The 56583-nt window shown below is 65.6% G+C and carries 51 protein-coding genes (1 of these 51 cut by a window edge); 25 read left to right on the top strand and 26 right to left on the bottom strand.

The genetic code is table 11. From position 1 onward, the window contains the following. The first annotated feature begins 161 nt into the window (after positions 1 to 161). Positions 162 to 926 carry a methanethiol S-methyltransferase gene (gene mddA / locus B5X78_RS07320; RefSeq protein ID WP_079723765.1) on the top strand — a complete coding sequence of 255 codons (765 nt, stop codon included), beginning with the start codon at positions 162 to 164 and terminating at the stop codon, positions 924 to 926. 10 nt (positions 927 to 936) lie between these two features. On the opposite strand, the gene B5X78_RS07315 is transcribed toward mddA, so the two are convergent. Genes B5X78_RS07315 through B5X78_RS07295 form a run of 5 tightly spaced genes read right to left on the bottom strand, consistent with a single transcriptional unit; the run spans position 937 to position 7360 of the window. Then, positions 937 to 1899 carry an N-acetylglucosamine kinase gene (locus tag B5X78_RS07315; protein WP_079723764.1) on the bottom strand — a complete coding sequence of 321 codons (963 nt, stop codon included), beginning with the start codon at positions 1897 to 1899 and terminating at the stop codon, positions 937 to 939. Further along, positions 1896 to 3080 (bottom strand): SIS domain-containing protein, encoded by a 1185-nt coding sequence (locus tag B5X78_RS07310; protein ID WP_244898547.1) that lies wholly within the window; start codon positions 3078 to 3080, stop codon positions 1896 to 1898. Before B5X78_RS07310 ends, B5X78_RS07315 begins: the two co-directional genes overlap by 4 nt. Continuing rightward, entirely contained in the window at positions 3043 to 4329 is a 1287-nt protein-coding gene (locus B5X78_RS07305; protein WP_079723762.1) for a D-tagatose-bisphosphate aldolase, class II, non-catalytic subunit, read from the bottom strand. The genes B5X78_RS07310 and B5X78_RS07305 overlap by 38 nt, the downstream gene beginning before the upstream one ends. A gap of 23 nt (positions 4330 to 4352) precedes the next feature. Beyond that, on the bottom strand, positions 4353 to 5270 hold the full coding sequence (locus B5X78_RS07300) for a DMT family transporter (RefSeq protein ID WP_079723761.1): 918 nt from the start codon (positions 5268 to 5270) through the stop codon (positions 4353 to 4355). Further along, positions 5267 to 7360 carry a glycoside hydrolase family 36 protein gene (locus B5X78_RS07295; protein WP_079723760.1) on the bottom strand — a complete coding sequence of 698 codons (2094 nt, stop codon included), beginning with the start codon at positions 7358 to 7360 and terminating at the stop codon, positions 5267 to 5269. Before B5X78_RS07295 ends, B5X78_RS07300 begins: the two co-directional genes overlap by 4 nt. A gap of 112 nt (positions 7361 to 7472) precedes the next feature. On the opposite strand from B5X78_RS07295, the gene B5X78_RS07290 reads away from it, so the two are divergent. Further along, positions 7473 to 8651, top strand: coding sequence for an amidohydrolase family protein (locus B5X78_RS07290; RefSeq protein ID WP_229730853.1), 1179 nt, complete (start codon positions 7473 to 7475; stop codon positions 8649 to 8651). Here B5X78_RS07290 and agaR read toward each other — a convergent pair whose 3' ends face one another. After that, entirely contained in the window at positions 8652 to 9431 is a 780-nt protein-coding gene (gene agaR, locus B5X78_RS07285) for a transcriptional repressor AgaR (protein ID WP_079723758.1), read from the bottom strand. It abuts the gene before it with no gap. Positions 9432 to 9747: 316 nt separating this feature from the next. On the opposite strand from agaR, the gene B5X78_RS07280 reads away from it, so the two are divergent. Continuing rightward, complete coding sequence (locus B5X78_RS07280; RefSeq protein WP_229730851.1) at positions 9748 to 12465, top strand: TonB-dependent receptor; 2718 nt, start codon at positions 9748 to 9750, stop codon at positions 12463 to 12465. A gap of 151 nt (positions 12466 to 12616) precedes the next feature. Further along, a complete protein-coding gene (locus B5X78_RS07275) occupies positions 12617 to 12949 on the top strand; it encodes a DMT family transporter (protein WP_079723756.1) in 333 nt (110 codons plus the stop codon). A gap of 27 nt (positions 12950 to 12976) precedes the next feature. Here B5X78_RS07275 and B5X78_RS07270 read toward each other — a convergent pair whose 3' ends face one another. Both B5X78_RS07270 and B5X78_RS07265 read right to left on the bottom strand, forming a co-directional pair. Further along, positions 12977 to 14401, bottom strand: a complete 1425-nt coding sequence (locus B5X78_RS07270; RefSeq protein WP_079723755.1) for a nicotinate phosphoribosyltransferase — start codon at positions 14399 to 14401, stop codon at positions 12977 to 12979. A 57-nt stretch (positions 14402 to 14458) separates the two neighbouring features. Then, the gene (locus B5X78_RS07265) at positions 14459 to 14938 is read right to left on the bottom strand and encodes a L,D-transpeptidase family protein (RefSeq protein WP_079723754.1); all 480 of its coding nucleotides are present in this window, start codon (positions 14936 to 14938) and stop codon (positions 14459 to 14461) included. Positions 14939 to 15146: 208 nt separating this feature from the next. Between B5X78_RS07265 and B5X78_RS07260 the strand changes: the two genes are divergently transcribed. Continuing rightward, complete coding sequence (locus tag B5X78_RS07260) at positions 15147 to 15686, top strand: NMCC_0638 family (lipo)protein (RefSeq protein ID WP_139381442.1); 540 nt, start codon at positions 15147 to 15149, stop codon at positions 15684 to 15686. 158 nt (positions 15687 to 15844) lie between these two features. Continuing rightward, on the top strand, positions 15845 to 16252 hold the full coding sequence (locus B5X78_RS07255) for a DUF4259 domain-containing protein (protein ID WP_079723752.1): 408 nt from the start codon (positions 15845 to 15847) through the stop codon (positions 16250 to 16252). Between the two features lie 4 nt (positions 16253 to 16256). Here the strand turns inward: B5X78_RS07255 and B5X78_RS07250 are convergent, their stop codons facing one another. Further along, positions 16257 to 16514 carry a hypothetical protein gene (locus tag B5X78_RS07250; protein WP_079723751.1) on the bottom strand — a complete coding sequence of 86 codons (258 nt, stop codon included), beginning with the start codon at positions 16512 to 16514 and terminating at the stop codon, positions 16257 to 16259. A gap of 83 nt (positions 16515 to 16597) precedes the next feature. After that, positions 16598 to 17134: a carboxymuconolactone decarboxylase family protein gene (locus B5X78_RS07245; protein ID WP_079723750.1), complete on the bottom strand. Its 537-nt coding sequence runs from the start codon at positions 17132 to 17134 to the stop codon at positions 16598 to 16600. 81 nt (positions 17135 to 17215) lie between these two features. On the opposite strand from B5X78_RS07245, the gene B5X78_RS07240 reads away from it, so the two are divergent. After that, positions 17216 to 18130 carry an AraC family transcriptional regulator gene (locus B5X78_RS07240; RefSeq protein ID WP_079723749.1) on the top strand — a complete coding sequence of 305 codons (915 nt, stop codon included), beginning with the start codon at positions 17216 to 17218 and terminating at the stop codon, positions 18128 to 18130. A 47-nt stretch (positions 18131 to 18177) separates the two neighbouring features. Next, the gene (locus B5X78_RS07235) at positions 18178 to 18738 is read left to right on the top strand and encodes a hypothetical protein (protein WP_079723748.1); all 561 of its coding nucleotides are present in this window, start codon (positions 18178 to 18180) and stop codon (positions 18736 to 18738) included. An 11-nt stretch (positions 18739 to 18749) separates the two neighbouring features. On the opposite strand, the gene B5X78_RS07230 is transcribed toward B5X78_RS07235, so the two are convergent. Beyond that, the gene (locus B5X78_RS07230; RefSeq protein ID WP_079723747.1) at positions 18750 to 19724 is read right to left on the bottom strand and encodes an AraC family transcriptional regulator; all 975 of its coding nucleotides are present in this window, start codon (positions 19722 to 19724) and stop codon (positions 18750 to 18752) included. 1 nt (position 19725) lies between these two features. After that, complete coding sequence (locus B5X78_RS07225; protein WP_079723746.1) at positions 19726 to 20271, bottom strand: OsmC family protein; 546 nt, start codon at positions 20269 to 20271, stop codon at positions 19726 to 19728. Positions 20272 to 20521: 250 nt separating this feature from the next. Between B5X78_RS07225 and B5X78_RS07220 the strand changes: the two genes are divergently transcribed. Together B5X78_RS07220 and B5X78_RS07215 are read left to right on the top strand one after the other, a co-directional pair. Next, positions 20522 to 21361, top strand: coding sequence for a class I SAM-dependent methyltransferase (locus B5X78_RS07220; protein ID WP_139381441.1), 840 nt, complete (start codon positions 20522 to 20524; stop codon positions 21359 to 21361). Further along, on the top strand, positions 21358 to 22182 hold the full coding sequence (locus tag B5X78_RS07215; protein ID WP_079723744.1) for a class I SAM-dependent methyltransferase: 825 nt from the start codon (positions 21358 to 21360) through the stop codon (positions 22180 to 22182). The genes B5X78_RS07220 and B5X78_RS07215 overlap by 4 nt, the downstream gene beginning before the upstream one ends. Before the next feature lie 62 nt (positions 22183 to 22244). On the opposite strand, the gene B5X78_RS07210 is transcribed toward B5X78_RS07215, so the two are convergent. The 5 genes from B5X78_RS07210 to B5X78_RS07190 are packed head-to-tail and all read right to left on the bottom strand — an operon-like array spanning position 22245 to position 26704. Further along, entirely contained in the window at positions 22245 to 23141 is an 897-nt protein-coding gene (locus B5X78_RS07210) for a 2-dehydro-3-deoxygalactonokinase (RefSeq protein WP_079723743.1), read from the bottom strand. Next, positions 23138 to 24043, bottom strand: coding sequence for an SMP-30/gluconolactonase/LRE family protein (locus B5X78_RS07205; RefSeq protein WP_139381440.1), 906 nt, complete (start codon positions 24041 to 24043; stop codon positions 23138 to 23140). The genes B5X78_RS07210 and B5X78_RS07205 overlap by 4 nt, the downstream gene beginning before the upstream one ends. Positions 24044 to 24047: 4 nt before the next feature. Continuing rightward, on the bottom strand, positions 24048 to 25196 hold the full coding sequence (dgoD, locus tag B5X78_RS07200) for a galactonate dehydratase (RefSeq protein ID WP_079723741.1): 1149 nt from the start codon (positions 25194 to 25196) through the stop codon (positions 24048 to 24050). Further along, on the bottom strand, positions 25193 to 25828 hold the full coding sequence (locus tag B5X78_RS07195) for a 2-dehydro-3-deoxy-6-phosphogalactonate aldolase (RefSeq protein WP_079723740.1): 636 nt from the start codon (positions 25826 to 25828) through the stop codon (positions 25193 to 25195). Before B5X78_RS07195 ends, dgoD begins: the two co-directional genes overlap by 4 nt. 9 nt (positions 25829 to 25837) lie before the next feature. Continuing rightward, positions 25838 to 26704: an SDR family oxidoreductase gene (locus B5X78_RS07190; protein ID WP_079723739.1), complete on the bottom strand. Its 867-nt coding sequence runs from the start codon at positions 26702 to 26704 to the stop codon at positions 25838 to 25840. A gap of 77 nt (positions 26705 to 26781) precedes the next feature. Between B5X78_RS07190 and B5X78_RS07185 the strand changes: the two genes are divergently transcribed. From B5X78_RS07185 to B5X78_RS07150, 9 genes are all read left to right on the top strand, one after another. Next, on the top strand, positions 26782 to 27726 hold the full coding sequence (locus B5X78_RS07185) for a LysR family transcriptional regulator (RefSeq protein ID WP_079723738.1): 945 nt from the start codon (positions 26782 to 26784) through the stop codon (positions 27724 to 27726). Between the two features lie 244 nt (positions 27727 to 27970). After that, a complete protein-coding gene (locus B5X78_RS07180; protein WP_079723737.1) occupies positions 27971 to 30754 on the top strand; it encodes a TonB-dependent receptor in 2784 nt (927 codons plus the stop codon). Positions 30755 to 31039: 285 nt separating this feature from the next. Then, a complete protein-coding gene (locus B5X78_RS07175; RefSeq protein ID WP_229730940.1) occupies positions 31040 to 32863 on the top strand; it encodes a sialate O-acetylesterase in 1824 nt (607 codons plus the stop codon). Positions 32864 to 32897: 34 nt separating this feature from the next. Next, the gene (locus B5X78_RS18405; protein ID WP_425478715.1) at positions 32898 to 34595 is read left to right on the top strand and encodes a DUF5597 domain-containing protein; all 1698 of its coding nucleotides are present in this window, start codon (positions 32898 to 32900) and stop codon (positions 34593 to 34595) included. 3 nt (positions 34596 to 34598) lie between these two features. After that, positions 34599 to 37463, top strand: coding sequence for a TIM-barrel domain-containing protein (locus tag B5X78_RS18400; protein WP_425478694.1), 2865 nt, complete (start codon positions 34599 to 34601; stop codon positions 37461 to 37463). Next, complete coding sequence (locus B5X78_RS07165) at positions 37464 to 39824, top strand: glycoside hydrolase family 95 protein (protein WP_079723735.1); 2361 nt, start codon at positions 37464 to 37466, stop codon at positions 39822 to 39824. A 166-nt stretch (positions 39825 to 39990) separates the two neighbouring features. Further along, positions 39991 to 41421: a sugar porter family MFS transporter gene (locus tag B5X78_RS07160; protein WP_079723734.1), complete on the top strand. Its 1431-nt coding sequence runs from the start codon at positions 39991 to 39993 to the stop codon at positions 41419 to 41421. Between the two features lie 151 nt (positions 41422 to 41572). Continuing rightward, positions 41573 to 44131 (top strand): glycoside hydrolase family 3 protein, encoded by a 2559-nt coding sequence (locus B5X78_RS07155; protein ID WP_079723733.1) that lies wholly within the window; start codon positions 41573 to 41575, stop codon positions 44129 to 44131. Positions 44132 to 44261: 130 nt separating this feature from the next. Further along, positions 44262 to 44963, top strand: a complete 702-nt coding sequence (locus B5X78_RS07150; protein ID WP_079723732.1) for a hypothetical protein — start codon at positions 44262 to 44264, stop codon at positions 44961 to 44963. 297 nt (positions 44964 to 45260) lie between these two features. Here the strand turns inward: B5X78_RS07150 and B5X78_RS07145 are convergent, their stop codons facing one another. From B5X78_RS07145 to B5X78_RS07120, 6 genes are all read right to left on the bottom strand, one after another. Further along, complete coding sequence (locus tag B5X78_RS07145; protein ID WP_079723731.1) at positions 45261 to 45545, bottom strand: DUF4031 domain-containing protein; 285 nt, start codon at positions 45543 to 45545, stop codon at positions 45261 to 45263. Positions 45546 to 45550: 5 nt separating this feature from the next. Next, the gene (locus tag B5X78_RS07140) at positions 45551 to 45943 is read right to left on the bottom strand and encodes a DUF3037 domain-containing protein (RefSeq protein WP_079723730.1); all 393 of its coding nucleotides are present in this window, start codon (positions 45941 to 45943) and stop codon (positions 45551 to 45553) included. Next, positions 45930 to 46697 carry a HipA family kinase gene (locus tag B5X78_RS07135; protein WP_079724463.1) on the bottom strand — a complete coding sequence of 256 codons (768 nt, stop codon included), beginning with the start codon at positions 46695 to 46697 and terminating at the stop codon, positions 45930 to 45932. The genes B5X78_RS07140 and B5X78_RS07135 overlap by 14 nt, the downstream gene beginning before the upstream one ends. Positions 46698 to 46863: 166 nt before the next feature. After that, complete coding sequence (gene motB, locus B5X78_RS07130) at positions 46864 to 47979, bottom strand: flagellar motor protein MotB (RefSeq protein ID WP_079723729.1); 1116 nt, start codon at positions 47977 to 47979, stop codon at positions 46864 to 46866. A 6-nt stretch (positions 47980 to 47985) separates the two neighbouring features. After that, a complete protein-coding gene (motA, locus tag B5X78_RS07125) occupies positions 47986 to 48840 on the bottom strand; it encodes a flagellar motor stator protein MotA (protein WP_079723728.1) in 855 nt (284 codons plus the stop codon). A 157-nt stretch (positions 48841 to 48997) separates the two neighbouring features. After that, positions 48998 to 50044: a CorA family divalent cation transporter gene (locus tag B5X78_RS07120; protein ID WP_079723727.1), complete on the bottom strand. Its 1047-nt coding sequence runs from the start codon at positions 50042 to 50044 to the stop codon at positions 48998 to 49000. Positions 50045 to 50219: 175 nt separating this feature from the next. Between B5X78_RS07120 and B5X78_RS07115 the strand changes: the two genes are divergently transcribed. Beyond that, positions 50220 to 51116 carry a DUF3800 domain-containing protein gene (locus tag B5X78_RS07115; protein ID WP_229730846.1) on the top strand — a complete coding sequence of 299 codons (897 nt, stop codon included), beginning with the start codon at positions 50220 to 50222 and terminating at the stop codon, positions 51114 to 51116. A 99-nt stretch (positions 51117 to 51215) separates the two neighbouring features. On the opposite strand, the gene msrB is transcribed toward B5X78_RS07115, so the two are convergent. The 3 genes from msrB to B5X78_RS07100 all read right to left on the bottom strand — a co-directional run bounded on the left by msrB (position 51216) and on the right by B5X78_RS07100 (position 53418). After that, entirely contained in the window at positions 51216 to 51689 is a 474-nt protein-coding gene (msrB, locus tag B5X78_RS07110; protein WP_079723725.1) for a peptide-methionine (R)-S-oxide reductase MsrB, read from the bottom strand. Between the two features lie 93 nt (positions 51690 to 51782). Next, a complete protein-coding gene (locus B5X78_RS07105; RefSeq protein ID WP_079723724.1) occupies positions 51783 to 52340 on the bottom strand; it encodes a DUF3016 domain-containing protein in 558 nt (185 codons plus the stop codon). A gap of 139 nt (positions 52341 to 52479) precedes the next feature. Beyond that, a complete protein-coding gene (locus tag B5X78_RS07100; RefSeq protein WP_139381437.1) occupies positions 52480 to 53418 on the bottom strand; it encodes an AraC family transcriptional regulator in 939 nt (312 codons plus the stop codon). Between the two features lie 201 nt (positions 53419 to 53619). On the opposite strand from B5X78_RS07100, the gene B5X78_RS07095 reads away from it, so the two are divergent. The 5 genes from B5X78_RS07095 to B5X78_RS07075 all read left to right on the top strand — a co-directional run. Next, positions 53620 to 54654 (top strand): aldo/keto reductase, encoded by a 1035-nt coding sequence (locus B5X78_RS07095; RefSeq protein ID WP_079723722.1) that lies wholly within the window; start codon positions 53620 to 53622, stop codon positions 54652 to 54654. 60 nt (positions 54655 to 54714) lie between these two features. Beyond that, positions 54715 to 55368, top strand: a complete 654-nt coding sequence (locus B5X78_RS07090) for a DsbA family oxidoreductase (protein WP_079723721.1) — start codon at positions 54715 to 54717, stop codon at positions 55366 to 55368. 108 nt (positions 55369 to 55476) lie between these two features. Further along, on the top strand, positions 55477 to 55716 hold the full coding sequence (locus B5X78_RS07085) for a hypothetical protein (protein ID WP_139381436.1): 240 nt from the start codon (positions 55477 to 55479) through the stop codon (positions 55714 to 55716). 100 nt (positions 55717 to 55816) lie between these two features. Next, positions 55817 to 56491, top strand: a complete 675-nt coding sequence (locus B5X78_RS07080) for a response regulator transcription factor (RefSeq protein ID WP_079723719.1) — start codon at positions 55817 to 55819, stop codon at positions 56489 to 56491. A gap of 3 nt (positions 56492 to 56494) precedes the next feature. Beyond that, positions 56495 to 56583: the start of a sensor histidine kinase gene (locus B5X78_RS07075; protein WP_079723718.1), read on the top strand. 1291 nt of this gene lie beyond the right edge of the window; 89 of the gene's 1380 nt are visible here — the first part of the coding sequence; it begins with the start codon at positions 56495 to 56497; its stop codon lies beyond the right edge, outside the window.

The raw sequence follows: 56583 nt of genomic DNA, 5'->3' as shown, positions 1-56583 counted from the left end.
CGCCGTCAGTCTAGCCGGGACAAAGCTCCCGGGTTCGCCGCCGATCCACGCGCGCGCCGGGACATTGCTCCCCTGTGAAGGCGGGGGCGGGGCGGGGAAGCTGGCGCACCTTTCCGATTTGCCGCTGCGGCCTGGTTGGCTGCGGGCCCCTGGAGCCTGCGATGAAACGAACTGGAATTCTGTTGTATGGCGTGGCGTGCTACCTGGTCTTCTTCGCCACCTTTCTTTACGCCGTTGGTTTTGTCGGCAACCTGTGGGTGCCCAAGGCGATGGATTCAGCACGCGAGACTTCGCTGGTGGCGGCGCTGCTGATCGATCTGGGCCTGCTGACGGTATTCGCGCTGCAGCACAGCGTGATGGCCAGGCCAGCCTTCAAGCGGGCATGGACGCGGCTGATCCCGGAAAGCGCCGAGCGCAGTACCTACACCTTGCTGTCGAGCCTGGCGCTGATCCTGCTGTTCTGGCAATGGCGACCGCTCGGCGGCATCGTCTGGGACGTGCAGTCTCCCGTCGCACGCGCACTGCTGTACGCCGGCTTCGCGTTCGGTTGGGGCCTGGTGCTGGTGTCCACGTTCCTGATCAACCACTTTGATCTGTTCGGCCTGCGCCAGGTCTGGCTGCAGTTCCGCGGGCGACCCTATCAGTCGCTGGGATTCGCCACGCCGGGCCCATATCGCCTGGTCCGCCATCCGTTGTACGTGGGTTGGTTCTTCGCGTTCTGGTGTACGCCGACGATGACGCTGACGCATCTGCTGTTCGCACTGATGACCACCGCCTACATCCTGGTGGCCATTCGGCTGGAAGAGCGCGATCTGGTGGCCGCGTTGCCCGGCTACGCGGAGTACCGCAAGCAGGTGCCGATGCTGTTGCCGCGCCTGCGCAGGAAATCCGCTTGGACCTCAACGGCGCGCACCGCGCGCGGTTGAGGTCATCGGCTCAGGCGACGCTTTGCGCGTCCGTGCCGCGGCGGGCGGCCAGCTTGCTGGCGTACAGCGCCGCGCCGTAGTGCGGGTCGTACAGCGGTTGCCGCACGTCGAAGTGCGGGTACGCCGCGCGCAGGGCCTCATGGAACGGGCCCAGCAGCAGGTCACCGGCACTGAAGGCGCCGCCGGAGTAGGACACCGGCACGGTCTCGCCGGCCTGGAACTTCAGGTTCACGCGCAGGGCATCGATGATGGCCGCCAGTTCCTGGCCGGCGCGCACGAAGATGTCGCGCGCGGCCACGTCGCCTTCGCGCGCGGCCTGCGCGACCAGCGGCGAGAGCTGCGCCACGTCGCCGCGGGTATAGGCCTGCGGGCCGTAGATGAGGGCGCAGATGTCCAGGTCGTGCTCAATCTTGAGCGCGGCATTGAAGATGCCGTGCAACGCGCCCTGGGGCAGGCGCCCATCGCTCATGCGCGAGTACACGTTCAAGCCCTGCATGGCGATCCAGTGCGCCGAGCCTTCATCGGAGAAGGCCTCGCCCCAGCCGCCGGCGCGCGCGCCGACACCCTGGCGCTGGCCATAGCCGATCGAGCCGGTGCCAGCGACCACGTTGATGCCGTCCTGGCAGGCCAGCGAACCGGCCCAACCACAGACGGTGTCGTTGTCGCAGGTGTAGCGGTCGTGACCGAGCACGCTGGCCGGAATCAGGTCCAATGCCGCCGTCGCACGGCTGTCCTCGCCATGCGCGGGCAGGCCGAAGAAGGCAAAACCCAGCGCATCGGCGCTGATGCCGGTTTCCTGCAGCACCGCGTCGATGCCGCGGGTCAGCACGTCACGCACGCCGTCCAGGCCGATTTCCGGATGGTAGGTGGTGCCGAACTGCGACTGCGCCAGCAAATCGCCGGCGCCGTCGATCAGGGCGAAGCGGGTCTTGGTGCCACCGCCATCCACGCCCAGGTAGTAGGCCCTGGTCATGCGCTCTGCGTGTACAGGCGAACACCCTGCACGACACGATTGACCGTGCCGGCCTTGTTCGGGTTGTCCGGAGAAAGGCCCATCGAGCGCGACACGTGGAAGGCGTATACCTGCGCCACCGCCACGTAGGACCACAGCAGATCCACGTCGGTCGCCTGCGCCATGTCAGGCACGACCAGGGTGTCGCGCAGGGCGTCCTGGCGCGGCTGCGCGCTGACTTCGACGATGCGCGCGGCGACACGGTCGCGACGCAGCTCATCGATCAGATCGTGATCGTAACGTTGGGTCAGCGGGTCATTGGAGACGAACACGAATACCAGCGTCTTGTCGGTGACGAAGGTCTTGGGGCCGTGGCGGAAACCCAGCGGCGAATCGAACAGGGTGGCCACGCCGCCGTTGCTCAGTTCACCCAGCTTGAGCGCCGCTTCGCGCGCCAGTCCCTGCAGGAAGCCGCTGCCCAGGTAGACCACGCGATCGCAGCCGCGCAGGGCCAGATCGTGCAGGGTCGGCAGCTGTTCCTGGATCACGCGTGCCGTCGCCCGGGTGATGGCGCCGATGCGCTCGTCCAGCGCGCCGGCCGGGCTCAATGCCGCCAGCGTGGCGTACATCATGCAGCTGTAGCTGGAGGTCATCGCAAAGCTGGCGTCGTGAGTCTGTTCCGGCAGCAGCAAGGTCTGCACCTGTTTGACCTGCACGCGGTTGAGCGCGCCGTCGGCATTGCAGGTCACCACCAGGTGGCGCACGTCCTTGACCTGCGCCTCGGCCAGTTCCACCGCGGCCAGGCTTTCCGGGCTGTTGCCCGAGCGGCCGAACGACACCAGCAGCAGGGGGGCATCGGGATCCAGGTACAGATAAGGCGAGCTGACGATGTCGGTGGTGGCCACCGCATCCACGCGCGCGGCCAGCTGGCGATCCAACAACGGCGCCAGGCACAGGCCGATGAAGGACGACGTACCGGCGCCGGTCAGGATGACGCGCGCGCGCGGGTTGTCGGCGATTGGCTGGATGAAGGCATCCAGCTGCGCACGCGCCTGCGCCACCAGATCATGGGTGAGCGCCAGCATGGCCGGCTGTTGTTCGATTTCGCGGGCGGTGTGCAGCGCGCCCGTGGCCTGCAGCTCCGCCTCCGGAACGCCCAGGTATTCAATGGTCATGGGGGTGGCTTGCATGGTGGTAGTCATCGAGTGCTGTCTGGATATGCGCCATCACCAGCGACAACGGATCGGCGTCTGCGAATCCGTTGCGCAGGGCATGCAACGCGTGGGGAAGGTATTGGCTGATGAGCGGCAGCGGCGGCGGGTTGGCGCGCAGATTGGCGAACAGCTGCTCGCGGGCCTGCTCGATCACCGGGTCGGGCCAGTAGTAACGGATGCGATCGCTCAGGCTGTACTGCAGGTCGATCTGCAGCGCATCGCCTTGGGCGTGGTAGTAGCGCTGCCAGTATTTGGGCTGATCGCGCATGCGCGTCAGCGCCACCTCGCGCAGGCGGGCCTGCGAGCCCGGCGCAATCCACTCGCGCTCGATGGCGTCCAGGCCCCACAGGGCCTCGCGCAGCGAGAACGTCAGTCCGGGGCCGACCTTGAGGATGGCGAAATGATCGCGGACCAGCTGGGCCAGCGCATCGCGGGTCTGGTAATCGGTGGAATGGGCTTCGAACACCATGCCGGGCTGGGTGGCGATGGCCTGGCTCAATGCCAGCGCCTTGGCCGGCTGGTAGTCGACCACGTTGTGGTGATCGAACTCCACGCCCGGCTGTACCACCGAGGCGATCACGCGTTCCCACGCAGCGCCCAGGCCGGCGGCGGCAAAGGCTTCACGGTGCGCCTGGATGGTGGCTAGCGCCGCTTCCGGCGTGGTCACGGCCAGGCCTTCGATGGCTTCGGTCGCACCGCCCGGCACCGGCACTTCGGTGCCGATCACGTAGACCGGAGCTTCACCGCCGACATCGCGGTAGGTGGCTTCGGCCACGCGGCACAGGCGCACGGCGCGCTCGACGATCGCCGCTTCCGGTAACGGCTCCGGATCACCGGCGCAGGCCATCGAGCAGTCCAGGTGGATCTTGCGGAAGCCGGCGGCGACATAGGCCGCCACCATCACTTCGGCCTTGGCCATCGCCGCTTCGGGGTCCAGCGCGGTCCACGGATTGGGGCCGAGGTGATCGCCGCCCAGGGCGATGCGGCTTTCATCAAAGCCCACGCGCTGGGCGATGCCATGCACGAAGGCGACGAAGTCCACCGGCGTCATCCCGGTATAGCCGCCATCCTGGTTGACCTGGTTGCAGGTGGCTTCAAATAACACCGTGTCCAACTGGTTGCGCTGCGCGTGGCGCAGCGTCGCTTCAATCACGATGGGATGGGCGGAACAGATCGAGGCGATGCCGATGGCCTCGCCTTGCTGGTGTCGCGCGATCAGATCGAGCAGTGCATGCATCGGGAGGAACCTTGGATGTTCTATCAGGGGGTGCGTGGGGCGGGCGCGGCTTCGCGCTCGGGTTCCAGCACCAGCAACAACGAGGCGATCAGCGCCAGCACCAGGCCCACGATCTTCAGCGGGCCGGGCACCACGCCGGCGAAGGCCAGCGACAGCACCGCGGTCACCAGCGGCGCGCCGGCATTGGTCAACGGCGCCACCACGATCGCCTTGCCGTAGCGGAATGCGAACACCAGAGTCAGCGCGCCAATCGCATTGAGAATCTGGATGGCGGCGGTGACGCCCGGACCTTCCCAACCCAACGTGATCGGCTGGCTCCAGTCGGTCATCCACCAGGCCACCGGAATCAGCAACAGCGCGCCCACCATCATGTAGAAGAAGATGCTCTCGGCACTGACGCTGTCATTGGCGATCTTCATGAAGTAGGCCTGCAGGCCCCAGGCCGCCATGATCAACAACGCCTGCACGAACCAGCCCAGGCCACCGCTGCCGCCCTGGCCGAAGGACAGGTCGAACAGCGGCAGGGCGATCAGCGCCAGCACGATGCCCAGCGCGCCCAGCGCGCCGGTGCGTTCGCGCAGCAGGGCGAACGACAGCGCGATGGTGATCACCGGCGACAGCGAGATGATCGGGAAGATGTAGTACGCCGGGCCCACGGTCAGCGTATGGAACAGCAGCATCTGGCCACCGGCGCCGAGCAGGCCGATCAACATGCCGTAAATGATCGCGCGCGGCGTGCGATCCAGTTTCCAGCCGGTGCGTGCCAACACGAACAGTGCCGGCGGGATCATGGTCAGCGCCCAGACCACGTACACCAGCGTCTCGGGAAAGCCGTTCCTGGCGGCCACGCCCGACAGCGCGCCCCACACGCCCCACAGCACCACGGTGGTCAGCGCATAGATCAACCACGGGCGGCGCGAAGCCGCAGCTTGTGCACTCATGCCTTGGCTCCGACCGGAGTGGCCTGCAGCAGCAGGAAGCGTTTGAAGCTTGCGTTCACGGTATTGGCGCGTGCATCGACCGTGCCCAGATCCACTTCGTTGAACAGATCGCGCACCTGGTAGCTGCCCTTGCCCAAGCCGCGCAGGGTGAGCGCGCCATTCCAGTCATCGGCATAGAAGGTGTAGTACATCGCCCCGTCCTTGCTGATCGCATGCGTCTCGGGTTTGTCGAAACCGATGTCGTACAGGTCGCCGCGATAGTCGCCCAGCGGCAGCATGTGCTTCTTGTAGAGGTCGACCCACTTGCGCCAGATCACTTCCTTGTCCGGCGTCAGCACATAGCCGCCCGGCGGCAGTGGCTGCTGGGTGTGTTCGGGATCCTTGGGCCAGGTGAACTTGGTGGAGATCACCGCGCCGATGCCGACGCTGGTGGCCCAGTCATCGCGCCCGTCGCTCAATTCCACGTGGTCACCGGCATAACTGCTGCGCTTGCCAATCAGGGCCTTGATCGACTTGCCCTTGTGGCGGATCTGCCAGGACGACAATGGATCCGAGGACGGATACTGATCCGTGGCCGGCAGGTTGTGGAACGCGAATGCGGTACCGCAGGGGCACAGCTCCACCACCGCATTGGGATTGGCGTCGTGTGCGGCCTTGTAGATTGCGTTCCAGAAATCGCCCATCTTCTCGAACGAGTCGGTGGGCTTGGCGTGCTTGTGCAGCGGGTTGTAGCAGGGCGCGACGGCATTGAGATGCTGGCCGTCGAGCTTGAGCCCTTCAAAGCCCCAATCGCCGATGATCTTCTTGGTCAGCGCGACATAGAAATCAATCGTCGGCTGGTAGGCCGGGCACTGGGTGAAGGCATTCCACCAGGTGACCTTCTGTACCGAACCTTCCTCGTCCAGCAACAGCATGTCGGGACGATCGTGCAGGATGTCGCTGCCCGGGTCGCAGGCCAGCGGCGCCAACCACAGGCGCGGGCGCAGGCCCTGCGCGCGGATTTCGCGCACGAAGGCGCGCATGTCTTCGTCACCGTTGGGGAACTTGCGCGGATCCAGTGCCCAGTCGCCTTCGTTGGTCTGCCAGCCGTCGTCCAGCACGGCCCATTCAAAGCCCATTTCGCGCACCTTGGGCAGCGTGCCCAGCACCTGCTCGATGGTGAAGTCGCGCTCGTAACCCCACGCGCACCAGATCGGATCGAAGGTGGAGGCGGGCACTTCCGGACCCTGGATGCCCTGGTCTTCCATGAAGCGCTTGTAGTGGACGAGCGGGGCGAAGTGGTCGCCCTTGTGCACGCACAGGAACGTCAGCTCGCTGGTCAGCGAGGCGCCCGGCGCCAGCGTGACCGGCTGGTTCGATTCGACGGCGATATCGGCGCCGGTGGCGGTCTTGCTGACCGGCAGATCAATCAAACGCGGGATCGGCGCCACGTGGCCCACGGCCAGGCCAACATCACGGCGCCAGATGTTGGCCACCGGCGTGCCGCCGCCGTAATCGGAAGAATCCATGCCCAGGGTGTTGCGCTGGGCAAAGCCCGCCGTCATCGGCTGCACCCAGTCGCGACGATCGGTATGGGTGGCGCCGGAAAAGCTCCAGAAACCTTCTGGCGCATCGGCCAGGGCGTGGGCGGCGTTGCGCCAGCCTGCGACTTCCAGGGCCTCGGCGCCACGGTTGGTATACGTGGTCTGCAGCAGCGCCATGCCCGGGTAGCGCTCATAGAACGTCACCGTCACGGTCTTCTCGACGCCCTGCTCGGAACGCCCGCTCACCACGTGCCGGCGGCCGGCGCCATGGCGCGGGTCGCGTGCGCCCAGGACCTTTTCACCGGTAAAGGCAAAGCGTTCGATGGCCGCGGCGTCCTTGATCAACAAGGTTTCGCTGGCGGCGTAGTCATTGATGGCCTGACCCTGCCAGGCCAGGCAGGTGCGCAGGTCGCGGTCGAAGGCGATGGCCAGGCTGCCGCTCTGGGCGACCACGCGTGCGGCGTTGCCGGGATTGATCGTAGCGGCGGTCGCGCCGGGCAGGACTGCCCATGCCACGCTGCCGGAAACCAGCTTCAAAACGCTACGACGTCCAAGAGTGACAGGCATGAGCAGCTCCAGGCAGGGTTGCGGGCCATTCTGGTGCAGGGGTTCGATTGATGCAACACTTTTGTTGCGATTTGTTGTATATAAGTTTCGTTACGTTACCTGGGAGGGATCAATGAACCGAATGATCGTCGGGGCCGCTGCCCCGAAATGGGCTGGCCTGCTGCTGGCCGTCGGCCTGGTGGCCTGTTCCGCCGAAGCGCCGGCGCCCGTGGCGGACAAGGCTACGCCCGACGCCGCAGCCACGGCGACGGGCGATACCTACACGCTGGAGGACTTCGCCAAAGTCCGCAAGTTCGACTCGCACGTGCACGTGAATGAAGACGTCGAGGCCTTCCTGCAGCAGGCGCAGGCAGACAACTTCGAAGTGCTGTCAATCAATGTCGACTATCCGGACTTTCCGTCGATCGCCCTGCAGCACGGCGTCGCCCTGGCGCAGGCCAAGCGCGATCCGCAGCATTTCCATTGGGCCGCCACCTTCACCATGGAAGGCTTCGAGCAGCCGGGTTGGGAGCAGAAGGTCGACGCCAGCCTGACCCAGGCCAAGGCCGAGGGCGCCAAGGCGGTCAAGATCTGGAAGAACGTCGGCATGATCGAAAAGGACTCGGCCGGCAAGCTGATCATGCTCGACCATCCCAAGCTGTCGCCGGTGGCCGATCGCATCCAGGCGCTGGGCCTGCCGCTGATCGGACACCAGGGTGAGCCGCACAACTGCTGGCTGCCGCTGGAGCAGATGTCCACCGACAACGATCGCGAGTACTTCAAGAACCATCCGGAGTACCACATGTACCTGCATCCGGACCAGCCCAGCTACGAGGATCAGATCGCCGCACGCGATCGCTTTGTCGCCGCGCATCCGCAGCTGCATTTCGTCGGCGCGCACATGGGCAGCATGGAATACGACGTCGATCGCATCGGCGCTTTCCTGGATCGCTACCCCAACGCCAACATCGACCTGGCCGCCCGCATGAGCCAGGTGCAGTACCAGTCGGTGCGCGATCGCGAAAAGGTGCGCAACTTCTTCATCAAGTACCAGGATCGCATCCTGTACGGCACCGACCTGACCCTGCCGCCGGGCGCCGATGCCGCGGAATTCAAGCAGTCCGCACATGACGTCTGGACCTCGGACTGGCGCTATCTGGCCACCGATGAAAGCCAGCGGGTGGACATGATCAAGGCCGACGTGCCCGGCCTGGCCCTGCCGCGCGAAGTGATCAACAAGGTCTACTACGGCAACGCGATGCGCGAGTTCGGTCTGCAGGCCGGGGCGGCTCCGGCCGCTGCGGCGAACTGATCAGGCCAGCAGCAAGTCGAAACCGTGCTGTTCACTGGCCTGGCGGATCTCATCCGGGGCCTGCCGGTCAGTGATCAGCACGTTCAACTCGTTGATGGCGATGATCCGGTGCAGGCAGATTTTTCCGAACTTGGAACTGTCGGTAATCGCGATGACCATCCGTGCCGCCTCGACCATCTTGCGGTTGAGCAGGGCTTCGGGCTCGTAGTGCGTGGTGATGCCGCGCTCCAGATCCAGCCCGTCCACGCCCAGGAACAGCAGGTCCACGTGCAGCGCGGTCAGCGCTTCCACGGTCAGACCGCCGTAGAAGGCCATGTTCTTGCGGCGCAGCTCGCCACCCAGCATCACGATGTTGATGTTGCTCTTGGGGGTGAGCGCCGCGAGCACGCCAAAGTCGTTGGTCACCACGGTGACGTCGATGTTGGGCAGGGCTTCGGCCAACTGGATGGCGGTGGTGCCCGAATCGATGGCGATGGTGTCGCCCGGCTTGACCAGCGCGGCGGCGCGCTGGCCGATGCGGCGCTTTTCGTCCAGGTGGGCGGTGCGCTTGGCCTCGTAAGGGGGCTCGACGGCAGGGCCACCGACCGCGTTGCTGTCGATCGCGCCGCCATAGGCGCGCGCCATGACGCCACGCTCGGCCAGGTAGCGCAGATCCTTGCGTACCGTCTGCATGCTGACACCGAAACGTTGGGCCAGGGCAGAGACTTGGACGCTGCCGTTCTGGCGGACCAACTCACTGATTTTCTGGCGTCTGTGGCTGGTGTCCCGGGTTACGGCCATATCAGCTCCCTGCGATGGCGGGAGGATAAGTCATTTCGTTAAATTTCGCTATTGATATGAAACGAAACTTCGGATAGGCTCGATTTCGTGTGTTAAGTAACTTAGCCGACACCTTGCTGCCATATTGCTGACATCGCCATTGGGACTTTTGGGAGAGAACCCTGTGAAGACTGCTTGCCTGCACCGAAACACGCTCTTTTGCTGTATCGCGCTTGCCCTCGTGCCCTTCAGTGGCATGGCCCAGGAGCAGGCGAGCACTGACCCCCAGCCGACCGCACCGGCAGGACAGGAAGATGTCGGAACCACCCTTGATGCCGTGACCGTGACCGGCGTGCGCGCCAGTCTGGCACGCGCTATCGACGCCAAGCGCGACGCCACCACGGTGCAGGACTCCATCAACGCACTGGAACTGGGCAAGTTCCCGGACGACAACGTCGCCGACTCGCTCAGCCACATCACCGGCGTGTCCATCACCCGTACCGCCGGCGGCGAAGGCCAGAAGGTCAGCGTGCGCGGCCTGGGTCCGGAATACACCCTCACCACCTTCAACAACCGCATCCTGGCCACCGACGGCTCGGGTCGCGATTTCGCCTTCGACGTGCTGCCGGCCGACGTGATCAACGGCGCCGACGTCATCAAGGGCGCCGAATCCTCGTTGACCGAAGGCGCCATCGGCGGCCTGATCAACCTGCGTTCGGCCAGCCCGTTCGACCAGAAGGGCCAGCATGGCGCGGTGCGCATTGAAGGCGACCGCAACCTGATGTCGGACTTGAACGGCAAGAAGCTGTCCGCTGCCTACAGCAACACCTTCGCCGACGACACCTTCGGCGTGCTGCTCGGCCTGGTCTACGGCAAGCGCAAGGACCGTACCGATATCGCCGGCAACGACGGCGGCTGGACCCGCAACCCGGATCCCAACGACGAAAGCTGGCTGTGGGGCAATGCCTGGGGCGGCGCGATCGATCCCAACGGCAATGGCGAGCTGGATCCGGAAGAGTACGGCCTGATCGGCCCCGGCCAGTTCCGCACCGGTTCGATCCTGGAAGAGAAGAAGCGCACCGCCTACTCGGCCAAGCTGGAATGGCGCCCGAGCGACAACTTCCGCCTGGTCGTCGATGGCCTGAAGACCAAGCTGGACTCGCCGCAGGTCGGCTACCAGCAGTCGTTCTACCCGCTGTTCGCGCCGGGCCGCTGGTCCGACATGACCATCCAGAACGGCATCGTCACCGGCTTCACCATGGACAATCCGGATCCGGAGCAGCGGATGAATCCGGAACTGCTCAACACCACCGAACACCGCGTGGTCGACACCGATCTGTACGGCGTCAATGCGCAGTGGGATTTCAGCGACACGCTGAGCTTCCACGGTGATCTGTACCGTTCCACCTCCAAGCGCTATTCCGGCGGCCAGGACACCTACGTGGTCCTGCGCATGAACCAGCCCAACACCACCCGCATCGAACTCAGCCGCGACCGCGTGCCGAACGTCTACGTCAACTTCGACGACGGCCGTGAACTGGTCACCGGCCTGGCCAATGGACAGTTCGGCAACAGCGACTTCAACACGCACTACATGGAACTGCGTGGCGACAACATCGAAGACAAGATCACCGGCGGTGTGCTCGGCGGCGATCTGTTCGTTGACAAGTGGGGCGTGAACAAGATCAAGTTCGGCGTCAACATGACCGATCGCAAGAAGCGTCGCGATCTGGTCAACAACACGCTCAACGGCGGCGCCGACTACTACTCCGGCGACAACGCGATCAACGTGGGCGATCTGGGCGGCAACGTTATCGATCACTCGTTCACGCTGCCGGAGTTCATGAACGACATCAACGCCTACTTCCCGCGTTCGTTCCTGGCCTTCGACGTGCCCAACTACCTGAAGCAGCTGGCGGCCTACAACGGCAACCTGCGTGCCGACGGCACTCCGTACGACTTCGCCAACGCGGCGCCGCGCTGGAATCCGCTGGAAAGCTACCGCGTCAGCGAAAAGACCATCGCCCCGTACATCCAGTTCGACCTGGCCGGCGACAAGTGGGACGGCAACGTCGGCATCCGCATGGTCCGCACGCGTACCACCTCGGAAGCCTGGGACGCCAAGATCCTGAGCATCACCGAGAACGGTGCGTTCAACTACACCGCCAACTACGCCGAGCCGACCGCGATTTCGCAGAAGGGCGAGTACACCTACTGGCTGCCGTCGGGCAACTTCATCTGGCACTTCACCGACGAGCTGCAGCTGCGCGTCGGCGCGGCCAAGACGATGGCGCGTCCGCCGGTCGACAAGCTGGCGCCGACCAACACCACGGCCAGCGTGTCGTGGGGCGAGTTCAGCCAGATCTATGGCGGCAACGTGGACCTGAAGCCCTACACCGCCAAGCAGGGTGACCTGTCGCTGGAGTGGTACTTCACCGAAAGCTCGATCTTCAACGTCGCCACGTTCTACAAGCGCATCGAAAACCAGATCACCACCAGCTGGGAACCGGGCCAGGACATCGGCGTGGGTCCGATCGTGGATGCCGACGGCAACCCGACCACCGAAGGTCCGACGCTGTTCAACATCACCCGCCCGATCAACGGCGACTATGCCAAGGTCCGCGGTATCGAAGCCGGCCTGCAGCACTTCTGGGACAACGGCTTCGGTTTCCGCACCCAGTACACCCGCAACTGGTCCAAGAGCTTCGTCGGTGGCCTGGAACGTCCGCTGGAAGGCATCGCGCCGGCCACGTATTCGGTGGGCCTGATGTACGAAAAGAACAAGTGGTCCATTGGTGCCAACGCGGATCACACCGATGGCTTCGTCACCGCCACCAACGTGTTGGGCGAGGGCTACAACGAACAGGCTGACTCCATCACCTGGCTGACCGCGCACGTGTCGTACAAGATCAACGACATGTTCACCGTCTCCATGGAAGGCCAGAACCTGCTCGACGAAGCCCAGACCTACAGCATCAACGGCAACCCGCTGTTGTCGCAGGGTTACTACCGTTATGGCCGCTCGATCAATCTTGGCCTGAGCATCCGCTTCTAAGCCTCCCTCCCGGCACGGATTTGCGATGATGCGAAGGGCGCCCTCGGGCGCCCTTCTCTTTGGTACGTCGGCGCCCACGGGCGCCCTTCTCTTTGGTATGTCGGCGCCCCAGGGCGCCTTGTCGCGAACCGTCCGCTCAGGGAGGCAGGTCATGAAGCATTGGTGGTTGCTCGCGGTCGCCATCGTGGCGGAAGTCATCGCCACGTCCGCGCTGAAGTCCAGCGAAGGGTTTTCGCGCTGGTTGCCGACCACGGTGGTGGTGGTCGGCTATGGCCTGGCGTTCTACTGCCTGTCGCTGGCGTTGAAGACGATCCCGGTCGGCATCGCCTACGCGGTGTGGTCAGGCGTGGGTATCGTGCTGGTGGCCGCCATCGCCTGGCTGATGCATGGACAGAAGCTGGATGGCTGGGCGTTTGTCGGCATCACCCTGATCATCAGCGGGGTGGCGGTGCTCAACCTGCTGTCGAAATCCTCCGCGCACTGAGTGCGCGCCGACGCGAACCGGCGTGGACTAGATCCGCTCGGCGTTCGCCCGCTCGCGCACCTGCGCGAAGGTCCAGTCCTGCAGCAAGCGGCCGTTTTCCCATACCGTGACCAGGGCTTCGTCGTAGCCAGCAGGTGCATCGACACTGGCCAGATCCTGCGCCCCGGGCGGAATCTGCACCGTGCGATAGCCGCCATACTCGCGATGGCGCATCAGGCTCATGCGCCCGCGCTTGCTCTGCTTGCCCTTGTCGGTCACGGGATCCTTGTAGACATCGATCCATTGGCCGGCCACGCGCGCGGCCGAACACTTGAGCGCGAACTTCTGGGTGTCGCGATCCAGCCGCTGCAGCAGGGCCCCGCCCATGCCGAAGGCCAGGTTGTCGGTGGCATAGCCGGCGCTCGTAATGCGCTCCAGGATCGCGCGGATGCTGGTGGGGTTGATGCCGTCACCCTGGATCACCCGCACATGATTCAGCACCTTGTAACCCTTGCCGTTGACGACATGGCCGAAGGCCTCGTCCAGCAGTTCCAGGCATTGGTGCACCACCGCCACCGGATCGCCGGAGTCGGGCCGGATCACCACCGTGGCGCCCGAGTCGATCACTTCCTGCCTCAGCGTCTTGCCCCAATGCGCCTGGATGGCGTGATAGATGTCGTAGCTGTCCGACACCACCGCCACGATTGAACCCGGGCGCGCGAACTGCCGCAGCATGTTGCGATACGCCTGCACCTCGTTCTCGCGGCCCCAGCTGGTGATGGTGCTGTGCTCGGCGGCGGGGATGGAGAAGCCCGCCATCGGCTCGTGATAGTACGCCTTGGCAAACGGCAGTGCAGACACGGTGTCGGTGCCGAGGAAGTTGACCAGGTGCGCGGCGCCGCCGATGGCCGCCGACTCCACGCTGGACACCCCGCGCGAGCCGAAGTCGTGCAGCTTGAACGGCAACTGGCCTTCCGGGTCATCGCTGCTGCGCTGCAGGAACTGGCGCAGGGTCTGCTTGGCGTGCCAGCTGGTGGTGGCGACCGTGATTGGATACCAGACGCGCAGCAGCATGGTTTCCAGGTACGAGGGCACCCAGAAAGCCGCGGGATCGGTCGACTCGATGGTCATCAGCACCTGATGCGTGGGCACCACGCTGCCTTCCGGCACCGCGCGGATGCGGATGGGCAGGTGGCCACCCAGCCGATCGACGATGTCGCGCCAGCCGGCTTCGTTGAACGGCTCGCCGTGCGCGGCAAACAGGTCGCGCGCCTCGTCGATGTCGGCATGGCGCACCGGCGTGGTCAGGTAGGCCTTGAGAATCGCCTGCAGGCCGAAAAACAGCGTGCGGTCATGGAGTCCCCCGCGCGACTCCACATAGAAAAACGTGGCGTCGGTCTGCGGCGGGTACTGCAGCCAGTGGCTGGCCTTGTAGCTGTCGGTATTGAGCAGCAGGTTGTGCAGGCAGTGCATGGGCGAATTCCTCGGCAACGGCGTGATTATCGCCGCAGTAGCCGGGACAGGGTTTGCTCAAGGCTGGAGGGTCACCGGCGTACCGACCTTGACCTGTTTCCAGAGCTCCTCGATCTCCCGGTTGCTCAGTGCGATGCAACCGTCCGTCCAGTCGAACGGCAGGCGTTCCAGAGCCGAGCCGTTGGGCTGGCCGTGGATGAAGATGTCGCCGCCCGGCGAACGGCCGGCACGCCGGGCGTTTTCGCGGTCGGCGGCATTGGGGTAGGAAATGCGCAGGCTCAGATGGAAGCGGCTGCCGCCGTTGCGACCGTCGATACGGTACTCGCCCTCGGGCGTCTTCTCGTCGCCTTCAAACTGCTTGTGGCCGTAGGGCGCGTCGCCGAGCTTGATGGAGCGGTAGGTCTTGAGCGTCTTGTCGCCTGACATCAGTGCCAGCGTGCGCGCCGATTTGTCGATCAGGATGCGGTCGACTTCCTGCGCCTGCAGGGCGAGCGGGAACACTACCAACGACACCACCAGCCAGTGGCTCCAGCGCATGCCTGCTTCCTTGAATGCCCTTGTCGCAGGCGACTATGCCGCCTGTACCGGCGGCGTGCCAGTGCAGCGCGGGTGGAGCTGACGCCGGTGGAGTAGGATCGCCCCCGCCGAGGAGCCGCCGGAATGGCAGGCCTCTGCCCAAGAAGTCATGCGGCAGCTGGGGGCGTAAGGGATCATCATCTCACTCAAACGAATTGCTGGAGGAAGGATGCGTAACTTGTTGCTCGCCACGTTCGGCCTGTTGTCTACACCGCTAACCGTAATGGCTACCGAAGCCGAAGTGACGGAGTTTGGGCAGCTGTTTGCCAGCACCTGCATGGCGCATTTCTACGCCACTGACGATCTGCGCAAGCAAATGCAGGGTGATGGGTCGGAGCCGATGGGAGCAGAAGATGCCCGCTACTTCCTGGGCGGAAAGCCGGGCACGGCATGGCGGGTCTCATTGCCATCCTCCAGGTTCGTGGTGTCGCTGCTCGATACTGGCATGTGTGCCGTGTTCGCCGAGTCCGCCGATGCCGCTGCCGAACAACGGAGCTTTGCCCGATTGGTGAACATAGCGCCAGAACCGCTTGTCGCCACCGCATTGGATTACTCCAGCCGCAGTCCCAAAAATGCCACGACGCATGCTTATTCGTGGGGACGACCGCAGGACAAGTCGGAGCTGCTCTTTACCCTCACCACCGCGAACGACGCCAGTGGCGGCATCCAGGCGATGGCTTCGATGGCACTGGTGGCAAAGGAACAATAATCGCGAGAGGTCGCCGCACGGGCATGAACTACTGCGCGCAGCTCTCACGCTGCATGCAGTTGCGCCCCCACGCCGAAGGCGGCCGGCCTTCCTCGCGACGGGATGCACAGTAGCATGGCCCCCGCCGTTGGCAGGGATGAACACACAAGGAGCGCAGCATGGGTGCCTGGGGACCGGGATCGTTCGAGAATGATGACGCGGCGGATTTCCTGGCTGACGTGACGGATAGCGGTGACCTGGCGTTGCTTCGCGAAGTCATCGACAACGTGCTGACCTCCACCGAGTTTGTCGAGGCGCCGGACGCGTGTCAGGCCATCGTGGCGGCCGAAGTGATTGCCGCTGCGCTGGGCCGGCCGACGGCCGCGGCGCTTCGCCAGGATCACTTGACGAAGTGGGTGGCGCGGATTCGACCGGGCATCGAACCGGCTCTGGCACAGCGCGCCCACAATGCGCTCGCCCGGATTCTGGCGCCCAATTCCGAGCTGCTGGAGCTATGGGAAGAAACCGACGAGCTGGCGGAGTGGCAGGCTTCCGTCAAGGAATTGATGCAGCAGTTGCAGGCGTGAGTCTTCAGTCCGTCGGGAACGAAGCGAGCTGCACGCCATCGATGCTCAGCAGCTGATCGAGTCGAATGCGCTCGCCCGAGGCCAGCCGCAGGTACTCGGCACCTTGGAGGGAATAGACGTCGGCAATGCGCGATTGCAGGCTGGCCTGCAGGCCGTCATCGTCGAGATAACGGATCAGCGCCACGGTGCGACGCACGGCGACGGATTCCAGCACGTCATGGAATTCGCAGTTGATGGGTTGGTAAGTCGAATACGCTGACATGGGACCTCGCCAGTGCCGGGTGAACGGAACGACTGGCCCGCAAGCCCGGGTCATGCCCGGACTGGCAGGTTCAGTGCGTAGCCTCAACGCAGTTTGACGCCGGGAAAATCCACCGGCACCGCGAACGCCACATTGACGTAGTTGGTGAACAGGTTGAGCGCCACGTGCGCCAGGATCTCGACGATTGCCTCGTCGTCGTAGCCCGCACCGCGCAGATCCTGCACGTCGGCATCACTGATCTGGCCGCGGCTTTCCACCACGCGCAAGGCGAAGCGAAGTGCTGCTGCCGTCTTGGGATCATCGGAATGGCCATCCTGCGCGGCGCTCATCTCCGCGCCGCTGGCGCCGGCCTTGCGACCGAGCGCGGTGTGCGCTGCCAAGCAGTACTCGCAGGCATTGCGGTTGGCGATGGCCACGGCGATCTGCTCGCCGACCTTGGCGGGAATGACGCCGCCACCCAAGGCACCGAACGCGCCCCACATGCTCTTCAGCGCGGCCGGGGAATTGGCCACGGCCTTGAACATGTTGGGGGTGGCGCCGAAAGCGGCGTGGATTTGCGACAACACGGCCTGGCGATCAGCAGTGGTGTCATGGGGGTTGATCAGGGGGACGCGTGACATGGGGTTTGCTCCTGTTGGGGCCGACCAGACTGGGCGGTGGATGGGCATAATACGGAGGCAAACAGGACTCGGGATGGCTGTATGTCGTCAAAACATGGCAATTCGTCCACGACGAAACCGGCCGCTGCCGGGCCGGCACCTCCTTCCATCGACCGCCTGACGCCGGTGCTGGAACGCTTCCGGGTGCAGGCGTCGCTGTTCCATTCCGGCCCGTTATGCGGCCACCAATCCTTCGAGGCCGTGCCCGGACGCGCTTTCATGCACGTGTTGCGGCGTGGCGAATTGGAGGTCGTGCATCACGGCGAACAGGGCCTGCAGCGACTGCATCTGTCCCAGCCCACGCTGCTGCTGTTTCCACGCGCCGCGCATCACGAGTTCTTCAATCCACCGGTGGACGGCTCGGACTTCACCTGCGCCACCCTGGATTTCGACGGCGGCGCGCGCAATCCGATCGTGCAGTCGCTGCCGGATTTCATTGCCCTGCCGCTCAACGAGATTGAAGGCCTGGAGCCTGCGCTTGATCTGCTGTTCGCCGAGTCCGATCAAAACCGATGCGGATCGCGACTGCTGACCAACCGCTTGTTCGAGGTCGTGCTGATCCAGGTGCTGCGCTGGATCATCGATCATCCGGCCCAGGCGCAGGTGTCGCAGGGCCTGATGATGGGCCTGTCCGATCCGCGCCTGGCCAGGTCACTGGTCGCGTTGCACCGCGCACCACACGAGGAGTGGTCACTGGAACGGATGGCGGGGATCGCCGGGATGTCGCGCAGCGCATTCGCCGCCGCGTTCAAGTCTTCGACCGGCACCACGCCGGCCGCGTACCTGCTCGACTGGAAGTTGAGCGTGGCCAGCTCGATGCTCCGCTCCGGCCGCTCGGTCAAGCAAGCGGCGCTGGACTTGGGCTTTGCCGATGCACCCACGCTGTCGCGGGCGTTTCGTCGCCGGACCGGCAGTTCGCCACGCGAGTGGCTGGCTGGCATCTTCGCCTCCGCCTGAGGCAGACTGCGCCTGACTACCGGAGTGGGGACTCCAGGCGTGCGCCCATGAGAGACGGCGATATCGATTACTCGCGCTATACGCGGCAGGAGCTGGAAGAAGCCCTCGCCGGCATCAACAAGCAGGAGTTTCCCGGCAACTACGCCCGGCTGCAGGCGGCGTGGGAGAAGCAGGCCGGCGATGCAGGAGCGCTTGAGGCCGCCCAAGCCGAGCCGATGGCGGATGTCGGGCAGGAGCTGCCGCCGCCGCCCAGACGGACGCATGACGCGCAAGGGCGCTACATTCCCAACGAGGTCCCCTGGCAGGTTCGCCTCCGCAATGTCGCCTCCGCCGTGGGGCTGCTGGCGTATGGCATCTACGGACTCCACTCCAACCAGCTGTATGTGGGTTTCAAACATGGGCATGGCATCCACCTTCGCGACGCGCCTGCCATGGGCATGTTCGTCGCGTTCGTGTGTGGCTGCCTGATACTGATCCTGTCGGTCATCGATCACCATGATCGTCGCGACAACGAGTACGTCTACCGCCTGCTGCAACGAGTACTCCTGTGGATCGGCGGCTTCTTTGCGCTGTCGTCACTGCTGATCGGCGTCTTGCAAGGGGCCTGAGCGATATGGCGCTACTGCGCCCAACTCTCCCGCTGCATGCAGTTGCGCCGCCACGCCGAGGGAGGCTGGCCGTACTCGCGGCGGAACGCACGGCTGAAGGAGGTGTCGTTCTGGTAGCCCACTTCCTCGGCCACGCGCGCCAGCGGGGTGTTGCTGCGGCGTAGCAGGTTGGCGGCCATCACCATCCGCCACTGGGTCAGGTAATTCATCGGCGAGGTGCCGACCAGTTGCTGGAAGCGCTCGGCCAGCACCGACCGCGAAGTGCCCGCTTCGCGCGCCAGATCCACCAGCGTCCATTCGTGTCCGGGCTTCTGGTGCAGCGCATTCAAGGCATTGCCGACCACGCGATCGCTCAGGCCAGCCAGCCAGCCGACCTGACCTTCGCTTTGATGGACGTGCTGGCGCAGCACTTCGATGAAGAGCAGTTCCGACAACTTGGCCAACAGGCCGGCGCTGCCGGGGCGCGGCGTGCGTGCTTCGGCCAGCGCATAACGCACCGAGGATTCCAGCCATCTCCCTGCTTCCGAATCGCGCAGGCTCACCACCACGGTGGGTGGCAGGCCATTGAGCAGCAGCCGGGCCAGGCGCGAATCGCAGGCCAGGTAGCCACATACCATGCGCGTGGCGGCGCCACCGCCACCGTAGGCAAGCCGGCGCGGACGACTGGACAGCAACTTCTGCAGGTTGGCGGCACCCGGCGGTGGCGGCAGGCCGGCATCGGAGGTCATGCGATGTGCGGCGCCGGTGGGGAACAGCAACACATCGCCGGCCTGCACGCGCAGGGGCGGCTCGCCCTCCATCTCCACCAGGCATTCGCCTTCGGTGATCAGGTGGAAGATGACGATCTGCTCGGCGCAGGGATCCAGCCACGGCGCCGCCAGCGATGCCTGCGGCGACTGGTAGCACCAGGGCGCACTGAAGCGCGCGTTGATGAAAAACGCGCCGGACATGTGCACTACCCGCAGGATCTCGGAGAGTGCGTCCATGTCAGGCCGCCATGTCCTGATCGACCGACACGTTGACGGTCAGCGGCGGATGCCGCAGCAGCGCGCTCTGCATCGGCGAACGATGCAGGCCTTGCTCCACCAGTCGCCGCAGCACGGCAGCATCGACACCGGCAGCGCTGATCTGCACATCCATCGTGATCGCCTGCGGCCCCGGATTGATCAACTCGCCGTCGTTGTCGTGCATGCCCAGCACCCCGCGCGTGTCGGACTGGCTGCCCACCACAATCTCCAGGCGATCCAGCGTGATGCCTTCGCTGGCCGCGATCATCGCGATGACCGTGGTGCTGCACGCGGCGATGCCGGCGCGGAACAACCAGCCCGGCGACACGCAATCGCCGGTGCCGCCGAGTTCGCGCGGCATGTCCGTATCCATGTGCAAGCCGCTGTCGTGATAAGTGGTCACCCGCGTGCCGCCTTTCCACACGGCACGGCCGGCGGCGTCATCATGCAGTCCCATGTCGGGGCGGCGGACAAAAACGTTGATCGCCCGCTGCATGGCCTCGGCGATGTCGTGTTGCGTGTTCATTCCTGCGGGTCTCCGTCTGCGTGTTGCGACGGCAAGTCTGACGCTGTAACGGGGCGGATGAGGCCACGCGGCCAGGCCGGCGGACGCCCGGCAAGGACTTCCGGATGCCCGGCAATCCGCGCCGCTGTTCAGTCTTGCGCGCGGATGTTGGGGCAAATCGCGCGGACGCGAAGTCGGGACGGGCCGGGCGTTCGACGCGCATTCTACGCCTCCCCCGAACCCCTGACGGAAAAGCCGCACCATGAATGTGATGACCCAAGTTTCCTCCCCCGCGCTCGACCTGGCCGCCATCAAGCAACGCCAACAAGCCGCCTGGTCCAGCGGCAATTACGCCGTCGTCGGCACCACCCTGCAGATCGTCGGCGAGCGCCTGGCCGAAGTGGCGCAGGTGCGCTGGGACGAAGACGTGCTCGATGTCGCCGCCGGCAACGGCAATGCCAGCCTGGCCGCGGCCCGCCGTGGTGGATGGGTGACGTCCACCGACTATGTCCCGGCCTTGCTCGAACTGGGTCGCCAACGCGCGGACGCCGAGCAGTTGCCGATGAACTTCCAGGTAGCCGATGCCGAGGCCTTGCCGTTCGGCAATGGCAGCTTCGATCTGGTGCTGTCCACCTTCGGCGTGATGTTCACGCCCGACCACGCGCTGGCCGCGGATGAACTGCTGCGGGTCTGCCGCCCGGGTGGCCGCATCGCGATGGCCAACTGGACGCCGGAAGGTTTCATCGGCCAGATGTTCAAGGTGCTGGGCCGCCACCTGCCGCCACCGGCCGGACTGACGCCGCCTTCGGCGTGGGGCACCTTGCCGCACCTGCAGAAGCTGTTCGGTGATGAGGCCATTTCGATTGTCGCCACGCCGCGCGTGTTCAACTTCCGCTATCGCTCGGCCGAGCACATGATCGAGGTGTTCCGCAGCTGGTACGGTCCGGTGCAGAAGGCGTTCGATGCGCTGCCCGCCGACAGGGCCGCGCAGTTGCACGAAGATCTGGCCGAGTTGATGCACCGCTTCGACGGCGGTGGCCATGCGGAACCCGGACGCAACGCGCTGGTGGTGCCGAGCGAGTATCTCGAAATCGTGATCACCCGCCGATGAGCCTGCAGGCGCGACTGCAACGCCGCATCCAACGCTACGGTTGGGATCTCGCGGCCGATGCCTACGAATTCCTGTGGCAGCAGCAGCTGTCCGCGGCGCACCGGCAGCTGTTGCTGCTGGCCGCGCCACTGCCGGGTGAATCGGTGCTCGACGTGGCCAGCGGCACCGGCCTGATCGCGCTGACGGTGGCCGACCTCGTGGGTGGCACCGGTCATGTCACCGGCGTGGACATCTCCGAGCGCATGGTCGAAGCGGCGCGACAGCGCGCCGCCGCGCTGGGCCTGGACAACGTCGGCTTTGCGCGCATGGATGGCGAACAGCTGGAGTGTGCGGACGCCACCTTCGATCTGGTGATCTGCGCCCTGGGCCTGATGTACATGCCGGATCCGGAACAGGCCCTGCGCGAGTTCCATCGCGTGCTGCGGCCGGGTGGGCGCGTGGCCTTGGCGGTGTGGGGCGAACGCAGGAACTGCGGCTGGTCGTCGGTGTTTCCCATCGTCGATGCGGAAGTGAGCAGCGAGGTATGCCCGCTGTTCTTCCAGCTGGGTCACTCCGGTGCCTTGACCGCGCTATGCGAGCAGGCCGGGCTGGTGGGCGTCGCGGAGCAGCGTGTCACCACGCCATTGCACTATGCGGATGCCGAAGAGGCTTGCGATGCTGCGTTTGTCGGCGGGCCGGTGGCGATGGCGTGGTCGCGCTTTGATGAGGCGACGCGAAGGCGGGTGCAGCAACGTTATGTGGAGTCGATTTCGCAGTGGCGGCAAGGCGATGGATTCCGCGTGCCCGGCGAGTTCGTGTTGATGCTCGCGCAGAAGCCGTGATCCGCACTTGCGGGAAGGCGTGGGCCCCTTCCCCCGCTTGCGGGGGAAGGTTGGGATGGGAGCTACCCGACCTCGACCAGCGCCAGCAACTTGGCCATGCCCACCGCCGCCAGATGCTCGGAATGCCGCTGCACGCCGATCCCCAGGGTGGTCAAGGCGTGCGCATATGACGCCAGCAGACGATCGCTGCCCACCAGGTGCACCTGCGCCGGACGCGGTACGCGGGTCAGCAGATCGGAGGCGCGAATCTCGTGCCCAATCAGGATGCCGGACAGATACGAGGGCAGGGCGGCAGCGCTGAACTGATCAAACAGGCCGGCCGTGCGCGCGCTGAAAAGATGCTGCAACCAGCCGCCGCTTTCGGCCGAACGCCGCAGGCCGGCATCAAAAGCGTAGGCATCGAAGCGATCATCCTCGCTCATCAGCTTGCCCAGGATGCTGTGAATGCGCAGCACCGCGAACAGTTCGCCGGTCATCGCCGTGGCGACGCTGATGATGCGGCCATCGCGCACGGTGACCCATTTGCTGTGCGTACCGGGCAGGCAGATGACATGCTGGCCGGCGGGCAGGACATCGAGCAGGGCGGCGATCTGGGTTTCCTCGCCACGCATCACGTCCGGCACCGAAGCGCTCTGGCGATCGCAAACTCCTGGAATCATCCAGAGCCGGCGATCCTCGAAGCCGGGCGGCGTGAAGCGCTGCATGCCCGCCGCCAGTTCGGGCTGGCCCACCGGGCAATCCAGATAGGGCATTTCCTGCCAGCCGCTGCGGCTGCCGACCATGCCGCTGAGCACGATGTCGCGATCCTCCCAGCCGTTGATCTCGCGGCGCAACCGATCGGCGTAAGCCTCGGCGTTGTCGAACAGGCCGCCTTCGCAGCGCCGGCGTTCAAGCACCTCGCCGGACGCGCTCATGCGGTACAGCCGCAGATTGCTGGTGCCCCAGTCCACTGCAATCATCGCAGCAGGACCTCGGGCTCATCGCGTTGCAGAGCCGTGCCCAGCGCGGCCACGAAAACGCCGCCCGCATGTGGCTCATGCGCCAGCGCCGCCGGGTCCAGGCCTTCGTGGGCGCTGGTGATGAAAAGCTGGTCACCGCCCGGGCCGCCGATGGCGCAGCACGAAGGCTGCGAGACGGGCAGGCGGATGATGCGATCGATCTGGCCGGAGGCGCTGTAGCGCACCACGCGGCCCGCGCCCCACTGCGCGTTCCAGAGGTAGCCGTCGGCATCGACGATGGAGCCATCGGGCGAGGCATCGGCCCGGTCCAGCTCGACGAATACGCGTACCGCGCCGACCTGCGCCCGCTCGCTGTCGTAGTCGCAGCACAGGATGCGTGGCGCGCGCGAATCGCAGAAATACAACGTGGTACCCGCCGCGTCGAAACAGATCGAATTGGGGATGGCGGCACTGGGCAGGGCCAGCCGGCGCAGGCCGTAAGCGGGCGAGTACTGGTAGTAGCCGCCAATCGCGGCGCCGTCGGCCGCTTCGCTCTTGGTGCCGAACACGAACGCACCCTGGCGATCCACCCGCCCATCGTTCAAGCGCGTAGGCAGCTGCGTTTCCACTTTGCACAGCAAGTTGGGCGCCAGCGCATCGCTGTCGGCGAGCGCGGCACGATCCATCCAGTACAGGCCATCGGCCAGTCCCAGCAACAAGCGGTTGCCGCTGGCCAGGGCCAGGCATGCCAGTCGTTGTGGCAAGGCCCAGTGGCGGGTGAGGCCGCGCGCCAGCTCATGCCGCCAGAGCGCGGCGCCGTTGATGTCCACCCAGTACAGCACGCCTTCTTCCGGCGACCAGACGATGCCTTCGCCCAGCTCGCAGCGGCTGTCCACCAGCAGGCGTGCGTGCGCGACGCTCATGTGATCACCACTCGGCGATGCTGCCGTCTTCATGCCGCCACAGCGGGTTGCGCCAGCGCGGCGGATGCTTGTTCGCTTCGATCAGGCGCTGCTCGTCAATCTCCACGCCCAGGCCCGGCTTGGGCAGCGCGGCGATGTAGCTGTCCTGGCAGGTGAAGTCCTGCGGATTGAGCACGTAGTCCAGCAGGTCGGCGCCTTCGTTGTAATGGATGCCGATGCTCTGTTCCTGCAGCACCGCGTTGTGGGCGACGAAGTCGAGCTGCAGGCAGGCTGCCAGCGCCACCGGGCCGAGCGGGCAATGCGGCGCCAGCGCCACGTCGCTGGCTTCGGCCATCGCGGCAATCTTGAAGCACTCGGTGATGCCGCCGGCATGCGAGAGATCCGGCTGCAGGATCGACAGCCCACCCGCAGCCAGCACCGGCTTGAACTCGAAGCGCGTGTACATCCGTTCGCCTGCGGCCAGCGGGATGGCGGTGGAATCCGACAGCGGCCGGTAGTACTCCCATTGTTCCGGCAGCACCGGCTCTTCGACGAACAAGGGGCGCAATGGCTCCAGTTCGCGCAGCAGCACGCGCGCCATCGGCGCACTGACGCGGCCATGGAAATCGATGCCGAAGTCGACCTCGTGGCCGAGCGCGGCGCGGATTTCGGCGACCTTGGCCACGGCGGCGTCGACCTTGGCCGGGCGATCGATGATCGCCAGTTCCTCGGTGCCGTTGAACTTGAAGGTGTCAAAGCCCTTGGCTTTCAGGTCGCGCATCTGCGCGATGATCTCGGACGGACGATCACCACCCACCCAGCGGTAGGTCTTCATCTTGTCGCGCACGCGACCACCGAGCAGTTCATACACCGGCACGCCCAGCGCCTTGCCCTTGATGTCCCACAGCGCCTGGTCGATGCCGGCGATGGCGCTCATCAGGATGGCGCCGCCGCGGTAGAAGCTGCCGCGGTACATGGTCTGCCACAGGTCGTTGATGTGCGCCGGGTCCTTGCCGATCAGCTGATCGGCCAGCTCGTGCACGGCCGCTTCCACGGTGCTGGCGCGGCCTTCGAGCACGGGCTCGCCCCAGCCGGTGATGCCTTCGTCGGTTTCTATTTTCAGGAACAGCCAGCGGGGCGCGGCGTGATAGGTGGTGAGCCGGGTGATCTTCATGCAGCGTGTTCCTGCAGGGCCTGGCGGAAGGCGATCGCGTTGGCACGCGTGGCTTCCACACTCTGGCCCGGGCGGTAGAGTTCGCCGCCAATCCCCGCGCCGTGTGCTCCGGCGTCGAGATACTGCGGCAGGTTGTCGGGAGTGATGCCACCGACCACGAACAATGGCGTGGCCTTGGGCAGGACCGAGCGCAAGGCGCGCACGTGGCCGGCGCCGTAGGTGGTGGCGGGGAACAGCTTGAGCATGTGCGCGCCGGCGTCCAGCGCAGTGAAGGCTTCGCTGGCGGTGGCGAAGCCCGCCACCACCTGCAGGCCCAGATCCACGGCGCGCTGGATGACCGCCGGATGGGTGTTGGGGGTGACGATGAAGCGTGCGCCGACGCGGCGCAGGCCGACCACGTCATCGGGCGTCAGCACGGTGCCGCCGCCGATCAGTGCGCGACTGCCGAAGGCGCGCACGCAATCGCCGATGCTGCGCTCCCACTGCGGCGAGTTGAGCGGAATCTCGATGCCGTCATAGCCTTCTTCCACCAGCGCGGCCACGTGCGCGACGGCGTCATTGGGGGTGATGCCGCGCAGGATCGCAATCAGCGGCAGGCGGAAGGGCAGGGGCGGCGAGAGGGGTTGGTTCATGACACGGACTCAGTCGTGATAGACCTGCGAACGGCCGCCATCGATCAGGATGTCGGTGGCGTTGATGAAACGCGCTTCGTCGCTGGCCAGGAACAACGCGGTGTGCGCCACTTCTTCCGGCGTGCCGATGCGCTTGGTGGGCAACAGGTCGGTCTGTGCCTGGCGCGCGGCGGTGGGATCGGGTTGGCTGGCGAACCACGCCTCGATGCGCGGCACCAGGATCAGCCCCGGCGAAATCGAATTGACCCGGATCCCCTGCGCGGCGTACTGGATGCCGAGCGAACGGGTCATGCCGATCAGGGCGTGCTTGGCGACGGGATACGGGAACGCACCGCGGATGATCTTGTGGCCATGCACCGAGGCAATGTTGACCACCGAACCGGCGGACTGCGCCAGCATCGCCGGCAACACCGCGCGGGTGACGTTCCAGGCGCCCTTGAGGTTGAGGTCGAAACAGCGCGCCCAGTCGGCATCGTCCAGGGTCAGCGGGTCAGCGAACACATCGCCGCCGGCGTTGTTGACCAGCGCGTCGATGCGGCCGTGCTGCTGCAGCGTCCAGGCGATCACCTCGGCTACCGACGCGGCATCGGTGATGTCGGCGACGCGATGCTGCACGCCGTCATCGCTGGCTGGAGCGGGATTGCGATCCAGCCCGACCACGTGGGCGCCATGGGCGGCGAACAGCCGCGCGGTGGCCGCGCCGATGCCACTGGCGGCGCCGGTGACGATGGCGGTCTTGCCTTGCAGGCGCTGGCTCACGTGCGCACTCCGTTTGTCTTGTGGTGCGCCATGGGCCCTCCTCCCGGGATGCGCGGTCCGATCACGGTGAAAAACGATTCCATCCCGTCGGAGCGTGGCATAGCCTCGCGGCTGCATCTATGTACGACAAATGAAATATTTGTCAGACTCTATTCCGTCAGCGAATAGCTCGCCACGCCTGCCGGGGAACGTCGATGGTCCAGCCCAGCTCCAGTTGGTTCAATGCTTCGCGCCTGAAGACCCGCCACCTGTTGCTGCTGCTGCATCTGTACGAGCAGCGCTCGGTGCTGCGCGCGGCCGAGGCGGCCAACATGACCCAGCCGGCGGCGTCCAAGCTGCTGGCGGAAATGGAAAGCCTGCTCGGTGTGCCCCTGTTCGAGCGGCACGCGCGCGGGGTCGAGCCCACCTGGTATGGGCAGGTGCTGATTCGTCGCGCCCGCTTCGCGCTGTCGGAGATTGGCCGCGCGCATGACGAGATTGCCGCGATGCGCAATGGCCGCATGGGCCAGGCCGCCATCGGCACCGTGGTCAACCCGGGCACCAACCTGATTCCGCAGGCCATTGCCGCGGTCAAGCGCGACTTCCCCGACATCCTGATCAAGGTCGAGATGGACTACAGCCGGCCGCTGGTGGCCAAGCTGCTGGATGGCCAGCTCGACATCGTGATTGGCCGCATCATGGGCCCGGAAGGGGCGGGCGATCTGGACTTCGAACCATTGGCCGACGAGCCGCATGCGGTGATCGTGCGCGCCGGCCACCCACTGGCGCAGCGCGACAAGGTCAGCCATGCCGACCTCGCCGACTACGGCTGGATCATGCCGCCCGCGGCCAGCGTGCTGCGCTCGCGGCTGGACGCGGTGTTCCTGGAAAACGGCCTGTCGCCGCCGCAGAACATCGTCGAGACCTCCTCGCTGCCGGTGATCATCCATCTGCTGCGGCACAGCGATCTGCTGACCGCGCTGCCCACCGAATCGGTGGGCCCGTACCTGCAGACGGGGCAGATGTGCGTGCTGCCCATCGAACTGGGCGTGCGCATGGAATTCTTCGGCATCATCCGCCGCCGCGACCAGCTGCTGTCGCCGGCCGCCGAGCGCGTGCTGGAAGCCCTGCGCCTGACCGCCCGCCGGCTCTACGGCTAGTTAGTGTCCGGCTATTCCGCAAGCGAATAGCTCCGGTCGAATATTTCATTGGTGCGGAATGGTGGGCGGGTCCATGCTGCCGCCCGACCTGCCGGCGTGGCCGCCCAACAGCCCCGCCCGAAAAAAGTTAGCGCTACCGGCGGACGAAGGTCGACCGCCACACGGACCCGCAAGGCGCGAATGACGCATCCGGGGCCGCACAACTCAATGAAACCGCAGTCATGTGTCCTGGGAGGGAACAATCATGTCGATGCGTCAACGCCGCACGCCGGCTCAATCGGCGTCGCGCCACCGTGTTACCTGTTCGTTGCAGCGCTCGGCCATTTCGCTGGGCGTATCGTTGAGCCTGGCCGCGCTGTTGAGCGCGCCGGTGTTCGCCCAGACCGCCACCGCTGACCCGAGCAAGGACATTCCCGCCAGCGGCGCGACCGAGCTGGACACGGTCACCGTGACCGGTGTGCGTGGCAGCGTCACCAAGGCGCAGCTGATCAAGCAGAACGCCGAACAGATTGTTGACTCCATCGTGGCCGAGGACATCGGCAAGCTGCCCGACGACAGCGTCGCCGAAGCCCTGCAGCGCATCACCGGCGTGCAGATCTCGCGCGACACCAAGGACGCCGGCAACGGCATCGCCATCCGCGGCCTGACCCAGGTGCGCACCGAGCTCAATGGCCGCGACATCTTCACCGCCAACAACGGCCGTGGCCTGAGCTGGGACGACGTGCCGGCAGAGCTGCTGGCCGGCGTGGACGTGTACAAGAACCCCGCCGCCGACATCATCGAAGGTGGCCTGGGCGGTACGGTCAACCTGCGTACGCGCATGCCGTTCGACTTCGAGGGCATGAAGGTCGCCGGCAGCGCCTCGTACTACAACTATGATCTGGCGGACGAGGGCGACCAGGCTTTCTCCGGTCTCTTCAGCAACCGCTGGAAAGTCGGCGACGGCGAGCTCGGCATCCTGGTCAACCTGTCCTACCAGGACGGCACCTTCCGCCAGGATTCGATTTCGGTGGAGCCGTTCCGCAACCAGGAAACCGCCGAGGGCAGCGGTGATTTCCGCTGGATTCCCACCGGCGGCGGCAACGCCACGGTGTTTGGCGACCGCACGCGCAAGAGCGGCGCGCTGGCCTTGCAGTGGCGTCCCAACGATGACGTTGAAGCCTACCTGCAGGTGCAGCGTTCGGATTACGACTTCCAGTACCGCGATTACTCGTTTTTCGCCGCCAATGGCGCCGCCAACGAGATCGACATCGATTGGGACACCGCCCAGTTCAATTCCAACGGCGAGTTCGTCAAGGGCACCTTCCACAACGTCTACACCGAGTCCATTTCAAGCATGGCCACCCGCCACTCGGTCACCACCGACTACTCGGCGGGCGTGAAGTGGAATTTCAACGAAAACCTCAAGCTCAGCACCGACCTGCAGTACATCGATGCCACCACCGATGGCCTGCGCTACATCGTCGCGATGAAGCTGCTGGACCGTCCGGACGGCGGCGGCGCGCCCACTTTCAACCTGGATCTGAGCAGCCGGCTGCCGCAGATGTCGATTGTCGGCCCGAACGGCGAGGCCGACTTCCTGCGCAATCCGGCCAACTTCGGCTGGTTCTGGAACCTGGACAACATCGACACCAATGAAGGTGACGAGTGGGCATGGCGCGGTGACCTGGAGTACGCGTTCGACAACGACGAGTTCGCGCGCAGCTTCAAGGCGGGCGTGCGCTATACGGACCGCAGCCAGATCAACCGCGGCAATGTCTGGCGCTGGTTGCCGATCGGTAATTGGGGCGGCGCCAACTGGGGCGGTCACCCGATCCTGACCACCTACCCCGACGCCACTTACCAGCTCAATCCGTTCAACGATTTCTATCGCGGCAACGCCAACGGCTTCGGTCCGACCATTGCCCCGGCCGATCAGATGGTGGCCGACTACTACGGCACCAGCGCCATGTTCGGCATGGACCCGCTGGTCTATGGTCCGACCAACATCAACAACCAGAACGAGAAGACCTACACCGGCTACGGCATGCTGCGCTTCGGCCTGGATGACGCCGCGCTGCCGTTCGACGGCAATCTGGGCGTGCGCGTGGTCCGCACCGAAGTCCAGTCCATCGGCGTGATGACCGATCCCAGCGGCAGCGGCGCCCTGTTGCCGCTGGACATCAAGCGCAACTACACCGATGTGCTGCCCAGCTTGAACGTGCGCTTCCTGCTGCAGGAGAACCTGTTCTGGCGCGTGGCGGTGTCGCGGGCAATGTCGCGTCCCGGCCTGGATCAGCTGATCCCGAACCTCAACCTCAACGTCACCCGCAATCCGGATGGTTCGTTGCAGAACCCGACCGGCACCGCCGGCAATCCGTACCTCAATCCGATGCGCGCCGACCAGCTGGATACGGCGGTGGAGTGGTATTTCGGCAAGGGTTCGATGTTGTACGGCACCGCGTTCTACAAGAAGGTGCACGACTTCTTCGACACCGGCGTATTCAACGAGACCTACAACGGCGATGTCTATCAGGTCACCCGCCCGGTCAACGGCGAGGAAGGCACGGTCAAGGGTATCGAGCTGGGTTACACGCAGTTCTTCGATTTCCTGCCTGCGCCGCTGGACGGTTTCGGCGTCCAGGCCAACTACACCTACGTTGACAGCGAGGCGCCCAGTCCCTCGGCGCGCGACACCGACGGCACGCCGTTGATCACGCCGTTGCCGGGCCTGTCCAAGAACAGCGCCAACGCGATCCTGATGTATGAAAAGGGCCGCTTCTCCGCGCGCGTGGCCTACAACTGGCGCAGCGACTGGCTCATCACCACCCAGGGCAACGGCACCGGCGCGCTGCCGGTGTACAACAAGCCGCTGGGCTGGCTGGACGCCTCGTTCCGCTTCAACCTCAGCGACAACTGGTCGATTTCGCTGGACGGTCAGAACCTGCTGGATTCCGAGCACGAAACCTACATGCTCAACGAATCCCGTCCGCGCGACTTCCGCATCAACGATCGCCGTTACGGCGTCACCCTGCGCTTCAGCCTGTAAGGCGCAAGGCCAACGCTTGTTCCGCCCCCCTGTCCACGTCTCCTCTCCTTCGCGTGGACAGGGCGGGCGGATGCTCCAGCAATCCCTCGTGGGTGATCCGTCGGCCTGGGCCGGTGTACTTTGCGAAGGTGGCCGGGGCCATGCTCATGGAGATCCGCGATGAGGTTGGGTGTGCGAGTTTCGGGCCTGAAGGCCCTCCTGCGCGGCGCCGCAGGCGCTGCAGCGTTACTGGCAGCTGCAGCGAGTGCGCAGGCCGTCGAGCTGCCGCGGATCTTTTCCGACGGCATGGTGCTGCAGCGCGACCAGCCGATACGCGTATGGGGTTCAGCGCAGCCGGGTGAGGCCGTGCAGGTCAGCCTGGATGGCCGGCAGGCCAGCACCACTACCGCTGCAGACGGTCGCTGGTCGCTGCAGTTGCCGGCGCATGCCGCTGGCGGACCCTACGTGCTTGAAGTGCGCGCGACCGATGGGACGCAACGCTTCCAGAACGTGTTGATTGGCGATGTGTGGCTGGCCAGCGGCCAGTCGAACATGGAGTGGCCGCTGTCGCAGACAGCGCACGCGCAGGCCGAGATTGCCGCCGCCACCGACCCCGCCATCCGCCATTTCAAGGTGCCCAAATCGTGGGCGAGCCAGCCGCAGGCACAGCTCACGGGTGGCCACTGGGTGCCCGCATCGCCGCAGGTCGCCGGCGAGTTCTCCGCCGTGGCGCACCTGTTCGCGCGCGAACTGCATGCGCGCACCGGCGTGCCGATCGGCATCATCGACAGCACCTGGGGCGGCAGCCGCATTGAGCCCTGGATGGATGCCGCCAGGTTGCAGCTGGATGCGGCCGCGTTGGCGCAGAAGATGGAACAGGTGCGCGCCAACGACGAGCGCGCGCTATCCGGTACCCGCGAACGCCTGGCCCGCTTTGGCGCCTTGCCGGCCAAGGACAGTGACTGGCAACGCGCCGATCTCGACGAGTCGGCATGGCAGACCATCGCCGTGCCCGGCAACTGGGAGCAGGGTGGCTTCGCCGGCATGGACGGCATCGCCTGGTATCGCAGCAGCTTCGAACTCAGCGCTGCGCAGGCAGCCGAGGGCGTCCAGCTCTCGTTCGCGCGCGTGGATGATTCGGATCAGACCTGGGTGAACGGCGTGGCCGTGGGTGCGACCCATCGCGCCTACAACACGCCGCGCATCTACAACGTGCCCGCCAATGCGCTGCATGCCGGGCGCAACGTGATCGCCGTGCGGGTGGAAGACGAAGGCGGCGGTGGCGGCATCCACGGCAACGCCGACGAGCTGTACGTGCACCTGGCCGACGATCAGCGCCTGCCGCTGGCGCGCGAATGGAAGTTCCGCGTGGCCAGCGCCAGCGTGCAGGCCATCGACGACAAGAACCAGATCGCCACGTTGCTGTACAACCAGATGATTCATCCGCTTCAGCCCTACGCGCTGCGCGGGGTGATCTGGTATCAGGGCGAGGCCAATGCCAATACCGCTGCCGATGCGCTGGCGTACCGACGCCAGTTTCCGCAGCTGATCGCGCAGTGGCGTCGGCAGTGGCAGCAACCGGAGCTTCCGTTCCTGTGGGTACAGCTGGCCAGTTTCGTCTCGGGCTTCGACCAGGGCGACAGCAGCCCGTGGTCGCTGCTGCGCGAATCGCAAAGCGCCACGCTGTCGGTGCCGCACACGGGGCAGGCGGTGACGATCGACATCGGCGAGGCCCACGACATCCATCCGCGCAACAAGCAGGACGTGGCCAAGCGCCTGGCGCTGGCGGCGCGCGCCGTGGCGTACGGCGAAACCGTCCAGGCGTCGGGCCCGATCTACGCCGGTGCGGATTTCGCCGATGGCCAGGCGCGCGTGCGCTTTGCCGAAGGCAGCGGCACGCTGGCCAGCCGCCAGGCCGGGCAGGCGTTGCACGGATTCGCCCTGGCGGGCGCTGACCATCGCTTCCATCCCGCGCAGGCGCGCATCGTCGGTGACCAGATCATCGTCAGCAGCGAGCAGGTGCGTGCGCCGGCGGCCGTGCGCTATGGCTGGCATGACAACGTCGAAGCCGCCGATCTGATCAACAGCGACGGCCTGCCGGCCGCGCCCTTCCGCAGTGATGACTGGTAAGCCGATGACCGAGTCCAGGAGCGTGACCTTGCCGATGACCGCCGCCGACGCCGTGCGCGCCATGCCTCGCCTGCGCCAACTCGCCGGCCTGACCCTGATTGCCGCGCTCTGCAGCTGCCAACCCAAGGCCACGGTCGATGCAGGCAAGGCGGACGCCGCCGCAGCCGGGAGCACACCCGCTGCCCCAGCCACGCACGCCGCGCCGATCCCGCAACTGATCAGCAAGGACGGTCGCCACGCCTTGCTGGTGGACGGTGCGCCATTCCTGATCCTCGGCGCCCAGGTCAACAACTCCAGCAATTATCCGGCCGCGCTCAAGGATGTCTGGCCGGCCATCGAATTCCTGCAGCCCAACACGGTGCAGGTGCCGATTGCCTGGGAACAGATTGAACCCACCGAGGGCAAGTTCGACTTCTCCTTCCTCGACACCCTGTTGAAGGAAGCGCGGGAGAAGAAGGTGCGGTTGGTGCTGCTGTGGTTCGCGACCTGGAAGAACAACGGCCCCAACTACGCACCCGGCTGGGTAAAGCTGGACAACCAGCGCTTTCCGCGCGTGGTTACCGCCGATGGACGCGTGCTCAATTCGCTGTCGCCACACGCCCCCGCCACGCTGGACGCCGATCGCAAGGCCTTCGTGCAGTTGATGCGCCACCTCAAGCAGGCCGATCCGCAGCGCACCGTGATACTGGTGCAGCCGGAGAACGAACCGGGCACCTACGGCAGCGTGCGCGATTTCTCGCCGTTGGCGCAGGCGGCGTTCGAACAGGCGGTACCGGAAGCGCTGCTGCAGAAGCTGGGCAAGCAGGCCGGCACTTGGCGCGAAGTCTTCGGCGGCGATGCCGACGAATTCTTCCACGCCTGGCATATCGGCCGCTTCATCGACGAGGTCACCGCCGCCGGCAAGGCCGAGTACCCGTTGCCGATGTACGTCAACGGCGCCTTGCGTGGTCCCTTCAATCCGGGCCAGCCCGGTCAGTACGCCAGCGGTGGCCCCACCGACAACGTGCTCGATGTGTGGAAGGCGGCGGCGCCGCATGTGGATCTGCTGGCGCCGGACATCTACATGCCCGAGTACCGGATGTACACCACGGTGCTGGATCGTTACGCGCGCGCCGACAATCCGCTGTTCGTCGCCGAGACCGGCAACGCCGCGCCTTACGCGCGCTACCTGTTCCCGACGCTGGGCCACGACGGCATCGGCTGGTCCGCGTTCGGCATCGACTACACGCGCTATTCGAATTACCCGCTCGGTGCCAAGCGCATGGATGAGGAATCACTGGCGCCATTCGCGCTGGCTTACCGGCTGGTCAACCAGGGCATGCGCGAGTTCGCCAAGGCCTCGTCCGAAGGCAAGCTGCATGGCACGGCCGAAGAGCCCGGCCAGGCGGTGCAGGAACTGCGCCTCAATGATCGCTGGAGCGCGACGATTACCTACGGCGTGCCGCAGTTCTGGTTCCAGGGCGAACCGCCCGGCAATGAACAACCCATCGGTGCGGCGCTGATTGCCGAGCTGGGGCCGGACGAATTCCTGGTCACCGCGCAGCATGCACGGGTCACCCTGCATCCGAACAGCGAAGCGGTGGGCCGGATGATCTACCACCGCGTCGAAGAAGGCTGCTATGACAACGGCCAATGGCAGTTCCAGCGCAACTGGAATGGCGACCAGACCGACTATGGCCTCAACTTTTCCAGTGCCACGCAGCTGCTGCGCGTGACGCTGGCGACGTACTGATCGATGACGATTTCAGAGAGACCCCCCATGCAGAAAGCCACCAGTCTGATCGCCACCTTGCTTCTTCTCCCGGCTACTGCGGCGTTGGCCGGCGAGCTCAAGGTCGAACCCAGTGACCACGCGGTGATCGTCCGCCCCAGCCAGGACGGAGCCGCCGACGTGCGGGTGGAGGCGGTGGCCCCCGGCATCCTGCGCGTCAGCGCCGATCCCGATGGCGACTTCCGGCGCAGCGCCAGCCTGATGCGTGCGGACGCAGGCCAGGCGCCGACAGTCACCGTGGATCGCCGCGGCGACAGCGTGCACGTACGCAGCGAAGGCATCAGCGCGCAGATCGATGGCAAGACCGGACAGGTGCGCTTCTTCGACGCGGCCGGCAAGCCACTGCTGAGCGAGAGTGCGCGCAGCTTCCAGTCGGTGCAGGTCGAGGGCAAGCCGTACTACAGCCTGCGCCAGCGTTTCGAGTCGCCGGCTGACGAAGCCTTCTACGGCACCGGCCTGCATCAGCAAGGCTGGATGAACCTCAAGGGCAGGGATGTCGAACTGCTCCAGCACAACATCGACAAGGCCATTCCCTACCTGGTGTCGAGCCGGCACTACGGCATCCTGTGGGACAACAATGCGATCACCCGCTATGGCGATCCGCGCGGCCTGCAGCCATTGCCGCAATCACTGGACCTCTTCGACGCCAGCGGCACCCCCGGCGCACTGACCGCGCGTTACAGCATCGACGGCCAGCAGAAGCTGGATCGCCGCGAGAGCGAGATCAACTACCAATACATCGCCCAGTACAAGAACTTCCCGCAGGAGGCGCGCAACACCGCCAAAGGCGGTCGCAGCCTGGTCACCTGGGAAGGCGGTTTCGCCGCACGCAGCTCCGGCCAGCACAGCTTCTCGCTGTACAACAGCGAGTACGCCAAGGTCTGGATTGACGGCAAGCTGGTGAAGGAGCGCTGGCGGCAGAACTGGAATCCCTGGCACCACGAGTTCAGCCTGGATCTGAAGGCTGGCCAGAAGCACACGCTGAAGGTCGAGTGGGACATGATCGACCCGGCCTACATTGCCTTGTTGCATCGCGATCCGTTGCCCGCCGAGGAGGCGCGCGATCTATCCATCTGGTCCGAAGCCGGGCAGATGATCGATTACTACGTGGTGGCCGGCGCCGATGCCGATGCCGTGCTCGCCGGCTATCGCAAGCTGACCGGCAAGGCCGTGCTGCTGCCCAAATGGGCCTATGGCTTCTGGCAGAGCCGCGAGCGTTACAAGAGCCAGGACGAGCTGACCGGCGCACTCGACGAATACCGCCGCCGCCAGCTGCCGATCGACAACATCGTGCTGGACTGGTCGTACTGGCCGGTGGACGCCTGGGGTTCGCATGACTTCGATCCGGCGCACTTCCCGGATCCGGACGGCATGATCAAGCACGTGCATGATCAGCATGCGCAGATCATGATCTCGGTCTGGCCCAAGTTCTATCCCACCACCGCGAACTACAAGGAACTGGACGCGGCCGGCCACATGTACCACCGCAACATCGAGGTGGGTGAGCTGGACTGGATCGGCAACGGCTACCTCAACTCCTTCTATGACCCGTACTCGAAGGAGGCGCAGGACATCTTCTGGCGCCAGGTCAACCGCAAGCTCAACAGCAAGGGCATCGATGCCTGGTGGCTGGATGCGAGCGAGCCGGATCTGCACAGCAATATCGACATCGGCGAGCGCAAGGCGCGGACCACGCCGACCGCGGTCGGTCCGTCGGTGGAGTTCTTCAACTCCTATCCGCTGGTGCATTCGGAAGGTGTGTATCGCGGCTCGCGCGAAGTGGATCCGGACAAGCGCGTGTTCATCCTCTCGCGCGCCGCGTTTGCCGGCCAGCAGCGGGCGGCGGCGGCGTTCTGGAGCGGCGACATCGTGCCGCGCTGGGATGATCTGCGTGAGCAGATTCCCGGCCTGGTCAATGCCTCGATGGCCGGCGTACCCAACGTCAGCTTCGATATCGGCGGCTTCGCGCCCGAGCAGCGCTATATCGAACAGCAGCCGGAACACCTGGCCGAGTGGCGTGAACTGAGCCTGCGCTGGTTCCAGTTCGGCGCGTTCGTGCCGATCTTCCGCCTGCACGGCCAGCCGCCGTACCGCGAGATCTGGAACATCGCGCCGCAAGGCACGCCGCACTATGACAGCTTCGTCCATTACCTGAAGCTGCGTTACAGCCTGCTGCCTTACGTCTACACCCTGGCCGGCGACAGCTATCACCGCGACGGCACGCTGATGCGCACGCTGGCGATGGATTTCCCGAATGACCCCAAGGTGCGCGACATCGCCGACCAGTATCTGTTTGGTCCCTCGCTGTTGATCAACCCGGTCACTGCGTTCAAGGCCACGCAGCGCCAGCTCTACCTGCCGGCCGGTACGAGCTGGATCAACTTCGACACCGGCAAGCGTGAGCAGGGCGGTCGCACAATCACCGTCGATGCGCCGCTGGCGCGCATGCCGGTATTCGTCCGCGCCGGTGCGATCATTCCGCGCACGGTGGTGCAGCAGTACGTGGATGAACAGCGCGATGCGCCGCTGACCATCGAGGTCTATACCGGCGCGGATGGGTCGTTCTCGCTGTACGAGGATGCCGGTCGCGACTACGGTTACGAGCGTGGCGAGTTCAGTCGCATCCCGCTGGCCTGGAACGACAAGGCCGGCGAACTGAGTCTGGGCCAGCGTCAGGGCCAGTGGCCGGGCATGCCGGCCAGCCGCGAAGTACGCGTGCGCTTCGTCAACGGTCCGCGTGGCGACAATGGTGCGCTGGAACCCAAGGCCGACGTGACGGTGCGCTATGACGGCAGCGCGCAGACCGTCAAACAGCCCAGGGCGCGCTGAGTGAAGTTCAGCCGACGCACGCTGTTCCAGGCCACTGCCGCCGCTGCGGCGGTGGCCGGCGTGGGCGCGCGCGATGAAGCCTTGGCCGCGCGCAAGTCGGGCGCGACCGCGTGGCCGGATTTGCAGCTGTGGTATCGCCAGCCCGCCAGCTTGTGGGTGGAGGCGCTGCCGGTCGGCAATGGCCGCCTCGGTGCGATGGTCTATGGCGGCGTCAGCCGCGAGCGCCTGCAGTTGAACGAGGACACCTTGTACGCAGGTGGTCCGTACACACCGATCAATCCGGACGCGCGTGCCGCCTTGCCGAAGGTGCGCGAGCTGATCTTCGCCGGGCGTTATGCCGAGGCGGAGAAGCTGGCGAACGCGACGATGATCTCGCGGCCGGTCAAGCAGATGCCTTACCAGCCCCTGGGCAACCTGTGGCTGGAGTTCGATGGTCTGGGAGAGCCGGGCGACTATCGGCGCACGTTGGATCTGGACAGTGCGGTGGCTACCACGAGCTTCACTGCCGGTGGCCACCGCCATCTGCGCGAAGTGTTTGTCTCGCCGGTGGACCAGTGCCTGGTCGTGCGCCTGCATACCGACGATCCGGCCGGCTTGAGCGGACGCGTGCGCACAACCAATGAGCATCCGACCCGCACAGAAGCCGACGGTGACGCGCTGCTGGTGCGCGGCCGCAACGTCAGCAAGCACGGCATCGAAGGTCGCCTACGCTTCGCCTTCCGCGTGCATGCCACTCACGCCGGCGGCAGCCTCGCCACGACGGAGGAGGGCATCGCCTTCCAGGGCGTGCGCGAAGTGATGCTGCGGGTGACTGCAGCCACCAGCTTCGTGCGCTTCGACGATGTCAGCGGCGACCCGGAGGCGATCTCGCAGGCGCAGTTGGCCAGTGCACGCAGCAAGTCCTTCGAGGCGCTGAAGAAAGATCACCTGGCGGAGCACCGCCGCCTGTTCCGCCGCGTGCAGCTGGATCTGGGCCGCACGCTGGCGGCGGACCTGCCCACCGACGAGCGCATCGAACAGTTCGCCCATGGCAATGATCCCGCGCTGGTGGCCCTGTATCACCAGTACGGCCGCTACCTGCTGATCAGCAGCTCGCGACCGGGTACCCAGCCGGCCAACCTGCAGGGCATCTGGAACGACCTGATGGACCCCCCGTGGGAGTGCAAGTACACCATCAACGTCAACACCGAGATGAACTACTGGCCCAGCGAGGCCAATGCGCTGCCCGAGTGCGTGGAGCCGCTGGAGCGCATGCTGTTCGAGCTGTCGCAGACCGGCGCCGTCACTGCCCGCGACATGTACGGCGCCGGCGGATGGATGGCGCACAACAACACCGACCTGTGGCGCGTGGCCACGCCGCCCGACGGCGCCGAGTGGGCCTTGTGGCCGATGGGCGGGGCCTGGCTGCTGCAGCAGCTGTGGGATCGCTGGGACTACGGCCGCGACCCGGCTTACCTGGGCAAGGTGTATCCGCTGTTCAAGGGTGCGGCGCAGTTCTTCGTCGATACCCTGGTCACCGATCCGCAGACCGGCTGGAAGGTCACCTCGCCCTCGCTGTCGCCGGAAAACCAGCATCCCTACGGCGTGGCGATCTGCGCCGGGCCGACGATGGATGCGCAGATCCTGCGCGACCTGTTTGGCCAGTGCATTGAAGCGGCGCGCCTGCTTGATACGGACGCGGACTTCGCCGCCCAGCTGACGGCCTTGCGCGAGCAACTGCCCACCAACCGCATGGGCCGCGCCGGCCAGCTGATGGAGTGGCAGCAGGACTGGGACATGGACGCGCCGGAGATGCACCACCGGCATATCTCGCATCTGTATGGCCTGCATCCCAGCAGCCAGATCAACCGCCGCGACACGCCGGTGCTGGCGTCTGCGGCCAAACGCACGCTGGAAATCCGTGGCGACGAGGCCACCGGCTGGGGCACCGCCTGGCGTTTGAACTTCTGGGCGCGGCTGGCCGATGGCGAGCACAGCCTGCAGATCCTGAAGATGCTGCTGACACCCAAGCGCACCTATCCGAACCTGTTCGACGCGCATCCGCCGTTCCAGATCGACGGCAACTTCGGCGGCACTGCCGGCATCATCGAGATGCTGGTGCAGAGCTGGGGCGGGACGATTTTCCTGTTGCCGGCGTTGCCACGTGACTGGGGCGATGGCGAGCTGCGCGGGGTCAAGGTGCGCAATGCGGCGACCTTGGATCTACGCTGGCAGCGTGGGCAGGTCGAACGCGCCAGTCTGCTGAGTGAGCGCGGCGGTGATTACCAGATCGCGTTGGGTGAGCAGCTGCTGGACCTCACGGTGAAAGTCGGAGAGAAGGCCGAGTTACGCCTGCGCGATGGCAAGCTGGTGAGGGTATGAATGCCATGGAGACGAAGGAGCGCCGCGCCCCTGTAGGAGCGGCTTTACCAGACTTGCGTCTGTTAAAGGCAGCCCCGAAGCTCCCGAATTATCAGATGAACGCTGCCTTCGCTTCTTGTTCCTTGGTTCGGGGCTGAAGCCCCTCCTACATTGGGAAATATCCTTCATGTCTAGCGTGCCTCTTGTTTCCAACGCAGCCGCCAGCGGCGAAAACACCCGCTTCATCATCCTGATCAGCTGCGTGGCCACGATTGGCGGCTTCCTGTTCGGCTTCGACAGTGGCGTGATCAACGGTACGGTCGATGGCTTGAAACAGACTTTCCACTCCAGTTCCGCGGGCATCGGCTTTGAAGTCGCCTCGATGCTGCTGGGCTGCGCGGTGGGCGCGTTCTTCGCCGGGCGGCTGGCGGATCGCTGGGGTCGCCGCGCGGTGTTGATCATCGCGGCGGTGTTGTTTCTGTTCTCCGCGTTGGGGGCCGGCGCGGCGCACAGCTCGCTGGCTTTCATCATCGCGCGCGTGCTGGGCGGCTTTGCGGTCGGCGCGGCCAGCGTGATGTCGCCGGCCTACATCGCCGAAGTGGCGTCGGCACGCTATCGCGGCCGGCTGGCCACGGTGCAGCAGATCGCGATCATCAGCGGGCTGTTCTGCGCGTTCCTCAGCAACTTCCTGCTGGCCAAGGCCGCTGGCGCCTCGACCGAAGCGCTGTGGCTGGGCCAGGCCGCGTGGCGCTGGATGTTCTGGATGCAGGCCATTCCCTCGCTGGTGTTCCTGCTGCTGCTGCTGGCCATCCCGGAGAGCCCGCGCTACCTGGTGGTGAAGGGCCGCAAGGAGCAGGCGCTGCATGTGCTGACCCGCCTGTACGGCACGCAGGAAGCGCAGCTCAAGCAGGCGGAGATCGAAGCCTCGCTGTCTGAGGATCACCATCGCCCGCGCCTGTCCGATCTGATCAACCGCGCCACCGGCAAGATTCGCCCGATTGTCTGGATCGGCATCGGCCTGGCGACCTTCCAGCAGCTGGTCGGCATCAACGTGGTGTTCTACTACGGCGCCGTGCTGTGGCAGGCAGTCGGATTCTCGGAGAACGATGCGCTGCTGATCAACGTGCTGTCCGGTGCGCTCAGCATCGGCGCCTGCCTGATCACCGTGCTGCTGATTGATCGCATCGGCCGCAAGCCGTTGCTGTGGATTGGTTCGGCCGGCATGGCGGTATCGCTGGCGCTGGTCACCTGGGCCTTTGCCAGTGCTTCGGTGGATGCCGCCGGCAAGCTGGCGCTGAGCGACGGCATGGGCACGCTGGCGCTCGTGGCCGCCAACGTCTACGTCATCTTCTTCAACATGTCCTGGGGTCCGGTGATGTGGGTGATGCTGGGCGAGATGTTCCCCAACCAGATCCGCGGCTCCGGCCTGGCGGTGGCGGGTGCTGCGCAGTGGACCTCGAACTTCGCGATCACCGTGACCTTCCCGATCCTGCTCGGCAGCATCGGCCTGGCCGGCGCCTATGGCATCTACACGGTAGCGGCGGCGCTGTCGGTGTTCTTCGTACTCAAGTACGTGTACGAAACCAAGGGCCGCGAGCTGGAGCAGATGCAAGGCTGACGACCACGCACAGCAGCGATTTGTTGTGCGCTGCAAAAACCAATCCGCCGGGAAATGCAGGATTTCCGCGCCGGCGGATATGACCAATTCAAGCCACGGCTTGCGTGCTTAAATGCCAAGCCGTTCGGCTGCCAATTCCCATGGAGTCTCGATGAAGCCCACGACCCGCACGCCTTCCCGACGCGTACTCACGCGCGCCCTGATCGCCACGATCGCCATGTCCGTACCGCTGCTGTCCAGCGCCGCCGACAACGGGTTTCCCAAGACCGCCGGCAACCCCACCGTGTGGCCGCAACCGACATGGCCGCTGCCGGAAGATCCGGCGCTGGAAAAACGCATCGCCGATCTCATCGCCACGCTGAGCGTGGAAGAAAAGGTGGGCCAGCTGGTGCAGGGGGACATCGCCAGCATCAAGCCCGATGATCTGCGCAAGTATCGGCTGGGTTCGATCCTGGCCGGCGGCAACTCCGATCCCGATGGCAAGTACGACGCCACGCCCGCGCAATGGCTGGCATTGGCCGATGCTTTCTACGAAGCCTCGATGGACACCAGCAAGGGCGGCCATGCCATCCCGGTGATCTTCGGCATCGACGCCGTGCACGGGCAGAGCAACATCGTCGGCGCCACGCTGTTCCCGCACAACATTGGTCTGGGCGCGACGCGCAATCCGGAACTGTTGCGGCGCATCGGCGAGATCACCGCCGCCGAAACCCGCGTGACCGGCATGGAGTGGGCGTTCGCGCCGACCGTCGCCGTACCGCAGGATGATCGCTGGGGCCGCAGCTACGAAGGCTATTCCGAATCACCGGAAGTGGTGGCCAGCTACGCCGGCATGATGGTCGAAGGTTTGCAGGGCAAGCCGGGCACGCCGCAGTTCCTCGATGGCCACCACGTCATTTCCTCGGTCAAGCACTTCCTTGGCGATGGCGGCACCTTGAACGGCAAGGATCAGGGCGATACCGCGATCAGCGAAGCCGAGCTGGCGCGCGTGCATGGCGCCGGTTATCCGCCGGCAATTGCCGCCGGCGCGCAGTCGGTGATGGCCTCGTTCAACAGCGTCAACGGCGAGAAGATGCATGGCAACCATTACCTGCTGACCGATGTGCTGAAGGGCCGCATGCATTTTGGCGGCTTCGTGGTCGGGGACTGGAATGGCCATGGCCAGGTCAAGGGCTGCACCAACGAGAACTGTCCGGCCACGATCAACGCCGGCCTAGACATGGCGATGGCCTCGGACAGCTGGAAGGGTTTCTACAACAGCCTGCTGGCCGCGGTGAAGAAGGGCGAGGTCTCGCAGGCACGCCTGGATGATGCGGTGGCACGCATCCTGCGGGTCAAGTTCCGTCTGGGCCTGTTTGAAGCCGGCAAGCCCTCGCAGCGTCCGCTCGGTGGCAAGTTCGCGGTGCTGGGTGCACCGGAGCATCGCGCGGTGGCGCGTCAGGCGGTGCAGGAATCGCTGGTGCTGTTGAAGAACCAGGGCGGTGTGCTGCCACTCAATCCGAAGCAGAAGATCCTGGTCGCTGGCGACGGCGCCGATGATGTCGGCAAGCAGTCCGGTGGCTGGACGCTCAACTGGCAGGGCACCGGCACCAAGCGCAGCGACTTCCCCAACGCCGACAGCATCTACCAGGGCATCGCCGCACAGGCCAAGGCCGCAGGGGGCGAGGCCACGCTGGCGGTCGACGGCAAGTACAAGCAGAAGCCGGACGTGGCGATCGTGGTGTTTGGCGAGGATCCGTATGCCGAGTTCCAGGGCGATATCGCCAACCTGTCCTACAAGCCGGGCAACGACAGCGACCTGGAACTGATCCGCAAGCTCAAGGCCGACGGCATTCCAGTGGTGGCGGTGTTCCTGAGCGGGCGTCCGCTGTGGATGAACCGCGAAATCAATGCCGCCGATGCGTTTGTCGCCGCGTGGCTGCCGGGTTCGGAAGGCGCCGGCATCGCCGACGTGATCCTGCGTGGCAAGGACGGCAAGCCGCAGCACGACTTCAAGGGCAAGCTCAGCTTCTCGTGGCCGCGCACCGCCACCCAGTACCTCAACAACGTCGGCCAAGCCGGCTATGACCCGCTGTTCGCGTTCGGCTTTGGCCTGACCTACCAGGACAAGGGCGACCTGGCCGCATTGCCGGAAGACTCCGGCATTTCCGGTGAGCAGGGTGCGGCGGGGGTATACCTGTTGCGCGGCAAGCCGGCGCCGGGCTTCAGTCTGCGCCTGGAGAATGCACAGGCGCACGCCACCCAGGTCACCACCACGCCGACCGCGCTGCACGATGACAGCCTGAAGGTCGCCGCGGTGGATCACTTGGCGCAGGAAGATGCGCGCCGCTTCACCTGGTCGGGCACGACCGGCGCCGCGCTGAGCCTGCGCAGTGCCGAGCCGCTCAACCTGACCCGCGAGTCCAATGGCGACATCCAGCTGGTGCTGCAGCTGCGTCCGGAACAGGTGCCGGCGCAGCCAGTCACGCTGACCGTGGGCTGTGGCGAGAACTGCAAGGGCGATGTGGCGCTGCGTGATTCGCTGGCGGCGCTCAAGACCGGCGAATGGACCACGCTGGGTGTGCCGCTGAAGTGCTTTGTCAGTGCAGGCGGTGATGTGGGCAAGGTGCAGGATGTGCGCCTGCAGACCACCGGTGCGCTGGCGCTGTCGATTTCCCGCGTGGGCCTGGGCGCAGGCAATGAAGCCGCGCACGTGGTGAAGTGCCCGTAATCGACGTGTGGGCGGGAGCCGTTTGGCTCCCGCTCCGCGCGATGGGCCGGCGCCCTGGAAGGGGCCAATCTTAAGAATTTACTAATACGCGCTGGCGACGCTGCGTTTCTCCATACGAGGGAGATCGCCCGTGTTCGATTCCCGCACCCAGCAACGCGCTGCCGCGCTAGTCGCGCTGGCCTATGTCGGCATCCAGTCGTTCCAGTGGTTCGTGTTTTCGCGCTTGCCGGAAACCAGCGACGCCGCCGCCGCCCTGCTGCAGGGCCCGCACCCGCTCAATATCGCGCGCGCGCTGACGATGCTGTTCTCGTTTGTCGGCCTGGCCTATTTGTTCCTGGTGACATGCGGCATCGTGGCGCGGCGAAGTCCGGCCACGGCGGTGGCGGCGGGCCTGGGCTTCCTGGTGTTCTGCGTGATGGAATTGCAGCTGCGCTCGGTCGAGTTGTTCCATGTGTTCCTGGCGCTGCCGCAGCAGTACCTGGCCGCTGCCACGGCCGCGCAGCAGTCGCAGGTGCTGCACGATGCGGCGCAGTTTCAGGCCATCCAGCACGCGCTGTACTTTCCCCTGGGCCTGTCCTGGCTGCTCGCCAGCGCGCTGGTCTGTTTCGCCCTGCGTGGCAGCCGTTTCGACGGCTTGGCGCGTTGGGCCTTTGGTTTGAATGCGCTGCGGCTGCTGCTGCGGATGCTCGATGTCTACGTGTTCGGCCCGCACTTCGACGCGCTCTATTCCACGCTGTACCTGCCGCTGGTGTGGCTGAGCTTCGTGCCGTTGGCGATCTGGCTGTGGCGCCGCGAGCCGGCAGCGCAGGCCGGCCCCCAACGCGCGCCATAGAAAGGCCCCGGCCAGCATCGGCCGGGGCCCGTTCCCCCTCAATCGCGACAGGGGCGTGTCGCTACTCTTCCTCTTCGTCTTGCCCCGGACGCGGTTGCTGCGCAGAGCGTTGCGGTTCCTGGGGTTCTTGATCCTGCGAACGTGGCGGTTGCGTGTTCATCGACTTTCCGGGGGAAGGCGGACGGCGTCCGCGGGAACAGTACCTTCCACGCCGGCGCATGAAAACCGCGTGCGTACGCGCGCATGAATGGCGCGTTGAGCCTGCCATTCGTCGGCAGGCGAGCGCGCCCGCCCCGTTCAGTCGCTCTCGCCGCGCCCCTGGGCCTTGGCTCGCTGGATGACGGCCTTGAGCAAGTCGCGATCCGCATGCCGGGAAATGGCGATGGCGCCCAAGGCCAGGGCCTGCTCGCGCAGTTCCGTGGTGACATCGTAGTGGGCGCCGCTGGTCTTGTTCTGGAAGGCGCGGCGCGGCAGGCCCAGGCGCTGGGCCATCGCGTGCAATTCATCGAGGTGGTCGGCCATCAGGTGCGCCCAGCGCTGGCCGCGCCAGGCATGCACCGCATCGTCGACGTAGACAGTCATCGATGTCAGCGCGGCGTGCGCACCATGCGATCCAGCAGGTGCTCCAGGATCGCGTCCATGTCGCCACACTTGCCCATGTGCACGGGCGAGGTCTGGATGATCGCGCTGCGTTTGGCGGTCAGCCAGTGGAAACGCGCGCGCTGGGGCAGCAGGCCAATCGGACCGGCCTGTGCACCGCCCTCGCAGATGCGCGGGAGGGTGTCCAGGTGGCGACGCAGGGAGTCGATGTCGATGCCGGGGTCGAGCGCGCGCAGGCGCGCTTCGTCCAGCTCGATGCGCGCCTGCAGGTAGCCGCTGCGCTCGCACGACAGGATGATGCCGACGTTGATGAACTCCTCGCGTTCCACCCGTGGCACCACCCGGATCACCGCGTAGTCGTAGCTATCAAGCGCGTGCACGCTGGGCCTCCTGCGCGAACGCATGCGGCAGCGCCAGGCGCTGCTGCAGGTAGTGGGTGTAGGCGGCGCGTTGCTGCTCAGGCGTGCCGAAGGCGTCGCCGCCCTGCAGCCAGGCATCGGGTACCTGCGCGACGATGTCGGCCAGGCGTTGCGGGCTCAGCCGGGCCGACAAGCGCGCATCCGCAGCGGCGATGTCATCGGCCAGCGGCAGCAGCACGTGATCCTTGACGAGCGGGAATGCTTTGCCCGCGCCGGAGGTGTCGCCATCCCAGCCATGGTGGAAGTACAACGAAGCACCGTGATCGATCAGCCACAGCTGGCGATGCCAGATCAGCAGGTTGGGATTGCGCACGGTGCGGTCGACATTGCTGATGAAGGCGTCGAACCAGACGATTTCCGAGGCCAGCTGCGCCGCCGGCTGCTCGGCCAACGCATCGAAATTGGCAGCGCCGGGCAGGTAGTCCAGCGCCAGGTTGAGGCCGGCGCTGGCCTTGATCAGGTCCTGGATTTCCGGGTCGCCCTCGGTGCGGGCGAGGTCGGCATCCAGTTCCACCAGTACGATTTCCGGAACCGGCAGTTGCAGGGTGCGGGCGATTTCGCCGGCGATCAGTTCGGCCACCAGCGCGCGCGGGCCCTGGCCGGCGCCGCGGAACTTGAGCACGTACATGCCCAGATCATCGGCCTCGATCACGGCGGGCATGGAGCCGCCTTCGCGCAGCGGGGTGACGTAGCGGGTGGCGGTGATGGTGCGCAGGGGCATGCGGACAGGATAACCGCTCACTGCTCCTTCCCCCGCTTGCGGGGGAAGGCTGGGATGGGGGCGCTCTTGGCGCGGAGCGATCCGGACTTCGTTCTGCCCCACCCCAACCCTCCCCCGCAAGCGGGAGAGGGGGCAGAAGCACATCCATCAAGCAAAGTGCTTAGTCGTGACCGCTGGAGGCGCCGGCCGATGGCGACGCTGCAGGTGCATGGGTCGGTATGGCCGCAGGTGCGCTGTGCAACGCCGCTACACGCGAGGCGGTAGGTGCGGGAGTGGCTGCTGACGCCGCCGCCGACACCGCTGCGTTGGCAGGCGCCGCAACTCCCGGCGCCAAAGCACTCGTATCCACATCCGCCACCGGCGCGCCCAGCACCATGCCACTGTCGTTCAAGGCCATCGCTTCGGCGGCCTTGGTCATTACCACGATACTGATGCGGCGGTTGATCGGGTTCTGCGGGTTCTGCTTGTCGAACAGCACCGAGGACGACAGGCCGACCACGCGGGTCACCTTGTCTTCCTGCATGCCGCCCTCCACCAGCGCGCGGCGGGCGGCGTTGGCGCGATCAGCGCTCAGCTCCCAGTTGCTGTAGCCGGGTCGCGCGTAGGCGGTCAGGTCGGTGTGGCCGGTCAGGCTGATCCGGTTCGGCACGCGATTGATGAAGCCCGCCAGCTCGTGGAGGATGTCGCCCGTATACGGCTTCAACTTGGAACTGCCCAGGTCGAACATCGGGCGATTCTGCTTGTCGACAATCTGGATGCGCAGGCCTTCCGGGCTGATGTCCAGCAGCAGCTGATCCTTGAATGGTTCCAGTGCCTGGCTCTTGCTGATTGCTTCTTCCAGCGCCTGCATCAGTTCTTCCAGGCGTTGCTTGTCCTGCGCGCGTTCCTCGGCCTGGGCGGCGGCTTTCTCCAGCGGACTCTGCTGGCCGTTGTCGTTCTGGGCGTCCTTCTTGCCGAACGGGTCTTCGCCGTCGCCGCGCGGCACTTCCATGGTGCCGCCCAGCTTGATCATCGAGGTGCTGGCGCCGCCCGGGCCCATCGGGCCGGGCGCGGGCGAGAAGCTCTTGCCCACCAGCGGGCTGGGGTTCTTGAAGTACTCCGAGATCGCCGCGCGTTCCTTGTTGGTGGTCGCGCCCACCAGCCACATCACCATGAAGAAGGCCATCATGGCGGTGACGAAGTCGGCATACGCCACCTTCCAGCTGCCGCCGTGGTGACCGCCGCCGTGGACCTTCTTGACCCGGCGGACGACAACGACCGTGGACTTCTCGCTCATGGCGGCTTACTTCGTGCCTTTGAGGTGATTCTCGAACTCGGCGAATTGCGGACGCACGTTCGAGGGCAGGGTCTTGCGCGCGAACTCCAGCGCCACCTTGGGGTTGTAGCCACGCAGGCAGGCCAGCAGCGCGGTCTTGACGCTCTCGTAGATGCGCGCGTCCTGTTCGGCTTGTGCCTCGATGGATGCCGCCAGCGGGCCGACGAATCCGTAGGCCAGCAGGATGCCCAGGAAGGTGCCGACCAGCGCCGCGGCCACGTGCGCGCCGACCAGGGCGATGTCGCCGCCAATCGAACCCATGGTGGTGATGATGCCCAGCACTGCAGCGACGATGCCGAAACCGGGCAGGCCGTCGGCGACCTTGGTCAGCGCATGCGCCGGCGCCATCATTTCGTGATGGTGCTTTTCCAGCTCCAGTTCCAGCAGTGGCTCCAGCTCGTGCGGCTCGATGTTGCTACCCACCATCAACCGCAGACAGTCGGTGATGAAGTCCATCAGGTGGTGGTCGGCCAGGATCTTGGGGTACTTGTTGAATACGTCGCTGGAGGCGGGCGCGTCCACATGCGATTCCAGCGAGATGAAACCCTCGCGGCGCGCCTTGTTGAGCAGCTCGTACATCAGCGTGAGCACGTCCAGATAGTCGGACGACTTGTAGCGCACGCCCTTGAACACGCTGACCAGCGAGAGCAGGGTGGCCTTCACCACCTTGGGCGGGTTGCTCATCATGAAAGCGCCAAAGGCGGCGCCGCCGATGATCACCAGTTCGAACGGCTGCCAGAGCGCGCCGATTTTGCCGTGCGAGGCGACAAAGCCGCCCAGCACACTGGCGATGACGACCAGGATTCCAACAAAAATGAGCATGGACGTGACACGGAGGGGAGTACCTTGGTTTCGGCCGCGAAGGGGGAAACTTGAACAGGGAAATCGACCTGGCCGGCCCGGTGGTTTCGCCTCGTCGAGGCTCACCGATGCTCACCGGCGACCCCGGTAATGGCCCTGTCAGGGGCGCTCCGACGGTTCAGGTCGAGCGTGCCATTCCCAGTCGCCGCAGCAGCAGGTAGACGCCCAGGCTGGACAGGCCGCCCAGGAAGATCGCCGTCCAGGCGCCGGCGCGATGGTCGGCGAAGGGCAGGCCATGCAGGTTCATGCCAAACACGCCCACCACCAGGCTGGGCGGCAGCAACAGGGCGGTGATCATCGACAGCACGTACAGATGCCGGTTGGTGCGCTCGGCCAGCTTGGCGGCCACTTCGTCCTGCAGCAGGCGGGCACGTTCCTGCACCGTGGCCACGTCGCCGTCCAGATCGTCGAAGCGCTGGCCCAGCCGCGACACCATGCCCATCAGTTCCTGACCCGGCTCGTCGACCGCAAGCGTGCGTTGCTCGACCTGTTTCAACACCCGCCGCATTGCGGTCAGCGGGCGGTGCAGGCGCACGCTCTGGTGGCGCAGCTGCGCCAGATCGCGGCGCTCATCGCCGATGGCATCGGCCAGCACCCGGTCTTCCACCCGATCCAGGGTGGTGGCCAGGGTGTCGATGGCGCGCTCGGTATCGCTCGCGAACTGCTCGACGATGGTTTCCAACACGCCCAACGGACTTGCCTGGCGTTCCCCGGCGATGCAGCGGCGGCGCACGGTTTCCACGGAGCGCAAAGGTTGTCGTCGGGCGGTGACCAACAAGCCATCACCAAGGGCAAAGTGCAGCCAGCCCAGTCCATCGTGACCGCCGGGTGTCCGCGCACCGGGATCGCTGGCGCGTTGGTGCTCCCAATCCACGAAGATCCCGTACACGTCGTGATCCTGCCGTTGCAGAATCACGTGGGTGTCATGCGAGACCAAGGCTTCGCGTGCATCGTCGCCCAGCGGCAACCGCGCCACGCTCTGCGCGGTACGCGCGTCGCTCAGGTTGAAATGCAGCCAGCGCCAATCGCCGCGGGCACAAGGCGCGTCCAAGCCGGCTTCGTCGACTTCATTGGCGGTATCCAGATGCAACGCGTCAAAGCGCAACGCCCACAGCAAGCCGGGGCTGCTGGCAAATGGGGCGGCGGCATCGGAACGGACGAGCATGCGGTGCGCCTGCGCGCGAAGAAAGACAGTTTCGTGACGCGCAGGTTACGCAGGCAACATGCCGGTTTTGTGACAGTGGCGGCTCAACCGGTGGTGAACAGAAAGAGGCTGTCGCTGCGTTGGCGCAAGTTGGGCGCGGGTGTCGAATATCCTGTCGATGAGACGGGGAGCATCGATGTCGGAAGGCAACAGGGAAGTTTGCGACGCGGCCGAACTGGGTCCGTCCTGCCAGATGGCTTTGGCAAAGGAAAGTCGGCTGGATGGGCAAGAGCAAGCGCCGGGTCCGACGGGACCGGCGCAGCCATTCAGCCACTACATTTGCTACGTGGATGAAAGCGGCGACCATGGCCTGGAAACAGTTGACCCGAACTATCCGCTGTTTGTTCTCGCGTTCTGTGTCTTTCACAAGCGGCACTATGCGCAAGCAGTCGCGCCCGCCATCGAGACATTCAAGTTCCGGCACTTCGGACACGACACGATCGTTCTCCACGAGAATGAAATCCGCAAAGAGAAGGGCGAATTCAAGTTCAATGACCGCCAACACAAGCATGCCTTCATTGACGAGCTGACGCAGATCATCCAAAGCAGCAATTTCATCCTGCTGAGTTGTGTCATCGACAAGCTCAGGCTGCGGGAACGATCCCAACGGGAAGGTAACCCTTACCACCTGGCGCTGGGATTCTGCCTGGAGACGCTGTACGAGCTGATGTTGGAGAAGAAGCAGGAGGGGTTTCCCACGCATATCGTCGTGGAATGCAGGGGAAAGAAGGAGGATCGCGATTTGGCGCGGGAGTTCAGGCGCATTTGTGACGGGGCCAATCGCTGGGAAAAGCCGCTGCCATTCTTCATTGTCTTCGCGGACAAGAAGACCAACTCGTCTGGACTGCAGCTGGCGGATTTGGTGGCCCGCCCGATCGGGCTGTCCGTCCTGCGGCCCAACGAACGGAATCGAGCGTTTGAGGTCCTGCGGCAGAAGTTCTTCTGTCGCGGTGGACGACGCAACGTGGGCATGGGATTTGAAGGGTGCGGGCACAAGATTTTCCCGACCCCAGACAGCGAAAAGCCCCGGTGATCTCACCGAGGCTCTGACGCCGACCGGGAACTCCCAGTCCACTTGGATGCCACTCTAGGAGCCCGGACTGGATTTTTCAAGCGTTCAAGGCAAGCGGCCTTAGCCGGCGGCCAGCACCTCGCCTTCCGGCGCACCGCGTCCCATCCGGTCGGGCAGGGCCTCGCCCTCACCGGTGAAAGCCAGCGACACCGAATTCAGGCAATGGCGCTCATGGCTGGGCGGCGGGCCGTCGGGAAACACATGGCCCAGATGGCTGCCGCAGCGGGCGCAGACGATCTCGGTGCGGATCATGCCGTAACTGCTGTCGCGGATGCGGCCGATGTGGGCTTCGTCGAACGGGGCGAAGAAACTCGGCCAACCCGTACCGGAATCGAACTTGGCGCTGGAGCGGAACAACGGCAGGCCGCAGGTGCGGCAGGTGTAGACGCCCTCGCGCTTGTTGTCCAGGAAAATGCCGCAGAACGGCGCTTCGGTGCCATGTTGCAGCAGGACGCGGCGTTCCTCATCGCTGAGGTCGGCGACCAGCGTTTCGCGCTGGGCATCGCTGGGAGGAGTCAGATCAAACCGGCTCATCGGTGGGCCTCCAGGGGGAATACCACCGATATGGTGGTGCCGGCGCAGGCTTCAAGCCGCGCCGGCGTTGCGGTGCCGGCAAGGCGCGCGGGCTCAGACGCCCTTCTGCCCCAGTTCCTTGTTGATCCAGTCGTCCAGCATGCGCTTCTCGTAGCGCAGCGGGTCGGTATCGCTGACCAGGCCGCTGCCCATCAGGAAGGCGCTGTCGACCAGCTTGCGCTCGCCTTCGGAGATCACTTGGCCATCGGCGCCGGTGAGGCTGAAGTTCAAGGTCATCCGCGGCGGGTAGATATCCTTGATGATGCGCACCCGATCCAGGTTCATGCCGCGGCCCGGCTCATACATGCCGGCGCGACGGATGTCGGTGATGGTCACGTGCAGTTGCTGGCCGTTGGCGAGTTTCTTGCCGGCCTGCTTCTGCAGGTAAGTGGCCAGATCCACGACCCAGTTGCCCTGCGCGGCTTCCCAGCGGTTGCCGGAATAGCGGATGTCGGTGAACTGGTTGGGGTCGGTCCAGTCGACGCTGACCGCAGACGCGGTGGTCAGCTGGCGCGGATAGTCAGCATCGGTGACGCGCTTGCCGCGGGCGTCGGCGCTGCCGGCCACCGCCAGGGCCAACACCATCAGGGAAGTCAGGATCACGCGTTTCATGGCGGCGCTCCAGTGGGAATGTGAGTCTGATTCTGCGCTGCTGGCGGCGTCAGCGGCAACGCGCGCAGGCGCTCCGGCGCGCCTGCCGTCAATCTGCATTCATTTGCTGGACGCGGTTCGTTCAGCCCAACGGCCCGGCCTACGAAGCGCGCAGGCGCTCGACGTCGCGCAGCGGCGGTGCGCCGAACATGCGGCTGTATTCGCGGCTGAACTGCGACGGGCTCTCGTAGCCTACGCGGTGCCCTGCGGTGGCCGCGTCCACCACCTCGGCCAGCATCAGCCGGCGCGCTTCCTGCAGGCGCAGCTGTTTCTGGTATTGCAGGGGGCTCATGGTGGTCACCGCCTTGAAGTGGTGATGCAGGGCCGATGGACTCATGTGCACCTGCTCGGCGATGTGATCGATGCGCATCGGTTGCGCATAGTTCTGGCGCAGCCAACCAATCGCCTTGGCCACACGGTGGCCCTGGCTGTCGGGCATGGCGATATGGCGCAGGTTGCCGCCCTGATCGCTGCGTAGCAGGCGGTAATGGATTTCGCGGATCACCAGCGGCGCCAGCATGGCGATGTCCTGCGGTGCATCCAGCAGGCGCACCAGCCGCAGCACGGCATCGAGCAGTTCGGGATCGCAGCGGCTTACCGACAAACCGCGCGACGGCGGTGGCAGCGGCGCCGAGGCTTCCTCGGCCTTGGTGACCAGTGCGGCGATGTCGGCGGGCGGCAACTTCAGCACCAGCGACAGGTAAGGCTCTTCGGGCGTGGCGCGGATCACCTGGCCGGTGATCGGCAGATCCACCGAGGCCACCAGGTAACGGGAGGCGTCGTACTCGTACACGTCTTCGCCGAGCATGGTCTGCTTGCAGCCCTGCACGATCAGGCACAGCGCCGGGTCCTGGATGCCGCGCATCGGCTCACTCGGCGCACTCAGGCGCGCCATCCGCAGGCCTTCGATCGGCATCTCGTGGATGCCGTCGACCACGGTGAATCGTTCAATCAGCTCGGCCAGCTGGGCGCGGCGCATATCCACCAGGCTGTCCATGTCCGTGGCCGGTGCGGGAAGGGGGGAGGGGGCATTCGACATGTCCGGCAGTCTACGCGCGAGGCGCGTCAGCAGAAGGGGCGCAGCGCCTTTCGTGCAGGATCAGGCAATGACCGACGAGGAATGGGCAGGCCGCTGCGGGCGCCGGACCCGACCGGCAACAAAGCATTCCATCGTGCTGTCTTGCCGCCGTCGCAGGTGCGGAGTGAAATGGTCGGCCCTCACCTCCCACGAGTATCCCCCATGGAATATCGCTACCTGGGCGCTTCCGGCTTCCGCGTCCCCGCGCTGAGCTTCGGCACCGGCACCTTTGGCGGGCAAGGCGCCTTGTTCAGTTCATGGGGCCAGACCGACGTGGCCGAGGCCCGTCGCCTGATCGATGTCTGCCTGGACGCCGGCCTGAACCTGTTCGACAGCGCCGACGTGTACTCCAAGGGCGCGGCCGAATCCATCCTCGGCGAGGCCATCAAGGGCAAGCCGCGCGACTCGCTGTTGATCTCCACCAAGGCGACGTTCCGCTTCGACGAAGGCGAGAACAGCGTCGGCTCTTCGCGCTATCACCTGATTAACGCCGTCGATGCCGCGCTCAAGCGCCTGGGCACCGACTACATCGACCTCTTCCAGTTGCATGGCTTCGACGCGCGCACGCCGGTGGAAGAAGTGCTGTCCACCCTCGACAACCTGGTCCGCGCCGGCAAGATCCGTTACCTGGGCGTGTCCAACTTCTCCGGCTGGCACCTGATGAAGTCGCTGGCCGCCGCCGATCGCCATGGCTGGAGCCGTTACGTCGCGCACCAGGCGTATTACTCGCTGGTTGGTCGTGACTACGAGTGGGAACTGATGCCGCTGGCCGCCGACCAGGGCGTGGGTGCGGTGGTCTGGAGTCCGCTGGGCTGGGGTCGCCTGACCGGCAAGATCCGCCGCGGCCAGCCGCTGCCGGAAACCAGCCGCCTGCAATCCTCCACCAGCATCGAGTCCGGCCCGCCGGTGGATCAGGAGCACCTGTACAACGTGGTGGAGGTGCTGGACGAGATTGCCAAAGAGACCGGCAAGAGCGTGCCGCAGATCGCGCTCAACTGGCTGCTGCAGCGCCCGACCGTGTCGACCATCGTGGTCGGCGCGCGCAACGAGGAGCAGCTGAAGCAGAACCTCGGCGCGGTGGGCTGGAACCTGAGTGAAGACCAGGTCGCGCGCCTGGACGCCGCCAGCGCGGTGACCAAGCCGTATCCGTACTGGCACCAGGCCGGCTTCAAGTACCGCAATCCCACGCCGGTCTGATTGACCGTCATCCATGACCGTGCCTCCGCGCAGGCGGAGTCGACTTTTTCCAGGACTGCCATGACCCAGACCATCAAGATCGATTTTGTTTCCGACGTCGTGTGCCCCTGGTGCGCCATCGGCTTGCAGGCGCTGGAACAGGCCATCGCCCGCGTCGGCAGCGAGGTGCAGGTGGAACTGCACTTCCAGCCTTTTGAACTCAATCCGCAGATGGCCGCCGAAGGTGAAGACGTCACCGAGCATCTCACCAAGAAATACGGCATGACCGATGCACAGGCGCGCGAGAACGGCGAGGCGATCCGCCAGCGTGGTGAAGCGCTGGGTTTCCGTTTCGACATGGACCGTCGTCGTCGCATCGTCAACACCTTCGACGCGCATCGGCTGCTGCACTGGGCGGAGTTGGAAGGCCCCGCGCAACAACGCGCGCTCAAGCATGCGCTGTTGACCGCCTACTTCACTGACGGGCGCGATGTCTCGTCGCACGAGGTACTGCTGGACGTCGTGGCGTCGACGGAGCTCAACGCGGATCGCGCACGCGCGATTCTGGCTTCGGACGAATACGCCGAGGCGGTGCGTGCGCAGGAGACCTTCTACCAACAGCAGGGTATCCGTGCGGTGCCGTCGGTGGTGTTCAATGATCGCCACCTGATCCAGGGTGGGCAGCCGGTCGAGACCTTCGAACGCGCGCTGCGGCAGTTGGCGGCTCAATCATGAAAAAAAGTTCATCCACGGGAAAGGCCAGCGAGAGGCGGTCGCGCGCAACCTGAGCCGGCGATGGGAAACACCCACCGGCACGCCCCTCTCACCCGACGGAGAACGATCATGAAGCTACGCACCCCCTTGCTGGCACTCGGCCTGTCCCTGGCCACCGTCAGCGCATTCGCCACCAATCCCCCGCAGTCCAGCGAAGCCACGGCCAAGCCGGCCGTGTCCGCCAAGGTCAAGCCGGCTGACACGGCCGCCAAGGACAAACACGACTGCGCCAAGCGCAACAAGATGGGCCATTGCGAACAGTGGTCCGCCAAGCCCTCCGCGCAGAAGCCGGCCGAGGTCAAGCACTGAGCCGCCGCCCAGGCTGAACCCCTCCCTCCCCGCGTCACGATGACCACGCCGCCGGCCAGGACCGGCGGCGTTACCCTAGGCGCGCACAGCCGGAGTCGTCATGCGCGTCCTGTTGATCGAAGACGATGCCCACACCGCCGCCTTCATCGGCAAGGCCATGAAGGAAGACGGCCACGCACTGGATCGCGCCGACAACGGCAAGGATGGCCTGTTCCTGGCCAGCACCGAAAGCTATGACGTGCTGATCATCGATCGCCTGCTGCCCGGCCTGGATGGATTGACCGTACTGCGCACCCTGCGCGGCGCCGGCAACACCACGCCGGCGATCCTGTTGACCGCGCTGGCCGATGTCGAACACCGTGTCGAAGGCCTGCGCGCCGGCGCCGATGACTACCTGGCCAAACCCTTTGCCTATGCCGAACTGAGCGCCCGCGTGGACAGCGTGCTGCGCCGCGCGCTGCCCACCGGCGAGGGCACGCCCACCGTGCTGAAGGTGGCGGATCTGGAACTGGATCTGCTGGCCCGCCGCGCCACCCGCGCCGGCCGGCGCATCGAGTTGCAGCCACGCGAGTTCCGCCTGCTCGAATACCTAATGCGCCAGGCGGGGCAGGTGGTCACCCGGACCATGCTGCTGGAGGCGGTCTGGGACTACCACTTCGACCCGCAGACCAATGTCATCGATGTGCACATCAGCCGACTGCGGCAGAAGATCGACAGTCATGGCGAGCCGCTGCTGCAGACCGTGCGCGGCGCCGGCTACCGGTTGGCGGGCTAGCGCATGCGCGGGCGCCTGCCATCGACCAGCGTGCGCCTGGCGGCGGTGGTCGGGTTGTCGTTCCTGCTGGGCTTCGCGCTGCTGGGTGGGCT

It is taken from the genome of Pseudoxanthomonas indica (assembly GCF_900167565.1).
GTDB classification, from domain to species: domain Bacteria; phylum Pseudomonadota; class Gammaproteobacteria; order Xanthomonadales; family Xanthomonadaceae; genus Pseudoxanthomonas_A; species Pseudoxanthomonas_A indica.
The sequence above is the reverse complement of the archived record's forward strand: the minus strand, read 5'-3'. Positions and strand labels throughout refer to the sequence as shown.

What these genes read in the sequence shown, in the direction of transcription:
- mddA (WP_079723765.1), top strand. Translation starts at nt 162, where the DNA reads ATGAAACGAACTGGAATTCTGTTGTATGGCGTGGCGTGCTACCTGGTC.
- B5X78_RS07315 (WP_079723764.1), bottom strand. Translation starts at nt 1,899, where the DNA reads ATGACCAGGGCCTACTACCTGGGCGTGGATGGCGGTGGCACCAAGACC.
- B5X78_RS07310 (WP_244898547.1), bottom strand. Translation starts at nt 3,080, where the DNA reads ATGACTACCACCATGCAAGCCACCCCCATGACCATTGAATACCTGGGC.
- B5X78_RS07305 (WP_079723762.1), bottom strand. Translation starts at nt 4,329, where the DNA reads ATGCATGCACTGCTCGATCTGATCGCGCGACACCAGCAAGGCGAGGCC.
- B5X78_RS07300 (WP_079723761.1), bottom strand. Translation starts at nt 5,270, where the DNA reads ATGAGTGCACAAGCTGCGGCTTCGCGCCGCCCGTGGTTGATCTATGCG.
- B5X78_RS07295 (WP_079723760.1), bottom strand. Translation starts at nt 7,360, where the DNA reads ATGCCTGTCACTCTTGGACGTCGTAGCGTTTTGAAGCTGGTTTCCGGC.
- B5X78_RS07290 (WP_229730853.1), top strand. Translation starts at nt 7,473, where the DNA reads ATGAACCGAATGATCGTCGGGGCCGCTGCCCCGAAATGGGCTGGCCTG.
- agaR (WP_079723758.1), bottom strand. Translation starts at nt 9,431, where the DNA reads ATGGCCGTAACCCGGGACACCAGCCACAGACGCCAGAAAATCAGTGAG.
- B5X78_RS07275 (WP_079723756.1), top strand. Translation starts at nt 12,617, where the DNA reads ATGAAGCATTGGTGGTTGCTCGCGGTCGCCATCGTGGCGGAAGTCATC.
- B5X78_RS07270 (WP_079723755.1), bottom strand. Translation starts at nt 14,401, where the DNA reads ATGCACTGCCTGCACAACCTGCTGCTCAATACCGACAGCTACAAGGCC.
- B5X78_RS07265 (WP_079723754.1), bottom strand. Translation starts at nt 14,938, where the DNA reads ATGCGCTGGAGCCACTGGCTGGTGGTGTCGTTGGTAGTGTTCCCGCTC.
- B5X78_RS07260 (WP_139381442.1), top strand. Translation starts at nt 15,147, where the DNA reads ATGCGTAACTTGTTGCTCGCCACGTTCGGCCTGTTGTCTACACCGCTA.
- B5X78_RS07255 (WP_079723752.1), top strand. Translation starts at nt 15,845, where the DNA reads ATGGGTGCCTGGGGACCGGGATCGTTCGAGAATGATGACGCGGCGGAT.
- B5X78_RS07250 (WP_079723751.1), bottom strand. Translation starts at nt 16,514, where the DNA reads ATGTCAGCGTATTCGACTTACCAACCCATCAACTGCGAATTCCATGAC.
- B5X78_RS07245 (WP_079723750.1), bottom strand. Translation starts at nt 17,134, where the DNA reads ATGTCACGCGTCCCCCTGATCAACCCCCATGACACCACTGCTGATCGC.
- B5X78_RS07240 (WP_079723749.1), top strand. Translation starts at nt 17,216, where the DNA reads ATGTCGTCAAAACATGGCAATTCGTCCACGACGAAACCGGCCGCTGCC.
- B5X78_RS07235 (WP_079723748.1), top strand. Translation starts at nt 18,178, where the DNA reads ATGAGAGACGGCGATATCGATTACTCGCGCTATACGCGGCAGGAGCTG.
- B5X78_RS07230 (WP_079723747.1), bottom strand. Translation starts at nt 19,724, where the DNA reads ATGGACGCACTCTCCGAGATCCTGCGGGTAGTGCACATGTCCGGCGCG.
- B5X78_RS07225 (WP_079723746.1), bottom strand. Translation starts at nt 20,271, where the DNA reads ATGAACACGCAACACGACATCGCCGAGGCCATGCAGCGGGCGATCAAC.
- B5X78_RS07220 (WP_139381441.1), top strand. Translation starts at nt 20,522, where the DNA reads ATGACCCAAGTTTCCTCCCCCGCGCTCGACCTGGCCGCCATCAAGCAA.
- B5X78_RS07215 (WP_079723744.1), top strand. Translation starts at nt 21,358, where the DNA reads ATGAGCCTGCAGGCGCGACTGCAACGCCGCATCCAACGCTACGGTTGG.
- B5X78_RS07210 (WP_079723743.1), bottom strand. Translation starts at nt 23,141, where the DNA reads ATGATTGCAGTGGACTGGGGCACCAGCAATCTGCGGCTGTACCGCATG.
- B5X78_RS07205 (WP_139381440.1), bottom strand. Translation starts at nt 24,043, where the DNA reads ATGAGCGTCGCGCACGCACGCCTGCTGGTGGACAGCCGCTGCGAGCTG.
- dgoD (WP_079723741.1), bottom strand. Translation starts at nt 25,196, where the DNA reads ATGAAGATCACCCGGCTCACCACCTATCACGCCGCGCCCCGCTGGCTG.
- B5X78_RS07195 (WP_079723740.1), bottom strand. Translation starts at nt 25,828, where the DNA reads ATGAACCAACCCCTCTCGCCGCCCCTGCCCTTCCGCCTGCCGCTGATT.
- B5X78_RS07190 (WP_079723739.1), bottom strand. Translation starts at nt 26,704, where the DNA reads ATGCAGCCGCGAGGCTATGCCACGCTCCGACGGGATGGAATCGTTTTT.
- B5X78_RS07185 (WP_079723738.1), top strand. Translation starts at nt 26,782, where the DNA reads ATGGTCCAGCCCAGCTCCAGTTGGTTCAATGCTTCGCGCCTGAAGACC.
- B5X78_RS07180 (WP_079723737.1), top strand. Translation starts at nt 27,971, where the DNA reads ATGTCGATGCGTCAACGCCGCACGCCGGCTCAATCGGCGTCGCGCCAC.
- B5X78_RS07175 (WP_229730940.1), top strand. Translation starts at nt 31,040, where the DNA reads ATGGTGCTGCAGCGCGACCAGCCGATACGCGTATGGGGTTCAGCGCAG.
- B5X78_RS18405 (WP_425478715.1), top strand. Translation starts at nt 32,898, where the DNA reads ATGACCGCCGCCGACGCCGTGCGCGCCATGCCTCGCCTGCGCCAACTC.
- B5X78_RS18400 (WP_425478694.1), top strand. Translation starts at nt 34,599, where the DNA reads ATGACGATTTCAGAGAGACCCCCCATGCAGAAAGCCACCAGTCTGATC.
- B5X78_RS07160 (WP_079723734.1), top strand. Translation starts at nt 39,991, where the DNA reads ATGTCTAGCGTGCCTCTTGTTTCCAACGCAGCCGCCAGCGGCGAAAAC.
- B5X78_RS07155 (WP_079723733.1), top strand. Translation starts at nt 41,573, where the DNA reads ATGAAGCCCACGACCCGCACGCCTTCCCGACGCGTACTCACGCGCGCC.
- B5X78_RS07145 (WP_079723731.1), bottom strand. Translation starts at nt 45,545, where the DNA reads ATGACTGTCTACGTCGACGATGCGGTGCATGCCTGGCGCGGCCAGCGC.
- motB (WP_079723729.1), bottom strand. Translation starts at nt 47,979, where the DNA reads ATGAGCGAGAAGTCCACGGTCGTTGTCGTCCGCCGGGTCAAGAAGGTC.
- motA (WP_079723728.1), bottom strand. Translation starts at nt 48,840, where the DNA reads ATGCTCATTTTTGTTGGAATCCTGGTCGTCATCGCCAGTGTGCTGGGC.
- B5X78_RS07120 (WP_079723727.1), bottom strand. Translation starts at nt 50,044, where the DNA reads ATGCTCGTCCGTTCCGATGCCGCCGCCCCATTTGCCAGCAGCCCCGGC.
- B5X78_RS07115 (WP_229730846.1), top strand. Translation starts at nt 50,220, where the DNA reads ATGTCGGAAGGCAACAGGGAAGTTTGCGACGCGGCCGAACTGGGTCCG.
- msrB (WP_079723725.1), bottom strand. Translation starts at nt 51,689, where the DNA reads ATGAGCCGGTTTGATCTGACTCCTCCCAGCGATGCCCAGCGCGAAACG.
- B5X78_RS07105 (WP_079723724.1), bottom strand. Translation starts at nt 52,340, where the DNA reads ATGAAACGCGTGATCCTGACTTCCCTGATGGTGTTGGCCCTGGCGGTG.
- B5X78_RS07100 (WP_139381437.1), bottom strand. Translation starts at nt 53,418, where the DNA reads ATGTCGAATGCCCCCTCCCCCCTTCCCGCACCGGCCACGGACATGGAC.
- B5X78_RS07095 (WP_079723722.1), top strand. Translation starts at nt 53,620, where the DNA reads ATGGAATATCGCTACCTGGGCGCTTCCGGCTTCCGCGTCCCCGCGCTG.
- B5X78_RS07090 (WP_079723721.1), top strand. Translation starts at nt 54,715, where the DNA reads ATGACCCAGACCATCAAGATCGATTTTGTTTCCGACGTCGTGTGCCCC.
- B5X78_RS07085 (WP_139381436.1), top strand. Translation starts at nt 55,477, where the DNA reads ATGAAGCTACGCACCCCCTTGCTGGCACTCGGCCTGTCCCTGGCCACC.
- B5X78_RS07080 (WP_079723719.1), top strand. Translation starts at nt 55,817, where the DNA reads ATGCGCGTCCTGTTGATCGAAGACGATGCCCACACCGCCGCCTTCATC.